The following is a 57,671-nucleotide window of genomic DNA, read 5'->3' as shown; positions in this document are numbered from 1 at the left end:
CGATCGGATAATCCGGCGTCAGCTTGGCCCGCAGCACCGGGTCCGGCACCTGTTCCTCCAGATGCCGTTCCGCGATCCGCGCCACCGCCCGCACGATTCCCGGGAACTCCACCAGCCCCAGCGCCACGAACTCCCCGATGGCCCACCACGAGAACCGTTCCGCGACAGGCATGCCCGGCACCTGGATCAACACCCGCTGATGCACCGGCTTGTAATCGGTGTCGAATTTCGGCAGCACCCAGGCCGCCGTCCGCTGGAACAGCGTCAACCGCTCCACCTCGGGTTGAATGACCGGCACGTACTGAATCGCGCTGGCCCCCGTCCCGATGCACGCCACCCGCTTACCGGCCAGTTTCACCTCGTGATCCCACCGCGCCGAGTGAAACGACTGCCCCGCAAAGCTTTCCACCCCCGGGATGGCGGGCATGGCGGGCCGCGACAACTGCCCGACCGCCGAAATCAGCACGTCGGCGGTCCGGGTGACCCCGTCGGCGGTCCGCACCGTCCACCGCCCGCCGCCCTCGTCGAACTCCGCCTCGGTGACCTCGGCCCCGAACACGATGCGCTCGCCCAGCCCGTGCCGCTGCGCCACCCCGCGCATGTACGCGTGAATGTCCTCCCGCTCCGAATACCGCTGCCGCCATTTCGGTTTCGGCTCCTTGGCGAAGGAGTACAGCGGCGACGGCACATCGCAGGCCGCTCCCGGATAGGTGTTCTCCCGCCACACCCCGCCCAGGTCCGCCGCCCGCTCCAGGATGGTGAACTCGTGGAAGCCGTTGCGCCGCAATTCGATAGCCACGCCGATTCCGCCGAAGCCGGCGCCGATGATGATGATCGACGGCATGTGGCCCTCCTCACATCGAAGACCTTTCCACTGTAGGAGCGCGCCCCGCATTTCGTGGGAGACCTGATTGAGAAATTCGGCCATAATCTGGGTATGAGCACCGTGCAGGAGGCCGGCATCCGGGACTGGGACTTCCCGCGCGGCGTGGCGAGCGTCGTACTCATGACCGGCTACGCCCGTGAGCACGGGGTGCCGGCGGCCACGCTGCTGAAGGGCAGCGGGCTGAGCGAGCAGACCCTGGCGAATCCGGACGCGCAGATCGATGCGCGCACCGAGCTGGCGGTGATCCGGAATCTGGTGCGGGAGCTGGGGGAACGGCCGAATCTGGGGCTGGAGGTGGGGGAGCGGTACCGGATCAGCACCTTCGGGATCTTCGGGTTCGCGTGCGTCAGCAGCCCGACGCTGGGCGAGGCCATCAGCTTCGCGCTGCGCTATCTGGAGCTGAGCTTCACGTTCTGCATCCCGGTGGCGCGCTGGCAGCCCGGGGAGTTCGTGGCGCGCATCCACGACGAGCGAGTACCGGCGGATGTGCGGCGCTTCCTGGTGGAACGGGATGTGACCGCCATGCATCGCGTGCTGTCGGACCTGCTCGGGCATCGGGTGGAGCTGCTGCGCGCCGAATTCGACTTCCCGGCGCCGCCGGACCCGTCGCCCTATGTCGAGATGTACGGCCTCACACCGCGTTTCGAACAGCCCCAGAATCTGTTCACCTTCGACCCGGCCGTGCTGGACAGCCCCTTGCCCCAGGCCAACGAGCACACCTGGACCATGTGCCTGACCCAGTGCCGGGAACTGGTGTCGCGGCGGCGGGCGCGCACCGGCATCGCCGCCGAGGTGCGGGAACGCCTGGTGCCGCGCGGCGGTGCGGACGGTTTCGCCACCCCGGCCGGAATCGACGCCGTGGCAAGGGATCTGGCCATGAGCACCCGCACCCTGCGCCGCCACCTCGACGCCGCCGGCACCAGCTACCGCGCCCTGCTCGACGAGGTGCGGCGCGCGCTGGCGGAGGAAATGCTCACGGCCACACCGCTGTCGGTCAGCGATGTGGCCATCCGGCTGGGTTACGCGGAAGCCTCCACCTTCATCCACGCCTTCAAACGCTGGACGGGAACCACCCCGTCCGCGTTCCGGCGCGAGGCGGTCACTCCATTGGTTCGCTGAGCCAGCCGCCCATGGCGATGGGCCGGAACATGGACAGCAGCCGGCCGTCGGTGATGGAGTGGAAGATCAGCGACGGGTCGGGGGCGAAGTCGATGGGCACATGTCCCGGTGCGGCCGTTTCCCATTCGCAGCCGATGGTGGAGGAGACGCTCGGGGCGACGATGAGCGGCTTGCCGGCGAAGGAGGTCATCAGGCCGGCGTGCACGTGGCCGGTGAGGACGGCCAGGATGCGGTCGTCGCCGGCCACGATCTCGGCGAGGCGTTCCGGATTGGTCAGGCGGATCGGGTCGACCACGGTGGACTGCACCGGGACCGGCGGATGGTGCATGGCGATCAGCACCACGTCGTCGGCGGGCGTGGCGGCCAGCAGATCGGTGAGGAAGGCGTAGGTCTCGTCGTCCAGCAGGCCCTCGGGCTTGCCGGGGATGCTGGAGTCGAGCAGGGCCAGGGTGACGCCGTCGGTGCGGTGCGACTGGTTGATCGGGGCGTAGGAGGACTCCTCGCCGAAGAGCACGGTGCGCATATTGCCGCGGTCGTCGTGATTGCCAGGCAGGATCACCACGGGGATGTCGGCGGCCAGGGCGGCGCGCGCCTGCTGGTACTCCTCGGCATCGCCTTCGTCGGCGATATCGCCGGTGACGATGATGACGTCGGGTCGGTTGGGCAGCTCGGCCAGGAAGGCCATGACTCGTTCGGCGCGTTCATTGTTGCGAGCGCTCATGTTGAAGTGGGTGTCACTCAGCTGTGCCAGCAGAACCATCGACGTTCGCTTTCTGTCAAGGGCCGCACCGTTGCGCCCGGACGCGGCCCGCCCACCGCCGGCCACCCCTCCGAGGCTAGATGACCAGGGCTGATGCGGTCTCGGTGAGACTCGCCACCGAATATAGCGGTTTCACATCACTTCTCGCTGCCGGTGACCTGGGTCATGAGCTCGGCGGCCTTGCTCAGCAGTAGCTCGGGGGCGGCCGTGACCTCGGAGTCGCCGAGCCGCCAGAAGTCCGGGCCGGGTTCGGCTTCCAGTTCGAGGCGAGCGTCCGGGCGCCACGAGGCGTCCAATCCCAGCCGCCAGGAATGCAAGTGGGTGCGCGGGTGGGTGGCGGTGCGGTCGAAGAGCGGATCGCCGGCGATGGCGTGCCCGATCCAGGCCAGGTGCACCCGGATCTGATGCCGTCGCCCGGTGATCGGCCGCAGCGCCAGCACGGTGTGGGAGCCGGTGCGCGCCACGGTCGCGAACTCGGTGATCGAGGGATAGTTCTTGCCCGCCAGCACATCCTCGGCGGCCACCCGCCAGGCGTCGCCGTCGCGGTGGATGCTCTCGCGCGGCGCGGCGATCCGCACCCGGTTCTTGCGGCCCACGCTCAAGGGCAGGTCGATGACGCCGCGGTCCGGCAGCCCCGTGCCGTCGACGATGGCCAGGTACGCCTTGTCCGCGGTGCGCTTGTTGAACTGCCGGGTCAGCTCACCGTGCGCCGGCAGTTCCTTGGCCAGCAGCACCAGCCCCGAGGTCACCTTGTCGATGCGGTGCACGGGGTAGAGCGTCTCGCCTTGCGCGGCGGCCATTTCCACCATGTCGGTGTCGTGGCGCTCGCCGGTGACCGAGATCCCGGCCGGCTTGTTCAGCGCCAGCATGGCCTCGTCCTCCAGCACGAGGCACTGTTTCCGCAGTTCGGGCCAAGACGTATGCACCCGGCCAGGCTAGTGGGCGACCGCCTTCTCCAGTTCGGCCAGCCCGTTCTCCAGATGATCCGGGAAGCGGTCCAGGTCCGGCACGGTGCGCCGGCAGCCCACGATGCCGAAGTCCAGATTGTCGCCGTTGGTGGTGAGGGTGATGTTCATGGCCTGCGATTCGAACGGAATCGACAGCGGATAGTTGGCGTCCAGCCGCGCGCCCTGCATGTACACCGGCTTGCGCGGACCCGGCACATTCGAGATGACCAGATTGAACGGCATGCGCGGCAGCGATTCGAAGCCCGGCACCAGCGACACCCCGAGCGGGGTCATGAGCAGCGCCGACAGCACCATGGCCTCGGTCTTCGGCAACTGCGTGAACACCGACTTGGCCCGGCGCATGGAGGTGCTGATGGCCTCCAGCCGCGCCGCCGGATCGTCCAGGTGGGTGGCCAGGTTGGCCAGGCAGGCCGCCACCATATTGCCCTCGGACACATCGGATTCCGCGGCGCTGCGAATGTTCACCGGCACCATGGCGATGAGCGGCTCGTCCGGCAGCGCGTCGTGTTCGATCAGGTAGGAGCGCAGCGCCGCCGAACTCATGGCCAGCACGATGTCGTTGATGGTGGCCCCGGTGGCCTGGCGCACGGCATTGACCCGCTCCAGCGGCCAGGACCGCACCGCGATCCGCCGCGCCCCGCCGATGGAGACGTTGAACATGGTGCGCGGCGCGGTCATCGGCATGGTGAGCCGTCCGTCCAGCGCGCCCCGCAACGGCGCGGCGACCGCTCCGATGCTGCGGACCATGCGCGGCAGCGACTTTCGCAACTGCTGCAGCGAACTGTCCGGCGGCACGCTGTCGTCGCGCTCCACCACCGGCGCGCCCCACGGCACCCGCACCCGGGTGTCGAGCGGGTCGTCGGTCATGGTGCGCTGCAGCAGCCGCATGGCCGAGACGCCGTCGATGAGCGCGTGGTGCATCTTGATGTAAACCGCGAAGCGCCCGTCGTCGAGGCCTTCGATGAGCCGGGCCTCCCACAGTGGCCGGTGCCGGTCCAGCAGGATGCCGTGCAGTCGCTCGGTCAGATCCAGCAGGTCGGGCAGGCCGCCGGGGGACGGCAGCGCGCTGCGCCGCAGGTGGTAGTGCAGGTCGACGTGTTCGGCGTGGTCCCAGCTCAGCGTGGAGAAGCCGCCCAGGCGCCGGCTGGGCCGCCGCCGGAACCGGGTGCGCACCTCGGTGGCCGAGGCCATGGTGCGGTAGAGGTCGCGGGTGAACTCCGGACCCGCCTCGGCGGGCGGCTCGAACAGCTGCAGGCCGCCGACGTGCATGGGGTGTTCGCGGGATTCGATCGCGAGGAAGATCGCGTCGAGGGGGTTGAGAAGGTCCATCGGGTCGCCTAACCGGTGGGGCAGAGCTGCCCGGGCGAGGTAACGGTGCGGCGACGCTGCCCCCCGCTGCGTTAACGGTGAATCACATTATCACTATGCATGATTCGTCATAACCCGTGCGCGGATCGGTAAACCCGGTGGTGGAGTGCCCGATGATTGCTCGCGCTCCAGGTCGGCGGTCGAGGCGAACGACATGCGGACGGTGGTGCGGCGGCCGTGCTCGAAGGGATGCACCCGGTGCAGGGTGGTGTCGGCGCGCAGCAGGTAGAGGTCGCCGGGGTTGAGCTCCCAGGAGTGGATGGCATTGCGGGTCAGGGTGCGGTAGACCTCGCGGTGCCGCCGGTCCGGCCGGGTGTGCGGGACGGTCTGCACGAATCCGCCCTCCTCCAGCGGCGGGCATTCCACCACCAGCACCAGGGTGAAAGCGTAGTCGTCCCAATGCCATTGCCCGGGGGCGTCGTCGTGATGGCGGCGGGTGACGGCGAAGCGGCGCGGGGGCGGGCAGGGCAGCACCGGCTCGGTGGCGATGACGGTGAGCTTGTGCCGCAAGGGTTCACAGTCGTAGAGCGCGGGGATGCAGTGGCCGTGCGCGGTGACCTCGTTGTGCTCCACCGCGATTGCGCGCCGGTGCGCCGGTTCGGTTCCGGGCGTCGGCGAGGTCCACTGCCGGTGCTGGTCGACCAGGGCGAGCGCCTCGGCGGCCAGGGTGCGTTTGACCCGGTAGGGGAGCAGGAAGCCCAGGCGGGCGATCCCGGTCTCGGCCAAGCGGTCTCGCGCATGGGAGAGGGCGTCGGGGTCGACCCCGTCGAGATGTTTGCGGGCGGTCTCCAGTGTGCTCGATAGCTGCACCTGCTCGATTGTAATCCGTTGCCCGCCAACGGCACTGGAATCGAATTCCCGAATGATCACGATCGGGTGGCGGTCCGTGATCCCCGCCGGTGTCCCGGGGTGTGCCGGGTGCGGGGCGCGGTGACTCGCCGTAGCGACAGGGGTATTGACGGAAGGCCAGGTCAGCAGGCGTAACTTGATGTTTGCTATGGGTGATTACGGACATGAACTGAAGTTCGGGATCTTCGTTCCGCCCGAGGCGGCGCGTCATCACGCCCTGCTGCGTTTGGTGCAACAGGCCGACCAGTCTGGTTTGGATCTGCTCGCGATCCAGGACCATCCGTATCAGCCCGCCTTCTTCGACACCTGGACGCTGCTGTCCTATCTCGCGGCCGGCACCCGCAATCTCACCCTGCTGCCCGCGGTGGCGAACCTGCCGCTGCGCCCGCCCGCCGTGCTCGCCCGCGGCGCGGCCACCCTGTCGGTGCTCAGCGGCGGGCGCTTGGAACTCGGTCTGGGCGCGGGCGCGTTCTGGGACGCCATCGAGGCCATGGGCGGTCCGCGCCGCAACCCCCGCCAGGCCCTCACCGGCCTGCGCGAGGCCGTGGCCATTCTGCGCGGCCTCTGGGGCGAATCCGACCGCACCGATATCTACGGCGAGGTCTATCAGCTCGACGGCGCCAAACCCGGTCCGCTGCCCCCGCAGCGCATCCCCATCTGGTTCGGCGTCTACGGCCCGCGCGCGCTGCGCCTGGCCGGGGAACTCGCCGACGGCTGGCTCGGTGGCGTCACCTACGCCCCGCCCGCCAAACTCCCGGAACTGATGGCAGCCGTCGACGCCGGCGCCCGCGACGCCGGTCGCGTCCCCGCCCTGATCCGCCGCGCCTACGTCATCGACCCCGTCATGCCCCCACCCCAACTCACCGACCTCGCCCTCACCACCGGCATCAGCGAATTCCTGCTCCCCCTGGCCCCCGACGACGAATGGGCCGCAACCCGTTTCGCCACCGAAACCGCCCCCGCCGTGCGCGCCGCCGTGGCCGCCGCCCGCGCCGGGTGACGCCCCGCGAAACTGTCCGCCCCCTTCCTTATCGGGGGTGTGGGGGGAGCCCCCACACCCCTCTTACCCCCCGAACAGCTTGCTGTTGATGATCTGCCGGATCGGGGAGAGCGCTCCGTCGTAGGTCACGCGGTCCGCGCGCACCGTGTGCAGGCTGGCGTCCCCGCGCCGGGGGTCCTCGCAGATGACCCGGAGTTGCTTGCCCTTGGGCCGCCCGCCGCCGAGGGTGAGCGAGACGGTGCCATCGGATTCGACGATGCCCCAGGGCCCCGCCACGTCCTTCCCGGCGATCTGGCATTTGTAGCCCGGCTTCTCGCCGGTGACGTGCGCGGTGACGGCGGTGCGGCCCTGAATGACGGCCTTGGGCTCGCCATTGGCCGCGGCCGCACCGGCGGCGAGCAGGGTGCCGAGGGTGCCGACCACTACCGCGGTGGTGATTCGGGTGCGTAGTGAACGACTCATGGTGCTGATAATGAAGCGGCTTCTATGAGGATTCGATGATGTCTGGGGATGAATCGGGGGTGAACAACGCGCCAAAACTGTTTCCACCCGGTCGGTTTGATAGCTTCTGTACATCATGGACAGCGCCCTGAGTCGCCGTGCCGTGCTCGGACTGGCCGCGGCCGCCGGGCTCACCCTAACCGCCTGTTCCCGCGCGGCCAATGATTCGGATTCGGCCAAGTCGAAAACAGACGATCCGGTATCGATTGCCGCGGATGCGTACGTCTTCGGCTACCCGCTGGTCCTCATGCACGCCACCAAGGACGCCTTCGGCCCGGTGAACCGCCTGCAGCACGCCCGCGATCTGCCCGACGCCGACGATCGCCTGGTGGTCCGGATGAACACCGACACCCTGTATTCCCTTGCCTGGCTGGACCTGTCGGAGCAGCCGCTGGTGCTCACCGTGCCCGCGGTGGAGGCCGGCCGCTACTGGATCATGCAGCTGCTCGACGCCTGGACCAATACCGTGCACGATCCGAGCAGCGTGAATCCGCGCGCCGAGCACGCCGGCCCGCCCTTCGCCTATCTGATCACCGGCCCGGGCTGGACCGGTTCGGTCCCGGCGGGCCTGACCCGGCTCGACATGCCGACCCCGACGGTGTGGCTGCTGGGCCGGATCCAGGTCAACGGCCCGGCGGATCTCGCGGCGGTGCACGCCGTCCAGGACGGCCTGCGCCTGGACACCCTGGCCGCCTGGACCGCCGACCCGGCCGCGCCGACGCCCGGTGAGCCGCTGGCGCTCTCGGGCCTGGGCGCGTCCCCGGCCAAGGCGGTGGCGGCTCTGGACGGCCGCACTTTCTTCGATCGCTTGTGCACGCTCATGGCCCACGACGCCCCGGCCGCCGCCGACGCCCCGGCGCTGAAACGCTTCGCCACCATCGGAATCCGGCCCGGCGGCAGTGCCGGCGAGATGACGGGCGTGGATCTGGACGCCGCCGCGGCGGCCGGCCGCAAGGCCGTCACCCGCTATGTCGACCCCCGGGGCAAGACCGTCAACGGCTGGCGGTTCTCGCTGGACGTCGGCGTTTACGGCACCGACTACGAGACCCGCGCCGGCACCGCCATGTACGCGCTGGGCGCGAATCTGGCTCGCGACGCGGTGTATCCGACCGCGCAGGCCCAGGCCGACGACAACGGCACGCCCCGCCGTTTCCGCATCCGGTTCCCGGCCGGGCAATTCCCGCCGGTCGACGCCTTCTGGTCGCTGACCGCCTACGACGCCGACAGTTTCCTGGTCTCCAATGCGGCGCAGATCTATTCGGTCGGCCACGACACCCCGCTGACGCCCGGTCCGGACGGCAGTGCCGAGGTGGTGGTGCAGGCCGCCGACCCGGGTCCGGCAGTGCCGCGCGCCAATTGGTTGCCGATACCGGTGTCCGGTCCCTTCTCGCTCACCCTGCGGCTGTACGCTCCGAGATCGGAGATGCTCGACGGGCGGTGGAGTCCGCCCGCGCTCGAACCGGTGACCTGACAACTTTCATTTCGGTCGCAATCCCCCCGGACCGGAGTGTTTTCGGCGAAGATCGATTTGCTGTGTGTACGCTGTGCGCCGTTCTACGTGGCCCCATTTATCGGAACAGCTGGACCGGAACCCTCCCGAGGAGGATGTGGTGACTGCCGTAGCTCCAAAGCCCCAAGAGAACCTCGAGGCCACGCGGCCGTACCCGCCACGAACGGGACCCAAGGGGTCGTTCCTCTACAAGGCGATCACGACGACCGACCCCAAGATGCTCGGCATCATGTACCTGACCACCGCCATCACCTTCTTCATGATCGGCGGGATCATGGCGCTGCTGATGCGCGCCGAGCTGGCGCGCCCGGGCATGCAGTTCCTGTCCCCGGAACAGTTCAACCAGCTGTTCACCATGCACGGCACCATCATGCTGCTGTTCTATGCCACGGCCATCGTGTTCGGTTTCGCGAATTACATTCTGCCGCTGCAGATCGGCGCGCCCGACGTGGCGTTCCCGCGCCTGAACTCCTTCAGCTACTGGCTGTACCTGTTCGGCGGGACCATGGCCACGGCCGGGTTCCTCACTCCGGGCGGCGCGGCCGACTTCGGCTGGACGGCGTACACGCCGCTGTCGGACATCGTGCACGCGCCGGGCGTCGGCGCGGACCTGTGGATCCTGGGCTTGGCGGTCTCGGGTCTGGGCACCATCCTGGGCGCGGTGAACATGACCACCACCGTGGTCTGCCTGCGCTGCCCGGGCATGACGCTGTTCCGCATGCCGGTGTTCACCTGGACCATCCTGGTGACCAGCTTCCTGATCCTGGTGGCCTTCCCGATCCTGACCGCCGCGCTCTTCGGCCTGGCCTACGACCGGCATCTGGGCGGGCACATCTACGATCCGGCCAATGGCGGGGCCATCCTGTACCAGCACCTGTTCTGGTATTTCGGCCATCCCGAGGTGTACATCATCGCGCTGCCGTTCTTCGGCATCGTGTCGGAGATCTTCCCGGTCTTCTCGCGTAAGCCGATCTTCGGTTACACCACACTGGTTTACGCGACCTTCGCCATCGCGGCGCTGTCCATCGCGGTGTGGGCGCACCACATGTACGCCACCGGAGCGGTGCTGCTGCCGTACTTCTCGTTCATGACCTTCCTGATCGCGGTGCCGACGGGCGTGAAGTTCTTCAACTGGATCGGCACCATGTGGCGCGGTCAATTGACCTTCGAGACGCCGATGCTGTGGGCCTGCGGCTTCATCGTCACCTTCCTCTTCGGCGGTCTGACGGGCGTCCTGCTGGCCAGCCCGCCGCTCGACTTCCAGGTCTCGGATTCGTATTTCGTGGTCGCGCACTTCCACTACGTGCTCTTCGGGACGATCGCCTTCGCCACCTACGCCGGCATCTACTTCTGGTTCCCGAAGATCACCGGCCGCATGCTCGACGAGCGCCTGGGCAAGTGGCACTTCTGGACCACTTTCGTCGGCTTCCACACCACCTTCCTGGTGCAGCACTGGCTGGGCGCGGAAGGCATGCCGCGCCGCTACGCCGACTACCTGCCCGGCGACGGCTTCACCACGCTCAACACCATTTCCACCATCGGCTCGTTCATCCTGGGCGCGTCGGTGCTGCCGTTCGTGTGGAACGTCTTCAAGTCCTACCGCTACGGCGAAGTGGTGACCGTGGACGATCCGTGGGGCTACGGCAACTCCCTGGAGTGGGCGACCACCTGCCCGCCGCCGCGGCACAACTTCTACGAGCTGCCGCAGATCCGTTCGGAGCGACCGGCTTTCGAGCTGCACTACCCGCACATGGTGGATCGCATGCGGGCGGAGGCGCACGTGGGCTGGGGTTCCAAGCATCACGCGGTGGTGGAGTACGAGAAGGCGTCGAACTAGCGCCTCGGATTCGAGCAGCGGCACCCGTCCTCGGCGGGTGCCGCTTTTTTGTGCTTGACATATGAATAATGCCCGGACTAATTTTAGGTTCGTTACAAGTTAGTTCGAGGAAAGGCTGCTCGTGCGCAAGATTCAGTTCTCCACCGGTGCCGAACCGGTCGTCGTCACCGCCGCGCAGCCGGTGCCTGGACCCGGGCAATTGCTGGTGCGCACCGAGCTGGCCGGGGTGGGACTGGGGCTGGTCCGGCAGCTGGCGGCGGGCGAGGTGGACGCGCCCGGCGGCGAGATCGTCGGCACCGTGACCGGCCTCGGGGCCGACGTGTCGCCCGAGTGGCTGGGAAAGCGGGTGGGCGGCTTGGTATTCGGCGCCATTCACGCCGAATACGCCCTCGCGGTACCGCAATTGATCACCGAGGTGCCCGGCGACGTCGATGCCGCCGACGCGCTGGCGGTGGTGCGCGGCGGGTTGATCGCACTCGGCGTGCTGAAAGCCTCGCGGTTCCGCGCCGGTGAATCGGTGCTGATCACCGGTGCGGCCAGTGGGGCCGGTCACCTCGCGGTGCAGCTGGCCCGCACGCTCGGCGCAGCCCGCGTCGTCGCCGCCGTGAGCGACCTCGCCAAAAGCGAATTCCTGCGCGAATGCGGAGCCGATGCCGTGGTGACCTATGCCGAGCCGTGGCCGGAATCCGTCGATGTGGTGCTGGACGGCGTCGGCGGGGACCTGGTGCAGCGCGGCGTGAATGCCCTTGCGCCACAAGGCCGCCTGGTGGCGTTCAGCGCGGGCGGCGGCGCGATCGACGCTTCGTCACTGCTGGGCGAGCTGAAGACCGTCACCGGCTTCTCCGTCGGCCTGCTCAGCCGCACCCGCCCCGAACTCCTGCAAGCCTGGCGCGCCGAGCTGTGGGAACTGCTGGCGGCCGGGCGGATTCGCCCCCGTCACGTCGTGCTGCCGCTCGAAAACATCGGCGCGGCCGTGGAACTCGTCCGGTCCCGTCGCAATCAGGGCCGGGTGATGGTCCGGACCGCCGCCGCCGTGGTCGCCGGCTGACCGTTCGGCGCCGCGGCCGGGACGGCCCGTCCGGATGCGCGAAAGCGGTACCAAACCCTCCGGTCTCATTCCTGGTCGGAGGGAAAATCCGGCCATCCCCGCACCCCCGGAACCGGCGGTGGTGGCGCGCGTGAATTGCGGCAAATTTTGGGCAAAGGTGAGGTACTGTCCACGCGCGGGGTGTCGATAAGGTGTTTGCGCCCTGCGCAATCCGCCGGTCTCGACTCCGGGAGGGACAATGCTCGCCGAAACCCAGGGCGCTCTGCAAGACGCTTCCTTCGAAATGTCCCGAGCACAAATGGAATTGTGGCTCGCGGATGGTTTCCGGGCTCGCGCGCTACCCGGGCAGGCGCATTATCTGGAGTTACGCGGCGAGCTGGACGCGGACCTGTTCGACGCCGCCTCGCACCGGGCGTTCGAGGAGTTCGGGGTGGGCCGCCTGCGGATCGGCCTGCGCGACGGGCGGCCCTGCCAGTGGATGGCGGGCGATATCGGCGGCGGTCTGGAGCGGGTGGACTGCACCGGCGAGCCGGATCCGCGGGCGGCCGCACTGGAATGGATGGAGCGGCGGCACCGGGTCGCCATCGACCTGGTGGACGCGCCGTTGTGGGCGGCGGCGCTGCTGCGGGTCGGGGCGGAGCATCACATCTGGTACGCGCAGATGCATCACGTCGCCATCGACGGCTACGGCGGGCTGAGCCTGATCGTCCGGATCGGCGAGTGGTACGAGGCGCTGCTGCGCGGCGCCGAACCGGCGGCGTTCCGGGGCCTGTCGCCCGCGGCCATCCAGGCGGCGGACGCCGAGTACCGGGAATCTGAGCGCTTCACCGCGGACCGGGAGTACTGGCGGGAACGGTTTACGGGCTGGACCGCGCCGGGCGCGGTGGCGCATCGCATCCGGCGCGCGGGCGAGTCCGAGCCGATGGCCCTGCGCGCGGCCGGCGCGCTGACCGCCGGGCAGTGGAACGCGCTGGCGGCCTTGGCCGCCGAGTGCGCGGCCAGTCCGGCGCAGGTGCTGGTGGCGGCGATCGGGGCATTTCGGGCAGGCATGGCGGGGGAGCTGGATCCGACCGTGCTGCTGGCGGCTTCGGCGCGCACCACCGCGGCGCTGAAGAAGTCCGGCGGCATGCTGGCGAACGTGCTGCCGATCCGCTTGCGCTGCGCGGGCGGCGTGACGGTGCGCGAACTCGTCGGGGCGGCGGCCCGGGAGACCACGGGCGGGCTGCGGCATCAGCGCTACCGGTTCGAGGACATCCGGCGGGATCTGGGGGTCGGCGCGGATCGGGTGCTCGGGCCCAGCGTGAATTTGATGTTCTTCGATCGGACCAGCCGGTTCGGCTCGGCGGTGGGCGAATATCGCATCCTGTCTTCGGGTTCGGTCGCGGACGTGCATTTCAATCTGTATCGCGCGGGCACCGAGGAAGGACTGTCGGTCGATCTGCTCGGGAACCCGGAGAAGTACGGGCAGGGCGATGTCGATTTGCAGTTGAAACGATTCCTGCAATTCCTCAGCAACTTCATTGCGGCGGGACCGGATACGGCGGTCGGGCGGATCGGGCTGGCCGGGTCGGATACGCGGGCCGGTGCCGGAGCGCGATCGCATGCGGCCGCGGAACGGCCCGGCGCGCTGCTGCCCGAATTGCTCACCGCCGCCGTGCGCCGGGACGCGTCGGCCGTCGCGGTGGTTTCCGGGGATCGGTCGCTGACCTACGGGGAGCTGGACGAGCTGTCGAATCGCCTGGCGCACCGGCTGTCCCGGCGCGGTATCGGCCCGGAGGACGTGGTGGCCGTCGCGTCGCGCCGGAGCGTGGAATGGCTGATCGCAGTGTGGGGCGTGGCCAAATCCGGGGCGGCGTATCTGCCGATCGACCCGGAATATCCGGTGGCGCGTTCGGCGGCCGTGCTCGACGAGGCCGGGGTGCCGTTCGGAATCGTCACCGCCGCAGCGGTTTCCGAGCTACAGGAGCGGCCCGGGCGGGAATGGCTGGTGCTCGACGACCCCGCGGCGGCGCTGGACGGTGAACCCGGTACCGCACTGACCGACGCCGACCGCACCCGTCCGCTGCGCCTGGCGCATCCGGCCTACGTCATCTACACCTCCGGCTCCACCGGAACCCCGAAGGGCGTGCTGATCACGCATACGGGACTGGCGAATCTGCTTGCCGCACAAGCCGAGCGCTTTCCGATACGCCCCGGAGCCCGGGTGCTGTGCGCGACCACGCCCAGCTTCGACGCCTCGCTCTGGGAACTGCTGCTCGCTGCCGCCGGTGGCGCGACCCTGGTCATCGTGCCCGGTGATGCCTACGCGGGCCCGCGCCTGTCCGATCTGATCCGCCGCGAACAGGTCACCCACGCCTTCCTCACCCCGGCCGTGCTGGCGGGCACCGATCCGACCGGATTGCAATGCCTGCAATACCTTTCGACCGGTGGTGAAGCCTGCCCGCCCGCCGTCGCCGAATCCTGGGCGCCCGGGCGCACGCTGGTGAACATCTACGGACCCACCGAGGCCACCATCTTCGCCGAACTCGGCCGCCTGGCCGCCGACACCCCGGTCACCCTCGGCACCGAGGTGCCGGGCGTCCGCTGCCACCTGCTCGACCCGTGGCTGCGCCCGGTGCCCGACGGCGTGACCGGGGAGCTGTACCTGAGCGGTCCGGCGCTGGCGCGCGGGTATCTGGGCCGCCCGGCGCTCACCGCCGCCCGCTTCGTCGCCGACCCGTTCGGGACGCCGGGGCGAAGGCTCTACCGCACCGGCGATCTCGCCGTCCGCGATGCCGCCGGGGAGCTGGAATTCCGGGGGCGCGCCGACTCCCAGGTCAAGATTCGCGGCCTGCGCATCGAACTGGGTGAGATCGAGGCGGTATTGGCCGAGTATCCCGGCATCGCCCAGGTGGTGGTGATCGTCCGTGACGACGGGCCGGGGCAGCGGCTGGTCGCCTACGCCGTGCCCGAACCCAATACGCTGCTGTCGGTGCGGGAGCTGGAAGAAGCTGCCGCGCAGCGGCTTCCGGTATACATGCGCCCGGTGATCCTGCTGCTGGACCGGCTGCCGGTCACCGTCAACGGCAAGGTGGATCGCGCGGCGCTGCCCGCGCCGGTGCTGACGGCCGCCGTGCACCGCGCCCCCGAGACCGCGGCGGAGCGGGCGGTGGCCGCGGCCTTCGCGCAGGTGCTCGGGCGGGAACCGGAACTGCTCGGCCTGGACGACGACTTCTTCGCCCTGGGCGGGGATTCGCTGAGCGCGGCCCTGGTGGTGGCGCGGGTGGCCGCCGAGCTCGAGGTGCGCGCCGAAGTCCGGGATCTGTTCGAGGCCAGCACGGTCGCCGGGCTGGCGGCGCGGGTGGGGGCGTGCGGGCTGCTGGCGGAACGGCTGCGGCCGGAACCACGACGGCGGCCCGAGCGGATGCCGTTGTCCGGTGCGCAACAACGGCTTTGGATGCTCAACCGGATGGAGCCGGAGTCGCCGGCCTACAACATGCTGCTCGGCCTGCGGCTACGCGGTGAGCTCGACCGGACCGCCATGACCGCGGCGCTCACCGATGTGGTGGGACGGCACGAATCGTTGCGCACGGCCTTCCCGGATGTGGACGGTGCGGCGTGCCAGCGGATTTCGCCGACCGATGCGGTGATCACCGGCCTCGCGCCGGAAACGGCGGGTGCGGGCGAAATCGACGGGGTACTGCGGGAATTCGGGTCGATCGGCTTCGATCTCGCGGCCGCGCCGCCCTTGCGGGTGCGGCTGTTCGAAGTGACCGATGCGGAAGGAGCCGTGGCGCATCAGCTACTGGCGGTGCTGGTGCATCACGCCATCGCCGACGGTTTCTCCCTCGCGCCGTTCGCACGGGACCTGGCGACCGCCTACGCCGCGCGGGTGCGCAGCGCGGTGCCGGATTGGCAGCCGCTGCCGGTGCAGTACGCCGACTACACGCTGTGGCAGCACGAACTGCTCGGCGCGGGCGATGACCCGGATTCACTGCTGTCGCAAGAACTTTCGTACTGGACCGAGCGCTTGGCCGGGCTGCCCGTCGAATCGGCGCTGCCGCCGCACCGCCCACGCCCCGCCACGCGCACGCGTGCGGCCGAACGGGTGACGCTGACCGTCCCCGACCAGACCGCCCGCCGCCTGCGCGAAGTCGCCCGGCGGCAGGGCGCGACCCTGTTCATGGTCCTGCACGCCGGTCTCGCCACCGTGCTGGCCCGGCTGTCCGGCGGCCGCGATATCGCCCTCGGCACCCCCGTGGCCGGGCGCGGCGACGCCCGGCTGGACGACCTGATCGGTATGTTCGTCAACACCCTGGTGCTGCGCGTGACACTCGATGCGGCGGAATCGTTCACCGAACTCCTGGCCCGCGTCCGCGATATCGACCTGGCCGCGTTCGCACACGACGAAGCCCCCTTCGACCGCGTCGTCGAACACCTCGACCCGCCCCGCTCACCCGCCCGCCACCCGCTCTTCCAGGTCATGCTGTCTCTACGCAACCTGGCCCGCGCCGAATTCGAACTACCCGGCCTCCGCGTGGAGCCCGTGGAACTACCCCTCCCGGTGGCCAAGTTCGACCTCGAATTCACCTTCGCCGAAACCGAACCCGGCCTCACAGCGACCCTCGACTACGCCACGGATCTCTTCGACCGACCCCAGATCGAAGCACTGACCGAACGCATCCTGCTGGTCCTGGACCGAGTCGCCCGACAGCCCGAAACCCCGGTCGGCGAGGTCGACGTGCTCACGCTCGACGAACACCGCCTGCTCCGCCAATGGAACGAAACCAGCCAAGCCGTCCCGGTCACCCTCCCGCAGTTACTGACCCGAGCCGCCGCCTACGACCCCGACCTGGCAGCCGTAGTCGGGGAGCACACCACCCTGACCTACCGCGACCTCGCCGCCCAAGCGAACAGTCTGGCCCGCAACCTGATTCGCGCGGGTGTCGGCCCCGAAGACGTAGTGGTCGTAGGCCTCCCGCGCTCAGTCGAATGGGTGATCGCCGTATGCGCCGTAGCCCACGCCGGCGCCGCCTTCCTCCCCGTGGACCCCAACACCCCCGCCGACCGCATCACCGACATGCTCGCCGATTCCGGTGCCGCACTCGGCATCACCACCGCCCACTGGCACCCGCACCTACCCGACGTCACCGGCGGCTGGCTCCAAGTCCCCACCCACCCCACGACCGATCCCAGTGCCCGCACTGCCGTCGATCGCGACGCCCGGCCGATCGCCGATGCGGAGCGGACCCGCCCCCTGCGGCTCGCGCACCCCGCCTATGTCATCTACACGTCGGGTTCCACCGGTATCCCCAAGGGTGTCACCATCACCCACGCCGGTCTGGCGAATCTGCTGGTTACCCAGGCTCAACGGTGCGACGCCGAGCCTGGTTCCAGGGTGCTGGCCGTTTCCGCCCCGGGGTTCGACGCCTCCATCTGGGAACTCCTGCTCGCCCTCGGTGGCGGTGCGACCCTGGTCATTGCCCCGCCCACCGCTTATGCGGGGCCGGAACTCCAGGATCTGCTGATCCGCGAACGCGTCACCCATGCCATGCTCACCCCGCGTGTGCTGGCCACCCTGCCCGATCCGGATCAGCTCCCGGATCTGCGGCTGCTTGCCAGCGGCGGTGAATCCTGTCCGCCGGACCTGGCGGGAATCTGGTCGCCTGACCGCTGTTTCGTCAATATCTACGGGCCCACCGAAGCCACCGTCTGCGCTACCACGAGCTTGCCCGCCCAGCCTGCGACCTTGCACGCCATCGTCCCGATCGGCGGTCCGGTGGTCGGGACTCGCTGCTATGTCCTCGACGACCGCCTGCGCCCGGTCCCGCCCGGCGTCCTCGGCGAGGTCTACGTGGCTGGCCCCGGCCTGGCGCGCGGTTACCACCGCCGCCCGGGCCTCACCGGCACTCGCTTCCTCCCCGATCCCTTCGACGCCCCCGGCCGGCGCATGTACCGCACCGGCGACCTCGGCACCTGGCGCGCGGACGGCGAACTGGAATACCACGGCCGCACCGACTTCCAGGTGAAGGTTCGTGGCGTACGCATAGAACTCGCCGAGATCGAAGCGGCCATGACGGCCCTCCCCGAGGTAGCCGACGCGCTCGTCATCCTCCGCGACCATCCGGCGCAGCCGGAGAGTGCGGCTGCTGTGGACGGGAAATCGAGTTCGATCGGGACGGTGACACCTGTTGCGGCCGAGGCTGCGGGAGACGGCGTGGAGCCGGGGCTCGCCGCGTATGTGGTGCCTGTGCCGGGGCGGCGGGTGGATGTGCGGGCCCTGCGGGCCGCTGTTGCGCGGCGGCTGCCGGCGCAGTACCTGCCGGATTCGATCACGGTGCTGGAGCGGTTTCCGCTCACTGCGACCGGCAAGATCGATCGGGGGGCGTTGCCCGCGCCCGAACGCGTGCGGGTGGGTTACCGGGCGCCGGGGAATGCGCTGGAGGCGGCGGTTGCGCGGGTGTTCGGGCAGGTTTTGGGGGTCGAGCAGGTGGGGGCGGATGACGACTTTTTCGCGTTGGGCGGGCATTCGCTGAGTGTGACGCGGGTGGTTGCGCGGCTGCGGGCCGAGTTGGCGGAGGGGGCGGGGTTGCCCGCCGTGGAGGTGCGGCTGCGGGATGTGTTCGAGCAGCCGACCGTGAGTGGGCTGGCGGAGTATCTGGCCGCGGCGGAGTCGCGGGCGGGGCGGCGGCCGGTGCGGGTGACGGGCGGGGAAACGGTGGAGCGGCCGCCGTTGTCCTTCGCGCAGCAAGGGCTTTGGGTGCTGGATCGCTCGGGAACGGCTGCGGCGTATCACATTCTGCTGGCGGTGCGCTTGACCGGAGCGCTGGAGCCGGAAGTGCTGTCGGCGGCCGTCATCGATGTGCTGGAGCGGCACGAAGCGTTGCGCACGTACTTTCCGGAGCACGACGGGGTGCCGTATCAGGCGGTGGCTCCGGCGGACAGCGTGCACTGGGATGTGCGGCTGGTGCAGGAGGGCCGACTGGAGGAATCGCTCACCGAGTTCGAGAGCGCGCCCTTCGATCTGTCGGCCGCGCCGCCGGTTCGGTTGCGGCTCTGCGAGGTCGGCGAGTCGGAGTGGGTGCTCGCGGTGGTGGTGCACCACGTGAACGCGGACGGGGTCTCGCTGGGTGTGCTCACTCGCGACCTGGCCGCGGCGTACACCGCGCGGATCACCGGCACCGCTCCGGCCTGGCCGGAGCTGTCCACGCGATACACCGAATACGCGGTGCGCCAGCACGAACGGCTGGGTTCCATGACGGATCCCGGTTCCGCGCAGAATCGGGAACTGGCGCACTGGATCCGGGTGCTCGCGAACCTGCCCGCCGAGCTGCCGATCCGCTTCGACCGGCCGCGCCCGGCGGTCGCCCGGCATCGCGGCGCGACGGTGGAAGCCGCACTGCCGCAAGACATCACGACCGCACTGCACGACCTGGCCGGGCAGCACCGATCCACGCTCTTCATGGTGCTGCACTCCGCGCTCGCGGTCCTGCTGGCCAGGCTGGCGCGCACCGGTGACGTCGTCATCGGCACGCCGACGGCGGGGCGGGACGAACCGGGGCTCGAGGACCTGGTGGGCATGTTCGTGAACACGGTCGCCCTGCGCACCCCGGTCGCCGCCGAGCGCTCGTTCACCGAACTGCTGGAACGGGTCCGCGAGATCGACGTGGAAGCGTTCGCGCACGCGCAGGTCCCGTTCGAGCGGATCGTCGACGCGCTCGGCGCACCGCGCTCGGCCAATCGGCATCCGGTGTTCCAGGTGGTGCTCGGCTACCGGAATTTCGGCCCGGCCGCACTGGAACTGCCCGGCGTCACCGTCGAGCCGGTCCGCCGCACCGCCGCCACCGTGCGTTTCGACCTCGAATTCGATATCGCCGACACCGATTCCGGTCTGGCGCTGGCCCTGCACTACGACGTCGAACTGTTCCACGCGAGCACCGCGCAGGCGCTGCTGGAACGCCTGGCGCGCGTGCTGACGCAGGTCGCCGCCGACCCGTCGCGCCCGGTCGGGGCGCTGGAGCTGCTCGCGCCCGGGGAACGCCGGACCGTGCTGGAGACCTGGAATCGCACCGGGAACACCCCGCCGCTGCGCCTGCCGGATCTCTTCGCGCGCGCCGCCGAACGGGCGCCCGCCGCGCCCGCCCTGGTGTCCGGCACCCGCACGGTGACCTATGGCGAGCTCGACGAGCGCTCGAACCGGCTGGCGCACTGGCTGATCCGCAGCGGCGTCGGTCCCGAACAGGTGGTGGCGGTGGCCATGCGCCGGGGCATCGACTGGGCGGTCGCCGTCTGGGCGGTGGCCAAGACCGGTGCGGCCTACCTGCCTATCGATCCGGGCCTGCCGGCCGAACGCATCGCCGGTATGCGGGCGGACGCGGACGCCGTCATCGGCCTGACCAACACCGAATCCGGCCTGGCGCAGTCGGATTGGCTGGTCGTTGATGCACTGGACCTGCGCACCGAGCTGGCGCACGCGCCGTGCACGCCCGTCGCCGATGCCGAACGCACCGGGCGACTACGACTATCGAGCACCGCCTATCTCATCTACACCTCCGGTTCCACCGGCACCCCCAAGGCTGTCGCGGTCACCCACGCGGGCCTGGCCAACCTGGTCGCCACGCAGCTGGAAAACTGTGTACCGCAGCGTGATTCACGCATTCTGCTCTCGGCCTCGCCCAGCTTCGACGCCTCCCTATGGGAATTGCTGATGGCGGCCGCCGCCTCGGCCACCGCGGTGGTCGCGGCCCCGGACGTCTACGCCGGCCCCGAACTATCGGATCTGCTACGCCGCGAACGCATTACGCACGCCTTCCTCACCCCAGCTGTGCTGTCCAGCCTCGACCCGGCCGACCGCACCGACCTGCGCGTCCTGGTCACCGGCGGCGAAGTGGTGCCGCCCGCCCTGGCCGAGCGTTGGTCCGCCCCCGACCGCAGGCTCCTCATCGGTTACGGCCCGACCGAAACCACGGTCATCTCCCATCTCAGCCTCCCGTTCCGCCCGGGCCATCCCCTCACCATCGGCACTCCCGCGACCGGCGTCCGCTGCTATGTCCTCGACGATCGCCTGTCCCCGGTCCCGCCCGGCATCCCCGGCGAGCTCTATATCGCGGGCCCCGGCGTGGCCCGCGGCTATCACGGCCGCCCCGCCCTCACCGCCACCCGCTTCCTCCCGGACCCGCATGCGCCCGCCCCCGCCCGCATGTACCGCACCGGCGACCTGGTCCGGCATCGTCCCGGCGGTGCCCTGGAGTTCTTGGGCCGCACCGACTCCCAGGTCAAGATGCGCGGCCTGCGTATCGAACTCGGCGAGATCGAGGCGGCGCTGTCGGTGCTGCCCGGCATCGCCCAGGCGGTCGCGGTGCTGCGGGCGGATGCCGCCGGTGACGCCCGCATCATCGCCTACCTGGTACCGGCCGCCGGAACCCGTTCCGCCGCACCGGATATCGCCCGCATCCGGGCCGCGGTCGCGCGCAAGCTCCCGGATTACATGGTCCCCGCCGCGTTCATGGTCTGTGAACGCCTGCCGCTCACCGGAAACGGCAAGGTCGACCGCGCCGCGCTCCCCGAACCGCAGGTGACCGGCCAGCCGTTCCGCGCGCCGGGCACCGAATCGGAACGCCTGGTGGCGGGCGTGTTCGCCGAAGTGCTCGAAGTCGAGCGGGTCGGCGCGGACGACGACTTCTTCCAGCTCGGCGGCAATTCCCTGAGCGCGACCCGGGTGGCCGCCCGCTTGAGCGCGGCGGCGGGCAGCCGGGTCCCGGTACGCGAAGTCTTCGATGCCCCAACGGTTTCCGAACTAGCCTTCCGCCTGGCCGCGGGCACCCGCTCGGCCGGTGCGCGGCCCCGGCTGACCGCACGCCCACGCCCCGCAGAGATCCCGCTGTCATTCGCGCAACAGCGGCTCTGGCTGCTCAACCGCTTGGACCCGGATTCATCCGCCTACAACATCCCGCTCGTCCTGCGTCTCACCGGCGAGATCGATATCGCCGCGATGGAAGCCGCCCTGCACCAGCTGCTCGTCCGGCACGAGGCGCTCCGTACCTATTACCCGGAGTCGGGCGGGATCGGCCGCCAAGTGGTGCTGCCCGCCGCTGATCCGACCCTGCTCGAAGTCCAAGTGGTGGATGCCGAACGAGCCCCCGCGCGGCTCGCGGAGTTCTGTGGCGCGCCGTTCGACCTGACCGCGGGTGCGCCGGTGCGGGCGGGGCTGTTCGCGCTGGGGACGACTGTGGATGAATCGCGGGAGTGGCTGCTGGCCCTGGTGATTCACCATGCCAATGCGGACGGCTATTCGCTCGCGCCGCTGGCACGCGACTTCGCGGAGGCATACGGCGCGGCCCGGAGCGGCGAAGCCTGGCGGCGGCCCGCGCTGCCGGTGCAGTACGCGGACTATGCGATCTGGCAGCGGGAGGTGCTGGGCTCGGCATCGGATCCCTCGTCCGAGCTGAGCCGGCAGATCGCCTACTGGGTCGGAGCGCTCGCCAATTCCCCGGCGGAACTGGGCCTGCCCCTGGATCGCCCGCGCCCGGCGGTGGCTTCGCATCGGGGCGCGGCGGTTTCGGCGGCGGTTTCCGAGCTGACCGTGCGGCGTCTGCGCGAGGTGGCGCGGGAAGAAGACGCTTCACTGTTCATGGCCCTGCACGCGGGACTGGCGGTACTGCTGGCCGCCTGGAGCGGGAACACCGACGTCACCGTGGGCACGCCGGTGGCGGGCCGGGGCGAGGCGGCACTGGACGAACTGGTGGGGATGTTCGTGAACACCCTCGCCCTGCGGGTGGAAGTGCGGGCGGCGGAACGCTTCTCCGGCCTGCTCACCCGGGTGCGCGATGCCGATCTGGCCGCCTTCACCCACGCCGATTTGCCGTTCGAGCAGGTGGTGGAGGCCATCGATCCGCCGCGCTCGCGCGCCCGGCATCCGCTGTTCCAGGTGCTGCTGGCCTTCCAGAATCTGGACGCGATCGATGTCGACCTGCCGGGGCTGCGGGTGGAACCGGTGCGGCTGCCCTCCGACACCTCGCGCTTCGACCTCGAATTCATCATCACGCCGCGCGATTCCGGACTGTCGGTGACGGTGCAGTACGCCACCGAACTGTTCGACCGCGGCACCATCGCGAGGCTGCTGGATCGCTACGTCCGGGCATTGGACGGCCTCGCCGCCGCACCCGAGGCTCCGATCGCCCGCCTGTCCATGCTGTCGGATTCGGAATACGTCCGCATAGTGCGGGACTGGAACGACACCGGCGGCGCGGACACCGAACTCCGCCTGCCCGACCTGCTGGCCGATGCCGTCCGCCGCGCGCCCACCACCGAGGCCGTGCGCTGCGGCGACTACGCCTTCACCTACGCCGAACTCGACGAACAGGCCGTCCGGGTGGCCCGCTGGCTCAATGCCACCGGCATCGGGCCGGAAGATGTGGTGGCACTGGGCATGTCACGCTCCCTGCCCTGGGTGGTGGCCTGCTGGGGCGTGGCGCGCTCGGGCGCGGCCTGCCTGCCGGTCGACCCGGCGTTCCCGCCCGCCCGCATCGCCGAACTGATCGCCGGCACCGGCGCCCAGGTGATCGTCACCACCGCCGCCGAATACCCGGCCTTCGCCGCCCTGCCCGATATCGAAGTCCTGGTGCTCGGCGACGACGGCACCAGCGTCCTGCCGACCCTCCGCGAATCGGACGCCCGGTCGCTGTGCGATCCGGTGCTGCGGGGCAGCGCAGCGGTGGGGCCGGATCCGCGGCGCGCGGCGACTTCCGGTGCGGGTGTGCTGCAGGTCGCGGAACAGCGTCCGGCGAGTGCGCGGGCGTCCGGCGGTCACGCTGTGGAGCACTTCGGCGGGTCACGAGCAGCCAACGCGGCCTACGTGATTCACACTTCCGGTTCCACCGGTACGCCCAAGGCGGTGGTGGTCACGCATGCCGGGCTGGCGAATATGGTGGCAGCGCAGGTCCGGCACATCGGCGCGACGTCCGAATCGCGCATATTGTGCGTGGCCGCACCGACTTTCGACGTATCGATGTGGGAATTGGCGCTGGCGGCAAGCTCGGCGGCAGCCCTTGTAGTCGCACCGCCCGAGGCGTACGCGGGCCCGGCATTGACGGATCTGCTGCGCCGCGAACGGATTACGCACGCCTTCGTGACGCCCGCCGTATTGGCCGGAACCGAAGCCGTGGAACTGCCCGAGCTGCGGGTGGTGATCACCGGCGGCGAGTCCTGCCCGCCGGCGGTGGCGGCCAGCTGGGGGCGGGACCGGAAGCTGGTGAACGCCTACGGGCCGACCGAGGCGACCATCATCACGCATATGAGCGGACCCCTCGACGGCGGGCAGCCGGTCACCATCGGCGGACCGGCCGTGGGCGTGCGCGGATACGTGCTGGACGCGTGCCTGCGACCGGTTCCCATCGGTGTGGTGGGCGAATTGTATTTGGGCGGTCTGGGTTTGGCGCGCGGCTACCTCGGCCGCCCCGCGACGACAGCGGGCCGGTTCGTCGCGGATCCGTTCGGCGCCCGTGGTGAAAGGCTATATCGCACCGGCGATCTGGTGTCGTGGACGCACACCGGGGAACTGAGCTACCGGGGACGCACGGACTTCCAGGTCAAGGTGCGCGGCGTGCGCGTCGAACTGGGGGAGATCGAGGCCGCCGTGGCCGCCGCGCCCGGCGTCGCCCATGCCGTCGCCGTGCGTTCCGCGACCGCGAGCGGAGTCGCGCTGGTCGCGTACGTGGTGCCGGAACCCGGCCGGGCCATCGATCCGGATGCGGTGACGGTGGCCGCGGCGCAACGACTTCCGGACTATCTGATCCCCGCCATCGTGGTGCTGGAGCGCCTCCCGATGCTGGTGAACGGCAAGGTCGATCGCGCCGCGCTGCCCGCCCCGCAACCGGTACGGCGGCGCTACCGCCCGCCCGTGACCCCTGCCGAACATCGGGTCGCGGCGGTGTTCGCCGAGATCCTCCAGGTCGGCCGGGTGGGACGCGATGACGACTTCTTCGCCCTCGGCGGCAATTCCCTGAGCGCGGCCCGGGTGATGTCGCGACTCGGCGGCGTGGCCCTGCGCGAGTTGTTCGAGACGCCGACGGTGGCGGGGCTGGCGGAGCGCATCGAGAACGCCGCGCCCGCGATGCCCGGCGAATCCTTCGACGTGATCCTGCCGCTGCGCACCGGCGTCGCGGACACCCTGTTCTGCATCCACCCCGGCGGCGGGATGGCCTGGCCGTACGCGGGCCTGCTCACCCACCTGCCCCCCGAGGTCGCGCTGTACGGCATCCAGGATCCGTGGGTGGTCCGTGCCGAAAAGCCCTGCGCCACCGTGGGCGAATACGCGGCCCGCTACGTGGCGGAGATCCGCCGGCTGCAACCGGCCGGACCGTACCGGCTGCTGGGCTGGTCGCTCGGCGGCCGCATCGCCCACGAGATCGCCCTGCGCCTCCAGGCCGCCGGCGACGAGATCGCGCTGCTCGCCCTCATGGACTCCGCCGCCGCCGACGGCGCCGAGGCCACCGAGCCGGACGACGAAACCGATTCCGCGGCTTGGCAGGAACTGCGCGCCCTCATCGACCCCGCCGATTTCCCGCCCGACCTGGTCGAACGCGCCACCGCCGCGCTCACCCGCCCGGTGCCCGGCGTCCCGGGCGGCGTCTTCGAAGGCGATCTGCTGCACTTCACCGCCATCCGCGAGACCGCGCCGGCACGCTGCCCGGCCGACAGCTGGACCGGCCACATCACCGGCAAGGTCATCGACATCCCGATCGACGCCACGCATATCGGGATGGCCCAACCGGATCCGATCGCCCGGATCGGCGCGGAGCTGACCAGCCGGTGGCAGCGGTGAGCACCGCCCACCTACCCAAGGCGATCCGGGTCGTGGGCGCGCGCGTCCACAATCTGCGCAATATCGATGTGGACGTGCCGCTCTGGTCCTGGGTCGCCATTACCGGCCTGTCCGGTTCCGGCAAGTCCTCGCTGGCCATGAACGTCCTGTACGCCGAGGGCTATCAGCGTTTCCTCGACGGCCTGTCCACCTATACCCGCCGCCGGATCGCCCAGACCGAACGCCCGGACGTGGATCGCATCGACTATCTGCCCGCCACCCTGGCCTTGAAACAGCGCCCGCCGATCCCGGGCCGCCGCAGCACCGTCGGCACCATGACCGAGGTCTACAACGTGCTCCGGCTGATGGTCTCCCGGCTCGGATCACACGTGTGCCCCAACGGTTTCCGGCTGCCGCCCATGCTGGACGTGGCCATGAAGGGCTATGTGGACCTGCCCGAATGCGGCGGCCGCTTCGAACTGCCGGGCGCGGAATCCTTCGCCTTCGACAGTTTCGGGGCGTGCCCGCGCTGCGGCGGGCTGGGCACGGTGGAGGAGATCGACGACGCGGCATTGATCCCGGATCCGGACCTGAGCATCGCCGAGGGCGCGGTGGCGTCCTGGAAGCTGCCGCTGCGCGATTTCCAGCCGCAGATCGCCGCCCAGCTGGGGGTGCGCATCGATGTGCCGTACCGGGAGCTGACCGCGTCGGAACGCGAGATCGTGCTCGACGGACCGCCCGAGAAACGGTTCGTCGTCGTCACCACCAAATCCGGGCGCGCCGCCGAACTCAACGCCACCTACGAGAATGCCCGTGCGGCCGTGCGGCATTCGCTCGAGAACAGCGCCAGCCAGACCTCCCGGGACCGGCTGAGCAGGTTCTTCACCCTGCACACCTGCCCGGAATGCCACGGCACCCGGCTGCGGCCCGAAGCGCTGACCAGCCTGCTCGACGGCCGCGACATCGCGGTCATCAGCGCGCTCACCCTGGCCGAATTGCGTTCCTGGGCACCGGGTCTGCCGGATCGCCTGCCCGCCGAACTGCACGATCTGGCCGCACGTTTGAGCGCCGAATTCGTGCGGGCGCTGGAACCGCTGCTGGTGCTCGGGCTCGGTTATCTCACCCTGGACCGGGCGGGCGAGTCGCTGTCCACCGGTGAGCGGCAGCGCATTCAGCTCACCGCCACCTTGCAGGCGCGCTCCACCGGCATGCTCTACGTGCTCGACGAGCCGTCCATCGGCCTGCATCCGGCCAATGTGGAAGGACTGCGCGGGGTGATTCGCGCCCTGGTCGACAATGGCAATTCGGTGGTCATGGTGGATCACGACGTGGAATTGCTGCGCTGGGCCGACCAGCTCATCGAAATGGGTCCGGGCGCGGGCCGGGCCGGCGGCACGGTGGTGGCGCAGGGCGATGTGGCGGATCTGGAGAACGACCCCAATTCGGTGACGGGGCCGTATCTTTCCGGCCGCGCCGACCCGCGCGCCCGCACCGCGCTGCCGGTGCGCGAGTCGGATCCGGGGATCGAGGTGACCGTCGGCGAGTGGTACACGCTGCACGAGGTGACCGCGCGTATCCCGGTGGCGCGGCTGACCCTGATCACCGGAGTCTCGGGTTCGGGGAAGACCAGTCTCGTGCTGGACAGCCTGGTTCCGGCCCTGACCGCGCAGCTGGCGGGGGAGCGTTTGCCGCAGCACGTCCGCGCGCTGGCCACCGGCGGTATTCAGCGGGTGGTCACCGTGGATTCCACCCCCATCGGCAATAACAGCCGCTCCACCCCGGCCACCTATTCGGGCGCGTTCGACGGCATCCGCGCCCTGTTCGCCGCCACTCCCGAAGCGCGGCAACGGCATTGGAGCGCCGGGCGGTTCTCCTACAACGTCAAGGGCGGACAGTGCCCCACCTGCGCGGGCCTCGGCGAGGTCGCCCTGGACGTGCAGTTCCTGCCGGATATGGTGCTGACCTGCCCGACCTGCGACGGCAAGCGCTACAACCCGGAGACCCTGGAGATCCGCGTGGACGGGCTGACCATCGCCGAGGTGCTGGACCTGACGGTCGCCGACGCCGCCGAACGCTTCGCGGGCACGCCCCGGATCGGCGCGCCGCTGCAAGCCCTGCGCGAGGTCGGGCTCGGCTATCTGTGCCTGGGCGAGCCGACCCCGTCGCTGTCCGGCGGCGAGGCGCAGCGCATGCGGCTGGCCGGGGGCTTGCGTTCCAGCCAGCGGCACACGCTCTACGTCTTCGACGAGCCCACCACCGGCCTGCATCCCGAGGATGTGCGCACACTGCTCGGGGTGTTCGACCGGCTGTTGCGCGCGGGCGCGACCATCGTCGCCATCGACCACGATCTGGACATGATCGCCAATGCCGACCATGTCATCGATATGGGCCCGGGCGGCGGCCCGGAGGGCGGGCGCGTCGTGGCGACCGGCACGCCCCGCGACATCGCCGCCGCACCGGACAGCCTCACCGGCCGCTACCTCCGGCCGCTCACAGTCCCGGCACGCTGACGAACACCTGGGCGACGCTGTCCTGCCGGAAGAAGGTGTCCTGCGGCGGATTCCGGTATGCGTTCAGATTGGAATCGGGCAGCCAGGTGTAGTCGGCGAGCCGCAGCGACAGCGGTCCGGCGGGCACCACCAGTTCCATTTCGACGCCATCCTTACCCGGGGCGAAGAACCGGAAGCTTTGGGCCGGAGGCGTTTCGATCCGGCGATCGGCTACCCGCAGGCGCTGCGGAACCGTGCTCCAGAACAGGTCGATGCGGGTCGCGCCACGGGTGGAACGCAGCCGCAGTTTCACCGTGCGCAGCCCGGAATCGGTTTTGTCCGAAATGATTTCGGCGACCGGCGCGGAAAGCGCCTGCGCCGGTGCGGGTCCGCTTGCCACGGCCTTCTTCCACAGCTCGGCATAGGGTCCCTCGGGCTGGGCGTCGCTCACGAACTCGCGCGTGTACGGGTCGGGCGCGAGCGTGGAGAGCCAGCGCGCCTCCTTCCGGTCCGCGTCCAGCACGTACACCAATTGTGAAGTGCGCGGATGGTTGTCGTCGGTGCGATCCACCGCCAGGCCTGCCCCGGTCAACGCCAGCACGACGACCAGTGCGGTCACCGGAATCGTCCAGCCCCGGCGCTGCGGCCAGGCGTGCGTGAGGGTGAGCAGCAGCAGCCCGCCCAGCAGCACGATCAGCGGCGCGGCCAGGAACGGGGCGGCCGTCAGCCCGGCCTGGGTGGTGGTCCACGCATTCCCGCCGACGAATACCGCCGCGGGCAGCAGGAAAGCCGTGAGCACCGCCAGTCGCCAGCGCTCCGGCGTCAGGAAGGTCACCGCGACGCCGACGGCCGCCGCGGCGGCGGGCACCACCACGATTTCGGAGGCCGCCGGGGCGAGCGCCGCCGCCAGTATGCCGATGCTCACCGCCGCGCACAGCATGCCGACGCCGGCGGCGGTGGCCCCGAATATCCTGCGCGCCAGCGCATACCAGCCGAGCAGGGCGGCGGCGGCCAGGATCAGCACCGCCGCCTGGAAGCAGCCCGGCCGATACGGGTCCACCGGCATGGCGGCGTAGGCGGGCCGGATCTGCTGCACCAGCAGCCACCAGCCCCAGGTCAGCCCGACCGCGACCGGTACCGCCAGCACCGCCGTCACGGCCGCGCCGATCACCCGCCACACCCCGGTCTCGCCGGAGCGCTTCACCTGCCACACCACCCACGCCGCCGCGAGCACGCCGAGTACCGCGCAGGCGATCATCACCCACAGCGGCACCACCACCAGCAGCCCGAACGGCAGTGCGAAATACGCGGCATCGGAATCGTCGGCGGCATCGGCGGCCAGGTCGCGTTCCCCGAACTCCTTGACCTGCGCCAGGGTGTTGTCGCCCAGCTGCTGCAGGGTCGCCAGATTCACGTGCTCCGGATCGTCGAGGCGATTGTGGTAGTAGGCGCTCTTACCGGCGAAAGCCCAGTCCAGCACTCGTAATCCGTGCGGTTCGAAGGCGGCGAAGTCGGTATTGCTGGAGGTCTGGGTGCCGGCCAGCGCGGTGGTCAGCGAATCGGTGTTCGGATGCGGCGTCGTATTCGACACGGCCCGCACCAGCGCCCCATCGGGTTTCGCGAGGCGCCACAGCAGCGGCGGCCCGCCCGCACCCCGCGCCTCGTGATTGATGATCACGCCATTGCGGTCGTAACCGCCGGCGGCGGCGAAGGCTTCGGCGCCGAACAGGCCGGGCTCCTCGCCGTCGGTCAGCAGCACCACCAGGTCGTTGCGCAATGCGGTCTCGCCGGAACGCAGCGCCCGCACCGCCTCCAGAATGGCGGCCACCCCGGCGCCGTCGTCATTGGCGCCCGGCGCGGACGGCACCGAATCGTAGTGTGCGACAAGGTAGACGGTGCCGGTCGGCGCGGTGCCGCGCACGGTGCCGACGATGTTCTCGATCCGGCCGCCGCCGTGCACACCCTCGCCGAACGCCCGGGGCCACAGTCCGACCCCGGCGCGAATCTCGGTGCTCAGCCCTAGTTTCCGGAGCTCGCCCGCGAGATGGTCACGCACCCGGTCGTGTTCGGCGGTGCCGACCGGATGCGCCTTGCGCGCGATCGCCTCGATCACCGTGTGCGCCCGTGCCGCGCTGAACTCCTCGGCGGGCGCCGCGGCATCGCGATAACCGTGCGGTTCCATGTTCCAGGCCGTCGCCACCGCGACGACGAGCAGAAGAGCGAAAGCCAGCAAACCGGAAATCCCGCGACCCACCCGCATCCCTCGATACTAGGCAGGCCGCACCGGATTCCGGCGTGCCTCAGGCCTGCCGGGTCGGCAGCACGATGACCTGACGCAGGTTGACGTGCGCGGGACGGCTGGTGGTGTAGGCGATCAAGTCGGCTATATCACTCGCGCTCAAGGCATCCAGGGCCTCGAACATGCCGTCCAGTTGCCCGCTCAGTTCCGGATTGTCGATGTGCGAACCGAGTTCGGTATCGGTCAGTCCCGGTTCGAGATTGGTGACCCGCACCCGGCGCGGGCCGAGTTCGGTGCGCAGCGTCGCCGACAGCTGGGTGATGGCGGCCTGGGTCGCGCCGTACACCGAATAGGACGGGAACGGCAGGTGCGCGCCGATCGAGGAGATGTTCACCAGGTCGGCGGTGCGGCCCGCGTCGGCGGCTGCCAGCAGATCCGGGACGAAGGCGCGGATCACCCGCAACCGGCCCGCGACATTGGTGTCCAGCATGCGCAGCCACTCGTCCTCGCGCCCGTCCACGATGGGATTGGGCAGCATGACACCGGCCGAGTTCACCACCAGATCGGCCGCGCCGAAAACGTCGTGCACCCGCTCGGCGGCGGCGCTCACGCTCGCGCTGTCGGTGACGTCCACCGGAACCGCCAGCGCCACACCGCCATCGGCCTCGATCTTGGCGGCCAGGGTGCCGAGCCGGTCGGCGCGGCGGGCCAGCAGCGCCACCCGCGCCCCATTGGCGGCCAGCAGCCGCGCGGTCGCCTCGCCCATACCGCTGGCGGCTCCCGCGATGACGGCGGTGCGGCCGGTCAGGTTCTCGTAGCTCATCGGATTCTCCTTCGCTCTGCGCTTGTGCTGGTACTCATCCTGTGGCGGCGGCAAGCGGGCAGCGAGGGTTCCGGGTTTCCTGGGTCCGGCAGTACCAGGATGGATCTCTACCCTGGAAACCATGCAGTCCGATCTAGGTGATTTTCTGCGTTCCCGGCGCGCTCTCATCCAGCCGGGAGAGGCTGGGCTGCGGGAGTACGGGCGGCGGCGGGTGCCGGGGTTGCGGCGGGAGGAAGTGGCGCAGCTGGCCGGGGTCAGTGTCGATTACTACATCCGGCTGGAGCAGGGGCGGGGGCCGCACGTATCGGATTCTGTGCTGGATGCCGTCGCACGGGCGCTGCGGCTCACCGATCCGGAGCGTGCGCATCTGTATGCGCTGGCTCGGCCGGGTGCCGTGGCTCCGGCGCGCACCGCCGGGGTTTACGCCGATGCGTTGCGGCCGGGCGCGCGGCTGGTGCTGGATGCGCTGAGCGCGCCCGCGTTCGTGCTCGGGCGGCGGATGGATGTGCTGGCCTGGAATGAGCTGGGCGACTTGGTGTCCGGATTCTCGAGTGTGCCCGCCGAAGAGCGCAATCAGGCTCGGTATCTGTTCTTGAATCCGCGGGCGAGCGAGTTCTATCCGGAGTGGGAGACGGTGGCCGAGGAGACCGCCGCGTTCCTGCGCCGCGATGCCGGACTGCATCCGGGCGATCCCAAGCTGGCGGAGATGATCGACGAATTGTCCCGGCGGAGCGAGGATTTCCGGCGCATCTGGCAGGGGCATCCGGTCAAGGAGAAGACCTACGGGGTCAAGCGGATCAACCATCCGAGCGCGGGGGCGCTGGAGCTCGGTTACGAGACCCTGGCGCTGCCGGGCGATCCGGATCAGCTGCTGGTCGTGTACACCGCGCCGCCCGGTTCCGCGTCCGCGCTGGCTCTCGCGGAACTGGCTCGGCAACTGCCGGCGGGCATGAGATAACGACCGGTCTCAACGCAATTCCAGGCTGGTATAAACCGGCCATTTTCCCAGCTCAGGGTGTATACCGGCGGTATGACGCAGGTGGGAGACGACGCGACGATCGAGACGCCCGGCACCATGCCGGTCGCGGCCGGGCGGTCGGTGGAGTTCTGGGGATATCTCCTGTGGGGCGCGGCCGGAATCGCCATCGCCGCACCGGAACTGGCCTCGGTGTTCGGGCTGGCGAGCTGGCCCACCATTTCCGATACCATCGGGCATCTGCAGACCGAGCACGCCTGGGTGCGGCTGCTGGTGGTGTTCGTGATCGTGGTCATCGGCTATTACGCGGTGCCGCAGTTGCTCTTCCATCCCGAACCCCAACCGCAGGTGGTGGCGGGGCATCCGGTCACCGCGGGCGGGCGCGTCACCCGGTCCGACAGCCCGATCACGCTGCTGGGCGCGGGGTATCTGCTGACCGCGGCGGCCACCTACGTCTTCGGCATCGGCTTCGCGGCGGCCGACCGCGGGCTGGATCCGGACTCCTACCTCGGCCCGTACGTGCTGTACGGGCTCATCGCGCTGATGTGGGTGGTGGTGCCCAGCATCCTGGCCATGTTCTTCGGCAAGGACGTACCGTTCCCGACCCTGTTCCGCACCATCTACTTCCTGGAACGCCGCGCGCATTTCATCGCGGCGATCCTGCTGGGCCTCTTGGTGATCCTGCTGATCCATCTCGCCTTCTACCCGTGGCCCCGGGTGGTCACCTGATCAGTGCGGGCCGGACGCGAGTTCCACGGCGGCCACCGGGCTGGTGCTGATCTCGGGGGCGTCGGGACGGACCGCGGCTTCCACACCGGGACGGCCGTTCTCGACCACATAGCTGGCCCGGGTGCGAATGGGCGCGCCCGGCCGGTGCACGTACGGCATGACGCGGAAGTCGCTGCGGCACAGGTCGTGATCGAGTTCCACCCGGACGTAGCCGCGCTGTTCGTTGAAGAACTTCATATCCGGATTGGCGGCCAGCAGGGTGCGGCCGGTCTCGGACATGTCCGCGCCGTCGCCGCCGCTGCTGATCGAGGTGCCGGTGAATTCGGCCGCCACCACCGGTGATTCGAGATCGGCGCAATCGCGGCGCAGGTCGGCGGCGTAGTTCTGGTGGCGGTCGCCGGTGATGACCACCAGGTTCCCGGCCCCGCGCGCGGCGGCCGCGCCGAGCAGCGCGCTGCGGTCGGCGACATAGCCGTCCCAGGCATCGGTGCCCAGCAGTTCGCCGGGGCCGGTGTCGTAGTCCGAACGCGCCATCGCGACTTGATTGCCCAGGATCTGCCAGCGCGCGGGCGAGGTGGTCAGCCCGCCCAGCAGCCAATCCCGTTGCCCGGCCCCGAGAATGGTGCGATCCGGATCGAATCGCGCAGCACAGCCGTACACCTGGTTGCCGTCCCCGCAGGCCTGCGGCGTCCGGTACTGACGGGTGTCGAGCATGGTGATCTCGGCCAGATTCCCGAAGCCGTAGCGCCGGTGCAACAGCATGTCCGGCCCGTGCGGCATTTGCGCGATCCGCACCGGCTGATGCTCGTACCAGGCCTGGAACGCGGCGGCCCGGCGCTTGCGGAACAGCGGGCGCAGATTGTTGATATCGAAACTGGGCCCGTTGAAGTCACCGGCCCAGTTGTCGTGCACCTCGTGATCGTCCATGGTGACCAGCCACGGGAACGCGGCGTGCGCGGCCCGCAGCGGCCGTTCGTGTTTGGCCTGCGCGTACCGCAGCCGGTACCCGCGCAGATCCACCGCCTCGCCGGTGAGATCCGGCGTGGTCTCGCCCTGCCGGCCGCGCACCCACGGGCTCTCGTAGATGTAATCGCCCAGGTGCACCACCAGATCCAGGTCCTCATCGGCCATATGGTCGTAGGCGGTGAAGTACCCGTACGTCCAGGACTGGCAGGAGGCGAAGGCGAAACGCATGCGCGCGGCGGGGCTGCCGGCGCGCGGCGCGGTCCGTGTCCGTCCGACCGGGGAGATGGCCTGACCGGCCTTGAAACGGTAGTAGTACCAGGTATCCGGCTCCAGCCCGCCGACCTCCGGATGCACACTGTGTCCGAGCGCGTGGGTGGCCACCGCGCTGCCGCGGGTCACCACCTGCCGGAACCGATCGTCCCGCGCCACCTCGTAATCCACCGTCACCGGGGCCATGGGCATCCCGCCCAGCCCTTCCGGATCGAGCGGATCCGGGGCCAGCCGGGTCCACAACACCACCCCGTCCGGGGTCGGATCTCCCGACGCCACGCCGAGGGTGAACGGATCGCCGCTCACCCAGTGCGGGGCCCGGAACCTCGCGCTGCCCACCGCCGCGGTGCCCGCGAGCACCACCGCCGATCCGGCAACGCCACGCCGCAACAACTCTCGCCGTGACAAGGCCATACGCAACGGTAGGAATGCTGATCGTGTGCGGGAGTGAACGCCGGGCGCGTCCCGGACGAACACCCCATAACACTTCGGATGCGCAGATGTCCGAATTCCCTTGTGTTTGCCCGCCGTTCACCTGCGGGCGGTCCGGCCCGCCGGGCGTTCACCGCGCCGCGTCATTCTCGTACTCTGGAGTCACCACCGAACTACCGCCCCGGAGTCGTGACATGGTCGAGGTGGAGCTGGATCTGTATTCGGCGCGGCCGAATCCCGCCTGGCGGCTCGATCCCGTTGCCGCCCAGGATGTACTGGCCTGCATCGCGGCCGCCCCGCCGCTGGTCGACGGCCGATTGCAGCGCAATCTCGGATATCGCGGGCTGGTGGTGTACCTGCCGGACGGCCGGGTGGCGCGGATTCAGCGCGGCACCATCGAGGTGTCGCGGGGCAATCACCTCAGCTGCCGCGCCGATCTGGGCCGCGCGCTGGAACGGCGGCTGCTGGCCACCGGGCGCCCGGAGATCGGGGCGCGCGAATACGCCATCGCGGCCGCCGCGCTGCGGGGGTGAGCCGGTTACAGCGCCCGCTCGAGCGCGGTCATGGCCGCATCGGCGGCCGGCGCCAGGCGGCCCGGGTCCGGGAGCGCGGCCGCGCAGGCGGTGAAACCGAAGTGCAGGCGGCCGGCGTAGGACAGCACGGTGATGTTCAGGGCCTGGCCCGCCATCGGAATCGAGGCCGGATACCACTCCTCGAGCTGGGCGCCGTGATGGAACAGATCCGCTTGCGGCCCCGGCACATTCGAGATCACCACATTGAACATGGGCGGGACGCGATGGCCCAGCCCGGTGACGGCCGCCGTGGTGACCGGGGCCATGAACAGGGTCGTATAGGGCAGGATGGCCGAGCGCGGCAACCGGCTCATATGCCGTTTGGCGGCGGCCGTCGAGGCCACGATGGCCCGGTAGCGCGCCGCCGGATCCGCGATCTCGGTGGCGAGCGTGGCCAGCCCGAAGCTCAGCGCATTGCCGCCGGTGCCGTCACTGTCGCTGGGCTGGAAGGAGATCGGCATGGCGGCGACCAGCGGTGCGCCGGGCAGCTTGCCGAGCTCGCCCAGATATTCGCGCAGCGCGCCCGCGCAGACCGCCAGGACCACATCGTTGACGGTACCGCCGGCCCGCGCCGCCAGGGCCTGCGCGCGCGGCAGCGCCACGCTGCAGGTGACCACGCCGCGTTCGCTGGTGATCGCGCCGTTCAGGATCGAGTCCGGCGCTGAAAACGGCTTCACCAGCGCCTTTTCCGCGAAACCGGGCAGGTACACGCGGTTGATCGCGGCCAGCAGCGCGAGCGGGGACGTCACCTGGGCGCGCACCGCGTCGAGCATCCCGCCGCCGCGCGCCGCCGGTTTCCCGCCCGAAGCGCGCCGCCGCGCCTGCGCCCACATGGGTGCGAGGAAACTGCGCTGCGGCCGATCCGCCATGGTCCGCCCGGCCAGCTTGACCAGCGACACCCCGTCCGCCAGCGAGTGATGCACCTTCATGAAGGCCGCCACCCGCCCGTCCCCGGCCCCGTCGATCACATGGATCTCCCACATCGGTTTGGCCCGATCCATACGCTCACCGTGCAGCCGGGACACCAACTCCCGCAGCGCATCCCGGCCGCCCGCTGTCCGGTGGTAGCGCACATGCTGCTCGGCGTCGATGCGTTCCACCACATCCCAGTGCGGCACCACCCGGCCGAGCAGTCCGGTATTGGGTTTCTTGTGGAAGGGCGCGGCGGGCGTCGCATAGCCGCGGTACGCCTCGGTCAGCCGCTCGCCGAACCCGCTGTCCGGGGCGCGGTACACCACCAGCCCGCCGACATGGGTCAGCGTGCTGTCGGATTCGGTGGCCAGGAACGACCAATCCAGGGGGTTCATGTGCAGGGTCGGCACGACGGCGTCCTTCGGCCAGCTCGCGGCATGCGAGGCGGGTGGTGCGGCGACCACACTGTCGTCCGGCTATTTGATACATAGAGCTCCATGTGTATCAAACTATGCTGCTGCCGTCCAGCGGGCGGTGGCCCACTCGAATCGCCCCCGATCGCGAACGAGGGCCGGACACCGCGTGGTGTCCGGCCCTCGGGTGGTGCTCGGCGTTACTCCGGAATCGCCTGGGTCAGTGCGACATTGACCCAGCTCGGGGCCGCCGGGTCGAGGCGGAGCCGCTGGGGCTTCAGGCCGGAGTCGTAGAGGAAGGGCATGGGCGGCAATCCCTTCGGGAAGTTGCTCGCGTACACATCGATGCGCAGCCGGTGGCCCGGTTGCAGTACCGCTTCGATGGGGGTCAGCGCGATATCGAGGGTGACCGGGACGCCCGGTTCGGTCCGCTCCCGCCGATCGAGATCGAGGTAGTAGGCGGGGGCGGTGTAGTCGCCGTTCGCCGAGGTCTTGCTGTTGGCCTCGTCGATCTGCCGCATCGAGGACACCAGCTGGCCGGTGGAGATCTCGCGCGAACTGCCGTCCGGTGCGACATCGTTGACCGTCGCGACCCAGTAGCCGTCGGCGGCGTCGTGGACCACGTTCAGGTGCGCGTTGATGGGACCGGTCAGAGTTGTCGCCTCGGCCACCGGATTGCTGGTGAAGGACAGGCCGTCGTTCTCCCACACTCGCGAATCATTGCCGCAGGCTTCGATGATGGAGGTCACGCCGGCGGTGATCCGGGCCATGTCGCGGCCGCACAGGCTGAGCAGGCCGGGCGCGACGGTCAGATCGTTCACCGCCGCCTGGCGCGGCGACGCGGACAGACCGCCGTCGTACCTGGAATTAGCGGTGCCGGAAGGAATGTCGTCGAGGTACATGCGCCGGTAGGTCGCCTCGGTGCGCGGGAACTCCGGTACGTCGGTCCAGCCGCCGCCCTGCTGTTCGACGACCATCGGGCTGTATTTCTCGATGCCGTTGTCGATACCGCGCAACCAGTGGTCGAACCAGGCCCGCTGCAGCACGTCCAGGCGCGGCGGCATGCCCGCGTGCCCGAAGCCCGCCACCCCGGTGCCGAGGTGATAGCCGTCGCCCATGATCAGCTTCTTCTGTTCGCGCGGCAGCGGGATGCCGTCGAAAGTGGCGGTGGGCGTGCTGCCGAAGATGTCGAACCACGCGCCCACCATGAAGGTCGGCACCTGGATGCGGCTCACATCGGTCTTCAGGCCGCGCCGGAAATACGAACTCGGGTCGACCAGCTGGCGGGTGTTCGCGGTCAGCTGGTCGGGGCTCAATGCGGTGTAGCCGTTGATCACCATGTCCACCAGGGTCAGCGGGTTGGCGATGCGGTCCTTCAGCCACTGCAATTGCTGTGCGGGATCGAACTTTCCGACCAGCAGCGAGGTGATGTCGGGAATCATCTTGAGCGCGTTGACGCCCAGCAGCCACGGCACCAGGAAGCCGACGCCGACCGCGCCGCCGCTGCCGGCGATGTCGTTGAAGATGTCCGCGCTGCCCTCGTAGGCGAACACCGCCTTCAAGCCCGGGGGCTTACGATCCGTGGCCTCCAGCGCGGCGATCGCGGTGAAGGAGATGCCCATGGTGCCGACATTGCCGTCGCTCCAGGGTTGCCGGGTGATCCAATCGATCACCTCGGCGATGTCCTGCTTCTCCCGGTCGCCGAAGACCTGCCAGGCGCCCTCGGACGTGCCGGTGCCGCGCAGATCGACCTGCACCAGGGTGTATCCGGCGTCGGCGAGCGCCCAGTCCTGTACCGCCGCTTCGATGGCGCCGGAGTCGGCCTGCCGGGTGAGATCGAACAGGCCGTCCAGGCCGACGCCGGGCAGGTTCAGCGAGCCGATCCAATTCTCCAGCGGCTGTTTGATGCCCAGCCCGTCGGCGGCGTACAGCACCGCCTGACCCGCCAGCATCGCCACCTTGCCGTAACCCTGCATCTGCAGGATGACCGGTCGCTGACCGCCGGCCATCCGGCCGTCCTGCGCCGGGTGGATGATGTCGGCCTTCAGCACCGCGCCGTCGCTCATGGTGATCGGCACGGCCAGATCGGGGGCGATGCCGTGGTAGGGCTGCGGCCCGTCCACCGCGGCCGTCCAGGCGGAAGCCAGTGCGCCGCCGTCGATTCCGGTGAACTCCCCGCCCGGCTCACCGGCCGCCGACGGCGTCAGGAACGGCACGCACGCCAGTACGGCCGCCGCCGCCACCAGACCCTTCACGGCGAACTGTCGCGTCCGCCACTGCGATGTCATCGCTGTGTCCCACCTCTCATCATCGGTACCGCCAGATTGTTGCTACCGGTGAGTAAGTAAGACTCGTTCCTGGGCGACATCGTTTTACCCCTGGGCGACAAGCAGGGCGTCCGCAGTGCCGGAATTCGAGCTTGCTGCACGACTTTTCCCAGCTCGAACTTGTGAAATTGTCGATTGCTTGTCTCAGACGATCATGGCTGGCTACGATCCGAACTCGGCTGGAAATGACACGAACTTGGCGGGGAGGGGCGCGCGGATGGTGATAATGGCGCGCGCCGCCGGGCTGCGGGGCTACTGCGAACTGGTCGCGGAACTGGGCGGCGACGGCGCGGCGCTGCTCCGCCGTTTCGATATCGCCACCGCGAGCATCGACAGCGACGACGCCCTGATCTCGGCGGACGCCACGGGATGGGCGCTCGAACTGGCCGCGGCCGAATTGGCCTGTCCCGATTTCGGTCTCCGCCTGGCCGCCCGCCAGCCCGCCACGGTCTTCGGACCGCTGTCGGTCGCGGTGGCCAATGCCGCCACCGTCGGCGACGCCATCGCGTGCGCGCAGCGATTCCTGTTCATTCACCACACCGGGCTGTCCATCGGATTGATCCCGGACCCGGACGGGCAAGCCGGCATGATCGCGCTGAACTACCGGGATATCGCCGAGGCCACCGGTTTCTGCCAGGGCGTCGACCACGGCGCGGGCACGGTGCACCGGCATCTGAGCCGCAGTACGGGCGGCGATTACGGATTGCGCACCGTCCATCTGCCCCATCCGCCCCGGGCGCCGGTGGACCGGTACGTCGAATTCTTCGGCGCGGATGTGCGATTCGACATGCCGACCACGCTGTTCCGGTTCCCGGTCGAGCAACTCGCCAAGCCCATGGCCGGCCGCAATCCGATCCTGCACCAGCTCGCCATGGACTATCTGGACCGGAACTTCCCCGAAGTCGACCGCACCATGACCGCCCGGGTCCGCCTCGCCATCGACCGCGCGTTCGCCGAATCCAAACCCGATCTGGACGGCGTCGCCCGCACCCTGAGCATGCACGAGCGTTCCCTGCAGCGCGCATTGGCCACGGAGGGAACGACTTTCACCGCGGTCCTCGACGAGGCCCGCCGCGACGTCACCTATCGGCTGCTGTGCGAAACCGATCTGCCCATGAGCCGTATCACCGCCCTGATCGGCCTGCGCGAGCAGTCCGCGCTGACCCGGGTGGTGCGCCGCTGGTACGGCGCCACCCCGCAACAGATCCGAACGACCGCCCGATCCAGGCGCTGACCTGCGCGGATATCGCGTCAGGGGGCATGTCAGGCCGGTGTCAGGTCGATATCAGGCGGGTTGCCCAAAGTAGTCCACATGAACAGCACAGCAATCGCGGCCTCCGGGTTGCGGAAGGCTTACAAGGACAAGACGGTCCTGGACGGCATCGACCTGAACATCGGCACGGGCACGATCTTCTCGCTGCTCGGCCCGAACGGGGCGGGCAAGACCACCACGGTCAATGTGCTCACCACCCTGTTGCAGGCGGACGGCGGCACGGCTCAGGTTGCGGGACATGATCTTTCGACCCAGCCCGAACTGGTGCGCAAGGCGATCGGGGTCACCGGGCAGTTCGCCGCGGTGGACGATCTGCTGACCGGCACCGAGAACCTGGAGCTGATGGCGGACATCCATCGGCTGCGCGGCGCCGAGCGCAAGGCGGTGGTCGGCGGACTGCTCGAACGCTTCGAGCTCACCGAGGCGGCCGGCAAGCGCGCCGCGACCTACTCCGGCGGTATGCGCCGCAAGCTGGATCTGGCCATGACACTGGTCAGCAAGCCGCAGATCATCTTTCTGGACGAGCCGACCACCGGATTGGATCCGCGCAGCCGGCGCACCATGTGGGAGATCGTGCGGGAACTGGTCGGCGACGGCGCGACCATCTTCCTCACCACCCAGTACCTCGAGGAAGCCGACCAGCTGGCCGACCACATCGCGGTGCTGGACCAGGGCCGGATCGTCGCCGAGGGCACCGCGTCGGAACTCAAGCGCCGCATCCCCGGCAGCTACATCGGCCTGCGCTTCGCCCACCCGTCCGAAGTCGAAGCGGCGGCGCGCATCCTGCCCGATGCCACCGTCGACGCCGAGGCGCTGACCCTGCGCGTGCCCGGCGACGGCGACTCGAAATTCCTGCGCGGCCTGCTGAACCGGCTCGCCGAGTACTCGGTGGAAGCCGCCGAAGTCACCGTCCACACCCCTGATCTCGATGATGTTTTCCTCGCCCTGACCGGGCACGCCACCACGGAGGCCGAAGCGTAATGAGCACCATCACCGCCACCCTGGCAGATTCCTCGATCATGTTGCGCCGCAACTTCAAACACACCGCGCGCAACCCCGTCACCATCTTCAACGCCGCGCTCATGCCGGTCGTCATGCTGCTCATCTTCGTGTACGTGTTCGGCAGCGCCTTCGACGTCGGCGGCCACTACATCGACTACGCCACCCCGGGCATGATCCTGCTGGCCATCAGCTACGGGCTGTCCGGGACCGCGGTCTCGGTGAGCTCGGACATGGCCAAGGGCATCATCAATCGGTTCAAGGTCATGGACGTCTCGCGCGGCGCGGTGCTCACCGGCCACGTGGTCGCCACCATGCTGACCAATGCCATCGCCATCGTGGCGGTGCTGGCGGTCGCCTTCGCGCTGGGCTTCCGCCCGGACGCCTCCGCGGCCGACTGGCTGGGCGCCATCGGCGTCATGGCGGCGACGGCGTTCGCGGCCTCCTGGCTCACGGTCGCCCTCGGTATGGCCGCGAAAACCCCTGAGGCCGCGGGCATGTCGGTGGTGCCGCTGATCATGCTGCCCTTCCTGAGCAGCGCGGTGGTGCCCGCCGACAAAATGGGCCAGGGCGTCCGGCAGTTCGCCCAGTACCAGCCCTTCACGCCGATCATCGAATCGCTGCGCGGGTTCCTGGAAGGCAACCCGTCGGCCGGTTACACCGCCGCCGCGCTGGCCTGGGCCGCCGGGTTCGCCATCGTCGGATACCTGTGGTCGCGTTCCACTTTCAACAAGCGAGCGTGACCGCGACCAGCTCGGTCCAATCGCCCGCCGTCCCCTCCGTCATCGCCTCGGTGAAGTCCGCTTCGCCGAGGCGATTTCGCGTTTCCCGCTCGATCCGGGTGGTATCCGGCAGCGAGCGATCCGGCAGGCCGCGCACCGCGTCACCGGCCGCCAGCAGCCGCACCGCCTGCGCGTCCTGGCCGTCGCGCAGCGCCAGATCCGCCGCGCCGACCAGGATTCGGGCGATCAGCGGCGCGTAGCCGGCGGCCAGCGCCGAGCGGTAGGCCTGCGCGTGGTGTTCGCGGGCGACGCCGAGATCGGTGGCCGTATAGCCGAGCAGGTTGTGGAAGGTCGCACTGATATTGGGCAGCGCGGCGTCCGCGCCCAGCATGGTCCGGGCGATCTCGATCTGGCGATGCACCTCCGCGGTATCGCCGTTCCAGCGCGCCAGTTCCGCCCGCTGTAAAGCCAAGTCGGCCAGGGCATTCGGCCATCGCGCGCGGTCGGCGGCTCGCTGCGCCCCGGCCATGGCGGCCGTGCTCAGCGCGGAATCGCCCAGCAGCCAATATAATTGGGCCTGCCGTGCGCCCACCCGGACCGCGTCCTCCAGGGTGCCGACGGCGGTGACCACGGTGAGCGCTTCGTCCAGAAGTCCGCAGGCGGCGGTGAAATCGCCGCGCATGGCCACCCGGTCGGCCAGTTCGGTGAGCGCGAACGACAGCCCCCAGCGTTCGCCGATGGCCCGGAATTCGGCGGCCGCCGCCTCCAGGTACTCGTCCGCCTCCCGGCCGGGACGCCCCAGCATGACCCGCATCTTGCCCTGTTGCAGCCGGGCCAGCGCCCGCACCCACGGATCGGCGTCGGTGAGCAGCGGTTCGAACGCGGTCAGGAAATTGTCCGGTCCTTGCAGCAGGCTTTCCAGCGCGCCGATGAATCGCATGGCCGGATGCCGGCTCGGGCCCGGTTTGTGCAGTGCGGACGCCTTGTGAATCCATTCCTGCAGCTGGTTCTCGTCGTTCGGGCCGGACGACATGAAATGCACGACCAGCCCGTACACCAGGGCGCGGGTCTCGTCGTCCACCTCGCCGGGCAGCGCCGCGGCGGCGGTGATCAGCTCCAGGCCCTCCACCTTGTGCCCGCCCAGCCACCAGTACCAGCCCGCCGCGGCGGCGAGCGTCATGGCGCCGGGCGCGTCACCGGCGGCGATCGCGCCGCGTAGGGCCGCCGTGAGATTGCCGTGTTCGGCCGCCAGCGTCGCGAGCCACTTCAACTGGTCGGCGCGGCGCAGTTCCGGTTCCGCGGTGGCGGCCAGTTCGGTGAAGTACGAAAGATGTTCGCGCCGAATCGAATCCGCTTCACCGGCGGCCTCCAGGCGTTCCCGGGCGTACTGCTCGATGGTGGCGAGCATGCGGTAGCGCGGTTCGCTGTCGGCCGTGGCGCGCAGCAGCGATTTCTCGGTGAGCGCGGTCAGCAACTCCAGGATCTCCCACTGTTCGACGGTGTCGTCGGCGCAGATCCGTTCCGCTGCTTCCAGACTCGCGCCGCCGGAGAACACCGCGAGCCGGCGCAGCACGGTGCGTTCGGCGTCGGTGAGCAGCTCCCAGCTCCAGTCGACCACCGCGCGCAGGGTGCGATGCTGCGGGATGGCGGTCCGGCTGCCGCCGGTGAGCAGGCGGAAGCGATCGTCGAGGCGGTCGGCCAGCTGGTCCAGGGACATGGTGCGCAACCTGGCCGCGGCCAGTTCGATGGCCAGCGGGATGCCGTCCAGGGCCCGGCAGACCCGCGCCATGGTGGCCAGCGATCCGGTATCGGAACCGAGATCCTTGCGCACCGCGCTCGCCCGATCGCGCAAAAGCTGTACGGCGGGCGAGGATTCGATATCGCCGGGATTCGAATCGTCGAGGGGCAGGGCCAGCGGTTCGACCCGCCACAGCGCCTCGCCGGTGATGCCGAGCGGTTCCCGGCTGGTCGCGATGATGCGCAGCCGCTGACATTCACCCAGCACCCGGTGCGCGAAGGCCGCCGCGGCTTCGATCACGTGCTCGCAGTTGTCGAGGATGAGCAGGGTTTCGCGTTCGCGAACGGCCGCGATGAACCGGTCCAGCGGTTCGGCCTGCGGGCCGGTGCCCAGCAGGGCGTCGCGGAGCCCGAACGCGGCCAGCGCCGCCTGCGCAATATCCCCGCCGGCGCCGACCCCGGCCAGTTCCACCAGCCAGGCGCCGTCCGGCAGATCCTCGAGCAGGGTGCGCGCGGTCTCCAGCGCCAGCCGGGTCTTGCCCGATCCGCCGGGGCCGGTGAGGGTGGTGAGCCGGTGTGCCGCAACGAGTTCGCGCACCGCCGCGACCTCGCCCTGTTTGCCGACGAAGCTGGTGAGTTCGGCGCGCAGATTGGTCTTGCGCTCCTCGGCGGCCTGCGCGCCCACCTCGCCGCGCAGCAGCGAGACGTGCAGCGCCGACAGTGCGGGGGAGGGGTCCACGCCGAGTTCGTCGGCCAGCGCTTCGCGGGTCTGCAGGTAGACGCTCAGCGCTTCGGAGCCGCGGCCCGCTTCGGCGAGCGCCCGCATGAGCGCGGCGGCCAGGCGTTCCCGCACCGGGTACCGGCTGACCAGTTCGGTCAGTTCGGCGACCAGGTCCGCGCCCCGCCCGAGCCGGGTCTCGGCCTCGTACAGATCCTCCAGTGCGGCCAGGTGCAAGCCCTCGAAGCGGGCGGTCACCGCATCGGCGTCCGCACTGTCGGGCAGCCCGATGTCCTGCATGAGCGTCCCGCGCCACAGTTCGACGGCTTCACGCAGCAGCGGGGCGGCCTGCATATCGGTGCCGCCGCGGGCCTGATCGACGAGCCGTTCGAAGCGCACGGCATCGACCGCGTCCGGGGTCACGGCCAGCCGGTAGCCGCCCGCCTGCACGTCGATCGAGCCGTCCGGCAGCAGTTTCCGCAACCGCGAGACCAGGGCTTGCAGGGCGTTGGCGGCGTCGGCCGGTGGCTGCTCACCCCACACCCAATCGACCAGTTTGTGTTTCGGCACCGCGCGGCCGGGTTCCAGCGCCAGGGCGATCAGCAGCCCGCGCAGCCGAGCACCGGGTACCTCGATCGATCCCCCGTCCTTTGTCCGGATCTGCAGCGGCCCAAGTATCCCGATACGCACCCGGTCATTCTGCCGGGCGGGGCAAATCGTGTCAGAGGGCGTGTCAGTCCGGCGTCAGCCCCGTATCAGCGGTCGCCGCCAAAGTAGTCCTCAGCAACCGATCCACCTGCTGAAGGAGCCCGAAATGTTCAACTTCGCCACCCCCGAATCCATCGCCGTCACCGTCGACGTGCTGTCCGCGACCGTCACCGTGGTCGCCTCGGATCGCACCGACACCGTGGTCGACGTCCGGCCCGCCGACGAATCCAAGAAGGGCGATGTGCGGGCCGCCGCCCAGACCAAGGTCGATTTCGACGGCGCCGCGCTGACCGTGCGCACGCCGAAGGACTGGCGCACCCACACCCCGTTCGGCGGCAACCCGTCCATCGAGGTCATCATCGAGGTGCCGCGCGGGTCGGCGCTCAAGGGCGAGGCGGGGGTCGGCCGGCTGTCGGGATTCGGCGAACTGGGCCAGTGCGATCTGAAGATCGCCGCCGGTGACATCTTCGTGGAGCGCCCGCAAGGTTCGGTCACCGCCAAGGTGTCCAAGGGCGATATCCGCATCGGCGAGGCCACCCGCGGCGTCATGCGCCTGGACACCTCCATGGGCGAACTGGAGGTCGGCATCCACCCGGGCAGCGCGGTGCGGGTGGAATCCAATGTGGCGCTGGGCCGGGTCAGCAATCAGCTGGCGCCGGTGGCCGGTCCGGGCGAGACCGTCGAGGTCTTCGCCCGCAACTCCTACGGCAATATCGTCATCCGGAATGCGGCGTAGTCCACGGGCGCAGCTTCTCCGGATTGCGCACGGCCCAGATCCGGGTGATGCGCCCGTCCGCGATATCGAAGGCGTACACCGACACGATGGCGTCGCCGAGCAGTGCGACCAGCCCGGGCTGGCCGTTGACGGTGCGTTCGAGCAGGGTGACGGCCGGGCCGAGGGTGGCGATCCGCACCCAGGCGCGGGCGATCTCCGCGCCGCCGATGATCGGTTCGCGGAAGGCCGGGGCCAGGCCGCCGCTGTCGGCGACGGCGGTCGCGTGCGGATCGAGCAGGCCGATCAGGGCTTCGATATTCCTTGTCTCCCAAGCGGATTTGAAGTCCCTCACCACCTCGGCGCGGCGGTCTCCGGACGGTTCCCGGGCGGTGCCGATGCGGCGGCGGGCCGAGGAGGCGAGCTGACGGCAGGCGCCGGGGGAACGCCCGACGATATCGGCGATCTCGGCGAAGGAATAGCGGAAGACGTCGTGCAGGACGAAGGCCACGCGTTCGGCGGGGGTGAGGGAATCGAGCACCACCAGGAAGGCCATGCTGATCGATTCGTCCAGGGTGACGCGATCGGCGGGATCGGCGGGCACGGTGCCGCCGAGCCATTCGTCGCGATCCGGCACCGGCTCCGGAATCCATTCGCCCACATAGCGTTCCCGCCGGGCTCGGGCCGAGCCGAGCAGGTCCAGGCAGATGCGCCCGGCCACCGTGGTCAGCCACGCGCCGGGCGTCGTCACCTCCCGCCGCTGCCGCTCGGTCAGGCCGTACCAGCGGGTGTAGGTCTCCTGCACCACATCCTCGGCCTCGGCGAGCGAACCCAGCAGCCGATACGCGAGATTGAGCAATTGCCGGCGCTCACCCATCACCGCTTCCAGATCCGGATCCGTCATAGCGTTGGCCCTTTCGTTCGATGCCGCCTCACCTGATACGACGAATCAGCGACCCGATTCGTGAGGCGGCCTGACATTCCGCCCGGCTGTGTCGTCGGAAGGTCGTACCCCGATCGAACAGGAGACGGCCATGACCCGAATCGGCATCATTCTCGGCAGCACCCGACCCAATCGCAACGGCCCGCAGGTCGCGCACTGGGTGCTGGAGACGGCGGCGCGGCGCGGCGACGCCGAATACGAACTGCTCGACCTGCGCGAACACCCGCTGCCGCATCTGGACGAAGCGGTGCCGCCCATGTTCGGGCCGTCGGTCAACGCGCACACCCGGGCCTGGGCCGAGCAGCTCGCCGCCTGTGACGGCTTCCTCGTGGTCACCCCCGAATACAACAGCGGGGCGCCCGGCGTTCTGAAGAACGCCCTCGACCACGCCTTCGCCGAATGGGCCGACAAGGCGGTCGGATTCGTCTCCTACGGCGTGCACGGCGGCGTCTGCGCGGTGCAGCAGTTGCGATCGATCTGCAGCGTGCTGGGTATGGCGGTGGTGAGCCGCCAGGTCACCGTCTCGCTGCACACCGATTTCGAGAACCACACCGTGTTCACCCCCGGCGACCGCCACGTCACCGCCCTGCACACGACCGTGGACCAGGTGCTGGCGTGGAGCGCCGCCCTGGCCCCGCTCCGGGCCGCCGTCCCGGTCGCTTGAACACACCGAATCACCTGGAGGACATGATGACTGCGAACGAAGCCGCCGTGGGGCGGCACCTCGACCGGCTGATCGAGGGGATCGAGGCCAAGGACCTGGAGGCGCTGCGGCGGCTCTACGCGACGGATGTGGTGTCGTTCGATGTGGAGCCGCCCTTGCAGCACGCGGGCATCGAAGCGAAGCTGGCGAACTGGGCCAAGGTGTTCACCTTCTTCCGGGACGTCGAGTACGAGATCCGGGACCGGGTCGTCACCGCGGGCGCGGATGTGGCGTTCGCGCACGGGTTCGGGCGGCTCAGCGGCACTTTCGAGAACGGGGTCAGCACCGACGGTATGTGGGTGCGGTACACCGTCTGCCTGCGCAGGATCGACGGCGAATGGCTGATCACCCACGATCAGGCGTCCGTGCCGTTCGATGTGGTGAGCGGTAAGGCCACCCCGGATCTGACGCCGTGACCAGTACCGCAGGGTGAGATGGGGATCGCCCGATGGCGTGATGTGCGGTGGGTGGCGCGGCGCGGAGACTCGCCGGCATGGGTAACAAGATGTTCGGGGCCTTGCTGGCGGTGGTCGTGAGCGCCGGGGTGCTGTGCGCCGCTGGTGCGGAACCGGTCTCTTCGCTGAAATGGCGGCCTTGCCAAGAGAATTCGGCTTTCGAATGCGCGACGCTGCCGGTGCCGATCGACTGGGCGAACCCGGGCGGGGCGGGCATCGATATCGCCGTGGTGATCGACCGCGCCGACGACCCGTCCCGCCGGATCGGCACCCTGATCTCCCTGCCTGGTGGCCCCGGCAGCTCCGGCATCGATGAAATACTCGGCGGCGCAATGTTTTCCGGCGACCTGCGCTCCCGTTTCGACATCGTCAGCATGGACCCGCGCGGCGTCGGCCGCAGTCACCCCGTGCAATGCGATGCCGGATTGGCCGCCGACCGACCCGCCCTGGATCCCGACAGCGGCGCACTGCTGTCGGACATCCGTTCCTATGCGACTGATCTGGCGGCCAGCTGCCATACGCACACCGGCCCGCTCCTGGATAACCTCGATGCGAAGAGCGTGGCCCGAGACGTGGACGCTCTCCGAAATGCCTTGGGCGAGAGGAAAATAAGTCTCTACAGCCACTCCTACGGCACTATGTCCGCCCAGGCCTACGCAGAACTGTTCCCGCAGAACCTGCGCGCCTCCCTGCTCGACAGCGTCGACGACCACAGTCTCGGCGGCGCGGCCTTCATGGCCTCGGAAGCCCGTGCGGGCCAAGACGCTTTCGCCGAATTCGCCTCCTGGTGCGCCCGCGACGCCGGCTGTGCCCTGCACGGCACCGACGTCCGCGCCACCTACCGCACCCTCTGGGACGCGGCCACCCGCGGCGAACTCCGCACCCCCGGCAACCCGGCCCGCCCCCTCCGCCCCCTCGAACTGAGCCAGCAGACCACCCAACGCCTAGACCACCCCGACTGGGCCGAACTGGCCACCGACCTCCAAACCCTCACCGCCACACCGAAAGGCACCCCCGCACCGGTCGAGACCCCACACGCCACCGGCACACCCACCCCATTCCCCGCCGTGATCTTCTGCTCCGACTGGCAATTCGACATCCCCGACCAAACCCGCTGGCAATCCCTCTGGAACGACCAGCACACCAACGCCCCCACCCTCGGCGCCCACTTCGCCTGGACCGCAGGCACCTTCTGCTCCGCCTGGCCCACCCCGCCCGCCAACCCACCCCACCACCCCACCGTCCAGCACGCCCCACCCACCCTCATCCTCAACTCCCGCCACGACCCCGCCACCCCCCACGAATGGGCCACCCGGGTAGCAGCCCAAACCCCCGCCACCCTCCTCACCTACGAAGGCTGGGGCCACGGCACCTACAACCGCAACCCCTGCACCACCACCGCCGCCGACCACTACCTGACCGACCTCACCCTCCCCGCCACCACGAGCTGCCCCGCCTGACCTGCTGCTCGATGCGACCGCGCGGTACCCGACCGCGCTGAAAGCACAGCCCAATTCACGCGGCTAGGTTCGATAGGTATCGCGAAACGCCTCGCGCACCGTGGCCGCGTCCGGTGCGCCGCGGCCTTCGATCCCGTTGACCACTTCGGTGACGCGCCAATAGTTGGACGGGACCAGACGTCCGGATTCCACCGCGGCCACGACTCCGGCGGCGGGTATCCGCCGGGACATCCAACGACCCGAGGAGAATTCCTGTTTGCCGCAATGGTTCCCGTGTGGGCGTATGCAGAATGCATGGTGCCGGGAGGTGATTTTGCACGGGAGATCGGTGGCGGACGCACTGGTCCGGGGGCCGGAGCGATGTGAGGGTTGGGGCGTCATTCCTCCCTACGCCGAAGGACCCAGCATGCCGGTCGTGCGTATTACCAACTACCGCATCGCGCCCGGCACGCTGGCGGAGTTGCTGACGCAGCGGATCGCGCTCATCGATCGGATACGGAGTGCGAACCCGGGGTTGACCGAGACGCGGCTGATTCGGCTGGAGGACGGCAGCTATACCGATATCTGGCGGTGGGAGTCGGCCGAGCACATGCTGGCGGCTTTCGGGGATGCGCGGGGGCTGCCGTTGGTGGGGGTCACCATGTCGTTGACCAGCGATGCCACTGCGATGACGGGGGAAATCGTGGATGAGCGGTGAGGGCGTGTCACACCTCGCGGGGCTGCGTCGTCACCTTGACGAAGCCGGATGAACCGGCAGCGCACAGCAACGAATAGAGAAGAGAAGACCATGGAACCGCGTTTCGACCTCTACGCCAACGACGTCGCCGGCAAGTTCAACAAGCGCCTGGTGACCGCCGCCCGCGTGGTCGACGAGTCGACCCTGCCCAAGGCCACCCAGGAACTGGTGAAGATCCGCTCCTCGCAGATCAATGGCTGCGGTATGTGCCTGGACATGCACACCAAGGATGCCGCGCACGCCGGCGAATCCGCGGTCCGGCTGGCCATGGTCGCCGCCTGGCGCGAGTCCACGGTGTTCACCGAGGCCGAACGCGCCGCGCTGGCGCTGACCGACGAGGGCACCCGCCTGGCCGACAACGGCCGGGGCATCTCCGAGGACACCTGGGCCGCGGTCCGCAAGAACTACGACGACGACCAGATCGGCGCGCTCATCTCCCTGATCGCCACCATCAACGCCTGGAACCGCCTTAACGTGATCGCGGGCCTGGCGGGCGGAGAATACGTGCCCGGCCAGTGGTGACCGGGCCCGGCGGGCGGCGCGCCGCGGAACGGCCGCCGTCCATCGGTTCATGCATGGCGCGCGCCGAGGCTCAGTCGCGGACGGTGATGGACAGGCGCGGCTTCTCGGCCCTGCCGGGGGCGACGCGATCCCAGACCGCGTCGATCATGGGGGCCAGCAGCAGTTCCCCGAACATGCTCACCAGCACGTCCACGATCTGGGTGGATTCGCGGCGGCTGGTCGAGGCCAGGCCCGCTTCGCGCAGGATGCCGACCTCGCGCCGGGTCAGTTCGATGAGCGATTCCAGCAGGCGCATCTGGTCTTCGGACGGTTCCAGCACGGCGCGGCGGACGTAGTTCACGACGGCGGGGTTGGCGCGCAACATCTCCCGGACCGCTTCGTTGCGGGCGGCGGCGTTCTCGCCGGGGGTGCCGGTGAGGGGGACCGAGGACACGGCGGCCGAGAAGTAATCGACGATCAGCTGATCCACGGCCTCGATGAGTCCGGCTTTGGTCTTGAAGTGGTGCTGCACCAGGCCGAGGGTGACGCCGGCTTCGGCCGCGACCGCGCGCAGCGAGACCCGCGATTCGCCGTACTGGGCGAACAGGTCCATGGCCGCATTGCGAATGCGCGCCTTGGCGGTCAGGTCGTCGTTGGTGGCCCGTGGATTCAGCACATCGCCCCTTGTCGGTCGGTTTCAGGCGATTCTACGGCCCGTAGTAACCAGCTGGTCTTAAGTGCATGAAATGCTACTGTTGACCCATCGACTATACAACCGTATCGTTCGTTCGCATGGAGGTATCAACGACGCCGCCCCTCGCCGGGATCGAGGTCGTCTCGCTCGCCGTGAACCTGCCCGGCCCGCTGGCCGCGGCCCGGCTCGCCGAACTCGGCGCGACCGTCACCAAGGTGGAACCGCCCGGCGGCGATCCCCTCGCGGCGGCCGCGCCCGACTGGTATCAGGCGCTCGTCGCGGCGCAGACCGTGGTGACGCTGGACGTCAAACAGCAGGGAGACCGCGCCAAGCTGGACGAGCTGCTCGCCACCGCGGATCTGCTGCTCACCTCGATGCGGCCCAGCGCGCTGGCCAAACTCGGCCTGGCGCAGCCGCAGGAACGCTTCCCCGAGCTCTCGCTCATCGAAATCGTCGGGCACACAGCAGATCCCGAGGTGCCGGGGCACGACCTGAACTATCAGGCCGTGCACGCCACGCTGACGCCGCCGCACATGCCGACGGTGCCGATCGCCGACATGCTCGGCGCGGAGCGGGCGGTATCGACCGCGCTGGCCGCACTGGTTGCGCGCGCCACCACCGGGGCAGGGCGGCCCTACCGCGTCGCGCTGGAGGACGCCGCCGCCCGCGCGGGCGATGCGGTGAAGTACCGACTCATGGGACCGAATGCCATTCTCGGCGGGGCGTTTCCGGGCTACGGCATCTACGAATGCGCGGACGGGCACATCGCGCTCGGAGCCGTCGAACCGCACTTCTTCATGGGCGCACTGAAGGTGTTCGACGCCGACGGCACGCACGAGGCGTTCCGGAAAGCCTTCGCGGAAAAGACCATCGCCGAACTCGAGGCCATCGCGGCCGCACACGACCTGCCCCTCAACGGGATTCGCGTCCCGGTCAGTACCGGAAAGTAGAGAACCATGTCGCAGCTCTTCCCCGACTACCGCCCCACCTGGGAGACCGAACAGCACCGCGAACTGCGCAAGCACGCCGCCGAGTTCTTCGCCAAGGAGATCCCGGACAATCGTGAGCGCTGGTCCAAACAGCACATGGTGGACCGGGAATTCTGGAACAAGGCCGGCGAGGCGGGCCTGCTCGGGCTGGACCTGCCCGAGGAATACGGCGGCATGGGCGGCGATTTCGGGCTGCAGGTCGTGGTGCAGGAAGAATTGATCTACGCGCACGACAATGCCTTCGGCTTCTCCGTGCACTCGCCGATCGTGTCGCACTACGTGTACAAGTACGGCAATGCCGAGCAGCGCGCGAAATGGGTGCCGGGCATCATCAGCGGTGAGCTGGTGCTGGCCATCGCCATGACCGAACCGGGCACCGGATCGGATCTGCAGTCGGTGCGCACCACCGCCGTGCGCGAGGGCGACCATTACGTCATCAACGGCTCGAAGACCTTCATCTCCAATGGCACCCACTGCGATCTGCTGGTGATCGTCGCCAAGACCGATCCGTCCAAGGGCGCGGCCGGCGTCTCGCTCATCGTGGCCGAGACCAAGGATCTGCCCGGCTTCGAGCGCGGCCGGGTGCTGGAGAAGATGGGGCAGCACGGGCAGGACACCCGGGAGCTGTTCTTCTCCGATATGCGGGTGCCGGTGGCGAACCTGCTCGGCGAGCAGGAAGGGCTGGGCTTCTACCAGCTCATGGAGCAGCTGGCGCGGGAGCGGCTGATCATCGCGTCGCTGTGCTCGGCGCTGGCCGAGGCCGCGGTGCTGGAGGCGCTGCGCTACTCCAAGGAGCGCGAGGCGTTCGGGCGGCCGATCGGCAAATTCCAGCACAACGCCTTCACCCTGGCCGAGGTCAAGACCGAGGCGCTGGCCATCAAAACCCTGGTCGACTATGCGATTCAGCAGTACATCGACGGCAAGAACGATCCGTCGACCGCGTCCATGGCGAAGCTGTTCGCCGCCGAGACCGCGGACAAGGTTGTGGACAAGTGCCTGCAGCTGTTCGGCGGCTACGGGTACATGATGGAGTACCCGATCGCCCAGATGTACACGGGCTCGCGCGTGAACCGCATCTACGGCGGGACCAGCGAAATCATGAAGGAAATCATTTCCCGCTCGCTCTGAGCGATTCCCACCTTCCGGGGGTCCGGGCGCGTTCGGGCCCCCATTTCTGGAAAGAATCTGTAATGAGCACTGACGCTTACATTTTCGAGGCGATTCGCACGCCGCGCGGCAAAGGCAAGAGCACCGGATCGCTGCACGGGGTGAAGCCGATTTCGCTGGTGGTCGGGCTGATCGACGAACTGCGGGTGCGGTTCCCGGATCTGGACGAGGACCGCATCGCCGATGTGGTGCTGGGCTGCGTGACCCCGGTGGGGGACCAGGGCATGGATATCGCCCGCACCGCGGTGAACGTGGCGGGGCTGCCCGACACGGTCGGCGGCGTGCAGATCAACCGGTTCTGCGGCTCGGGACTGTCCGCCGTCGGCATGGCGGCGTCCAGTGTGCGCGGCGGATTCGAAGACCTGGTCATCGCGGGCGGCGTGGAATCGATGTCGCGCGTCGAAATGGGCAGCGACCGTGGGGCGATGGCGTACGACGCCGCCACCGCGTACGACAACTACTTCATCCCCCAGGGTGTCGCGTGCGACCTGCTCGCCACGATCGAGGGGTACACCCGGGAGGATGTGGACGCGTACGCGGTGCGCTCGCAGGAGCGCGCGGCGGCGGCCTGGGACGCCGGGTATTTCACGAAATCCGTTGTGCCGGTGCGGGATATCAACGGCATCACGATTCTCGACCACGACGAGCACATCCGGCGCAATCCGTCGATCGCCGATCTCGGCAAGCTGAACCCGGCGTTCGCCATGGTCGGCGAATTCGGTGGGTTCGACGCGGTGGCCACCCAGAAGTACACCTTCGTGGAGAAGGTGAATCACGTGCACACGGGCGGTAATTCGTCCGGCATCGTGGACGGCGCGGCGCTGGTTCTCATCGGTAGCAGGGAGGCCGGTGCGGCCAGCGGGCTCGTGCCCCGAGCGCGCATTCTGTCGTACGCGACCAGCGGCTCCGACCCGGTGCTCATGTTCGAGGGCCCGATCCCGGCCGTGGACAAGGCACTGGCCCTGGCGGGCTTGACCGTCGAGCAGATCGACGTGTTCGAGATGAACGAGGCCTTCGCCGCCGTGGCGCTGAAAATGCAGGCGCACTTCGGGATTCCGGACGAGAAGTACAACGTCAACGGCGGCGCCATCGCCATGGGGCATCCGCTGGGCGCGACCGGGTCGATCCTGGTCGGCACCGTGCTCGACGAGCTGGAGCGCACCGGCGGCCGCTACGGGCTCATCACACTCTGCGTCGCGGGCGGCATGGGCGTCGCCGCCATCATCGAGAGGGTCTGAACGTTATGACCGGCACTATCATTCGCTGGGACCAGGATGCCGACGGCATCGTCGTGCTGACCATCGACGATCCGGCGGGCGGGGCCAACACGCTCACCGACGCCTACGTCGCGGAGATGGGCGCGACCGTCGACCGGCTCGAAGCCGAGATCGACGGCATCACCGGCGTGGTCGTCACCTCCGGCAAGAGCACCTTCTTCGCCGGCGCCGACCTGAACCTGATCATCCAGGCCGGGCCGGAGCACGCGCAGGAGTTGTTCGACGGCTCCACCCGCATCAAGGCCGACCTGCGCCGGCTGGAGAAGCTCGGCAAACCGGTCGTCGCCGCCATCAACGGCGCGGCGCTCGGCGGCGGCCTGGAACTGGCGCTGGCCACCCATCACCGCATCGCCGCCGACGTGCCGGGTTCGGTCATCGGCCTGCCCGAGGTCATGCTGGGCGTGCTGCCCGGTGCGGGCGGCGTGGTGCGCACTGTGCGGTTGCTCGGCATCCAGAACGCGCTCATGCAGGTGCTGCTCACCGGCGATCGGATGGCTCCCGCGAAGGCGCTGAAGGTCGGCCTGGTGGACGAATTGGCCGGCAGCGTCGCGGAATTGGTGCCTGCCGCCAAGGCGTTCATCAAGGCCAACCCGGACAAGAACGTGCAGCCGTGGGATGTGAAGGGCTACAAGATCCCGGGCGGTTCCCCGTCCACCCCCGCCTTCGCGGCGAACCTGCCCGCCTTCCCGGCCAACCTGCACAAGCAGCTCAGGGGCCAGCACGATATGCCCGCGCCGCGCGCCATCATGGCCGCCGCGCTGGAGGGCGCGCAGGTCGACTTCGAGACCGCGCAGACCATCGAGACCCGGTATTTCGTGCACCTGGTGACCGGACCGGTCGCCAAGAACATGATCCAGGCGTTCTTCTTCGATCTGCAGCAGGTGCAAGGCGGCGGCTCACGGCCGCAAGGGATTCCGGTGCGCAAGCCGAAGAAGGTCGGCGTGCTGGGCGCGGGCATGATGGGCGCGGGCATCGCCTACGTCACCGCCAAGGCGGGTATCGACGTGGTGCTGAAGGATATTTCGCTGGAGGCGGCGCAGCGCGGCAAGACGTATTCGGAGAACCTCGAGGCCAAAGCGCTGAGCAAGGGCCGCACCACCGAGGCGAAGTCCAAGGCGCTGCTCGACCGCATTCACCCCACCGCGGACGCGAAAGACCTTGCGGGCGTGGACTTCGTCATCGAGGCCGTGTTCGAGAACACCGAACTCAAGAACAAGGTGTTCGCCGAGATCGAGGACATCGTCGAGCCCGACGCGGTGCTGGGCTCCAACACCTCCTCGCTGCCCATCACCGGCCTCGCGAAGGGGGTGACGCGGCCTGCCGACTTCATCGGCATCCACTTCTTCTCGCCCGTCGAGGCCATGCAGCCCATCGAGATCATTCGCGGGGAACAGACCTCCGACGAAACCCTCGCGCGCGTCATCGATTACACCCTCGCCATCAAGAAATACCCGATCGTCGTCAATGACGGCCGCGGCTTCTTCACCACCCGCGTGTTCAGCATGTACCTGCTCGAGGCCATGACCATGCTCACCGAGGGCATCGACCCGGCCACCATCGAGCAGGCGGGCTTCCAGGCCGGCTACCCGGCCGCGCCCTTGCAGGTCGCCGACGAACTGTCCTTCGGCACCATCCGCAAGATCATGGACGAGACCATCGAAGCCGCCCGGGCCGAGGGCCTCCCACTGACCGAATCCGTCACCGCCGCAAGCGGCGTCATCGGCACCCTCATCGACAAGTTCGACCGCAACGGCAAGCTCGCCGGCGCCGGCTTCTACGACTACGCCGACGGCAAGCGCACCACGCTCTGGCCCGGCCTGCGCGCTGAATTCTCGACCAGCACAACCCTTTCCGTGCCGTTCGAGGACCTCCGCGACCGCTACACCTTCATCCAGGCCCTGGAAACCCAGAAGTGCTTCGACGAAGGCGTAATCGCCTCCGACCCGGACGCCAATATCGGCTCCATCTTCGGCATCGGCTTCCCGGCCTGGTCGGGCGGCGTACGCCAGTTCGTCACGGGCTACCCGGGCGGCCGAGCCGCATTCCTCGCCCGCGCCGACGAACTCGCCGAAAAATACGGCCCCCGCTTCCAGGTCCCGGACACCCTGCGCGGCGACTAGCACCCGAACATCGAGCCGATCCACCCCGCTCCGCCGGGCTCGCCCTGCGCCACTCCGCGACAATCGCTGTCACCCCCGCCGCGCATACTGGTACCCGCACGATATGGGCTCGGCCCGGGTTTGCGATGTGGGCAGCGCCCGTTACTCCATCAGCTGTCGACGCCGAAGGAAAACTCATGCTGACCACCAGTTATCTTCCGGGTGCCCCGAATTGGATCGATCTGGGCACACCCGATGTGGACGCCGCGGCCGCCTTCTACGGTGAAGTCTTCGATTGGATCTTCCAATCCGCCGGGCCCGACGGCGGCGGGTACGGGTTCTTCCAGCAGGACGGTAAGACGGTCGCCGGCATCGGCCCGCTCACCGAGGTGGGCGCCGCGTCCGCGTGGACCATCTACTTCTCCACGCCCGATGCCGACGCCACCGCCAAAGCGGTCGAACAGGCCGGCGGCGCCGTCCGGGTGGCCCCCGACGATGTGTTCTCCTTCGGCCGGATGGGCCAGTTCACCGACCCCACCGGCGCGGACTTCGCGGTCTGGCAGCCCGGGGACACCGTGGGCATGGATGTGGTCGCCATCCCGAACACCCTGTCCTGGACCGAGCTCTACACCACCGACGTGGCTGCCGCCCGCGAGTTCTATCGTGCCGTATTCGACTGGGAGACAACCGAAATGCCGCTCGGCGCGGTCGACTACACCGTGGTTCGCCCCGCCGGCGCGGACCAGAACGCCGGACACGGCGGCCTGATGCAACTGCTCCAGGACAACCTGGACGCCGGCTCCACCCCGGAATGGCACCCCTACTTCGAGGTGAACGACTGCGACGCCACCACCGCGAAAGCTGCGGCAGCCGGTGCGACCACCATCATCCCGCCCATGGACCTCCCGGGCGTCGGCCGCATGGCCATGTTCCTGGACCCGGCGGGCGCACCCTTCGCGGTGATCAAGGGCGCCACGACCTGACGGCCGATCGCGTTTACGTGG

General features: G+C 69.3%; 39 protein-coding genes (1 of these 39 running past the window's edge). 24 read left to right on the top strand and 15 right to left on the bottom strand.

What is annotated here, in order from left to right; genetic code table 11:
- On the bottom strand, positions 1–844 hold the 5' portion of the coding sequence (locus NY1_RS14400; RefSeq protein WP_067712377.1) for a flavin-containing monooxygenase. It extends 608 nt beyond the left edge of the window; 844 of the gene's 1,452 nt are visible here — the first part of the coding sequence; the start codon lies at positions 842–844; its stop codon lies off the left edge, out of view.
- A 93-nt stretch (positions 845–937) separates the two neighbouring features.
- Here NY1_RS14400 and NY1_RS14395 point away from each other — a divergent pair, with 93 nt between their 5' ends.
- Positions 938–2,005, top strand: a complete 1,068-nt coding sequence (locus NY1_RS14395; RefSeq protein WP_067712518.1) for an AraC family transcriptional regulator — start codon at positions 938–940, stop codon at positions 2,003–2,005.
- On the opposite strand, the gene NY1_RS14390 is transcribed toward NY1_RS14395, so the two are convergent.
- The 4 genes from NY1_RS14390 to NY1_RS14375 all read right to left on the bottom strand — a co-directional run bounded on the left by NY1_RS14390 (position 1,986) and on the right by NY1_RS14375 (position 5,911).
- Positions 1,986–2,765 carry a metallophosphoesterase gene (locus NY1_RS14390; RefSeq protein WP_067712374.1) on the bottom strand — a complete coding sequence of 260 codons (780 nt, stop codon included), beginning with the start codon at positions 2,763–2,765 and terminating at the stop codon, positions 1,986–1,988. The genes NY1_RS14395 and NY1_RS14390 overlap by 20 nt on opposite strands.
- Positions 2,766–2,902: 137 nt before the next feature.
- On the bottom strand, positions 2,903–3,691 hold the full coding sequence (locus NY1_RS14385; protein WP_233434331.1) for an RluA family pseudouridine synthase: 789 nt from the start codon (positions 3,689–3,691) through the stop codon (positions 2,903–2,905).
- A 9-nt stretch (positions 3,692–3,700) separates the two neighbouring features.
- Entirely contained in the window at positions 3,701–5,062 is a 1,362-nt protein-coding gene (locus NY1_RS14380; protein WP_067712372.1) for a WS/DGAT/MGAT family O-acyltransferase, read from the bottom strand.
- A gap of 93 nt (positions 5,063–5,155) precedes the next feature.
- Positions 5,156–5,911 carry a HalD/BesD family halogenase gene (locus tag NY1_RS14375; RefSeq protein WP_157762232.1) on the bottom strand — a complete coding sequence of 252 codons (756 nt, stop codon included), beginning with the start codon at positions 5,909–5,911 and terminating at the stop codon, positions 5,156–5,158.
- Between the two features lie 187 nt (positions 5,912–6,098).
- Between NY1_RS14375 and NY1_RS14370 the strand changes: the two genes are divergently transcribed.
- Positions 6,099–6,950 carry an LLM class flavin-dependent oxidoreductase gene (locus NY1_RS14370; RefSeq protein WP_067712368.1) on the top strand — a complete coding sequence of 284 codons (852 nt, stop codon included), beginning with the start codon at positions 6,099–6,101 and terminating at the stop codon, positions 6,948–6,950.
- 63 nt (positions 6,951–7,013) lie between these two features.
- On the opposite strand, the gene NY1_RS14365 is transcribed toward NY1_RS14370, so the two are convergent.
- Entirely contained in the window at positions 7,014–7,412 is a 399-nt protein-coding gene (locus NY1_RS14365) for a hypothetical protein (RefSeq protein ID WP_067712366.1), read from the bottom strand.
- Positions 7,413–7,527: 115 nt separating this feature from the next.
- Between NY1_RS14365 and NY1_RS14360 the strand changes: the two genes are divergently transcribed.
- From NY1_RS14360 to NY1_RS14340, 5 genes are all read left to right on the top strand, one after another.
- Complete coding sequence (locus NY1_RS14360) at positions 7,528–8,922, top strand: DUF1254 domain-containing protein (RefSeq protein WP_067712364.1); 1,395 nt, start codon at positions 7,528–7,530, stop codon at positions 8,920–8,922.
- A gap of 139 nt (positions 8,923–9,061) precedes the next feature.
- Positions 9,062–10,798 (top strand): aa3-type cytochrome oxidase subunit I, encoded by a 1,737-nt coding sequence (gene ctaD / locus NY1_RS14355; RefSeq protein WP_084534970.1) that lies wholly within the window; start codon positions 9,062–9,064, stop codon positions 10,796–10,798.
- Positions 10,799–10,919: 121 nt separating this feature from the next.
- A complete protein-coding gene (locus NY1_RS14350; protein ID WP_067712360.1) occupies positions 10,920–11,846 on the top strand; it encodes a quinone oxidoreductase family protein in 927 nt (308 codons plus the stop codon).
- Positions 11,847–12,084: 238 nt separating this feature from the next.
- Positions 12,085–25,647, top strand: coding sequence for a non-ribosomal peptide synthetase (locus NY1_RS14345; protein ID WP_084534964.1), 13,563 nt, complete (start codon positions 12,085–12,087; stop codon positions 25,645–25,647).
- Entirely contained in the window at positions 25,644–28,136 is a 2,493-nt protein-coding gene (locus tag NY1_RS14340) for an excinuclease ABC subunit UvrA (RefSeq protein WP_067712514.1), read from the top strand. Before NY1_RS14345 ends, NY1_RS14340 begins: the two co-directional genes overlap by 4 nt.
- Here NY1_RS14340 and NY1_RS14335 read toward each other — a convergent pair.
- Positions 28,117–30,375: a M20/M25/M40 family metallo-hydrolase gene (locus NY1_RS14335; RefSeq protein ID WP_067712356.1), complete on the bottom strand. Its 2,259-nt coding sequence runs from the start codon at positions 30,373–30,375 to the stop codon at positions 28,117–28,119. The genes NY1_RS14340 and NY1_RS14335 overlap by 20 nt on opposite strands.
- Before the next feature lie 40 nt (positions 30,376–30,415).
- The gene (locus NY1_RS14330; RefSeq protein ID WP_067712354.1) at positions 30,416–31,177 is read right to left on the bottom strand and encodes an SDR family oxidoreductase; all 762 of its coding nucleotides are present in this window, start codon (positions 31,175–31,177) and stop codon (positions 30,416–30,418) included.
- Positions 31,178–31,298: 121 nt separating this feature from the next.
- On the opposite strand from NY1_RS14330, the gene NY1_RS14325 reads away from it, so the two are divergent.
- Together NY1_RS14325 and NY1_RS14320 are read left to right on the top strand one after the other, a co-directional pair.
- Positions 31,299–32,135 carry a helix-turn-helix transcriptional regulator gene (locus NY1_RS14325; protein ID WP_067712351.1) on the top strand — a complete coding sequence of 279 codons (837 nt, stop codon included), beginning with the start codon at positions 31,299–31,301 and terminating at the stop codon, positions 32,133–32,135.
- A 72-nt stretch (positions 32,136–32,207) separates the two neighbouring features.
- Positions 32,208–32,882, top strand: coding sequence for a hypothetical protein (locus NY1_RS14320; RefSeq protein WP_157762231.1), 675 nt, complete (start codon positions 32,208–32,210; stop codon positions 32,880–32,882).
- Here NY1_RS14320 and NY1_RS14315 read toward each other — a convergent pair whose 3' ends face one another.
- Positions 32,883–34,532 carry an alkaline phosphatase D family protein gene (locus NY1_RS14315; RefSeq protein WP_067712347.1) on the bottom strand — a complete coding sequence of 550 codons (1,650 nt, stop codon included), beginning with the start codon at positions 34,530–34,532 and terminating at the stop codon, positions 32,883–32,885.
- A 212-nt stretch (positions 34,533–34,744) separates the two neighbouring features.
- Here NY1_RS14315 and NY1_RS14310 point away from each other — a divergent pair, with 212 nt between their 5' ends.
- Positions 34,745–35,083, top strand: coding sequence for a hypothetical protein (locus NY1_RS14310; RefSeq protein WP_067712344.1), 339 nt, complete (start codon positions 34,745–34,747; stop codon positions 35,081–35,083).
- Between the two features lie 5 nt (positions 35,084–35,088).
- Here the strand turns inward: NY1_RS14310 and NY1_RS14305 are convergent, their stop codons facing one another.
- Positions 35,089–36,498 (bottom strand): wax ester/triacylglycerol synthase family O-acyltransferase, encoded by a 1,410-nt coding sequence (locus NY1_RS14305; RefSeq protein ID WP_084534963.1) that lies wholly within the window; start codon positions 36,496–36,498, stop codon positions 35,089–35,091.
- A gap of 149 nt (positions 36,499–36,647) precedes the next feature.
- Positions 36,648–38,735, bottom strand: coding sequence for a CocE/NonD family hydrolase (locus NY1_RS14300; RefSeq protein WP_157762230.1), 2,088 nt, complete (start codon positions 38,733–38,735; stop codon positions 36,648–36,650).
- Between the two features lie 256 nt (positions 38,736–38,991).
- On the opposite strand from NY1_RS14300, the gene NY1_RS14295 reads away from it, so the two are divergent.
- The 3 genes from NY1_RS14295 (at position 38,992) to NY1_RS14285 (ending at position 41,789) form a co-directional block, all read left to right on the top strand.
- The gene (locus tag NY1_RS14295; RefSeq protein WP_067712340.1) at positions 38,992–40,008 is read left to right on the top strand and encodes an AraC family transcriptional regulator; all 1,017 of its coding nucleotides are present in this window, start codon (positions 38,992–38,994) and stop codon (positions 40,006–40,008) included.
- 78 nt (positions 40,009–40,086) lie between these two features.
- A complete protein-coding gene (locus tag NY1_RS14290; RefSeq protein ID WP_067712338.1) occupies positions 40,087–41,028 on the top strand; it encodes an ATP-binding cassette domain-containing protein in 942 nt (313 codons plus the stop codon).
- Entirely contained in the window at positions 41,028–41,789 is a 762-nt protein-coding gene (locus tag NY1_RS14285) for an ABC transporter permease (RefSeq protein WP_067712336.1), read from the top strand. The genes NY1_RS14290 and NY1_RS14285 overlap by 1 nt, the downstream gene beginning before the upstream one ends.
- Here the strand turns inward: NY1_RS14285 and NY1_RS14280 are convergent.
- Positions 41,773–44,913, bottom strand: coding sequence for an AfsR/SARP family transcriptional regulator (locus tag NY1_RS14280; RefSeq protein ID WP_067712334.1), 3,141 nt, complete (start codon positions 44,911–44,913; stop codon positions 41,773–41,775). The two genes, NY1_RS14285 and NY1_RS14280, sit on opposite strands and share 17 nt — an antisense overlap.
- 124 nt (positions 44,914–45,037) lie before the next feature.
- Between NY1_RS14280 and NY1_RS14275 the strand changes: the two genes are divergently transcribed.
- Positions 45,038–45,667: a DUF4097 family beta strand repeat-containing protein gene (locus tag NY1_RS14275; RefSeq protein ID WP_067712328.1), complete on the top strand. Its 630-nt coding sequence runs from the start codon at positions 45,038–45,040 to the stop codon at positions 45,665–45,667.
- Here the strand turns inward: NY1_RS14275 and sigJ are convergent.
- Positions 45,648–46,547: an RNA polymerase sigma factor SigJ gene (sigJ, locus tag NY1_RS14270; RefSeq protein ID WP_067712326.1), complete on the bottom strand. Its 900-nt coding sequence runs from the start codon at positions 46,545–46,547 to the stop codon at positions 45,648–45,650. The two genes, NY1_RS14275 and sigJ, sit on opposite strands and share 20 nt — an antisense overlap.
- 130 nt (positions 46,548–46,677) lie before the next feature.
- On the opposite strand from sigJ, the gene NY1_RS43725 reads away from it, so the two are divergent.
- The 3 genes from NY1_RS43725 (at position 46,678) to NY1_RS14255 (ending at position 49,204) form a co-directional block, all read left to right on the top strand.
- Positions 46,678–47,250, top strand: a complete 573-nt coding sequence (locus NY1_RS43725) for an NADPH-dependent FMN reductase (protein ID WP_067712508.1) — start codon at positions 46,678–46,680, stop codon at positions 47,248–47,250.
- A 26-nt stretch (positions 47,251–47,276) separates the two neighbouring features.
- On the top strand, positions 47,277–47,705 hold the full coding sequence (locus tag NY1_RS43720; protein WP_233434330.1) for a YybH family protein: 429 nt from the start codon (positions 47,277–47,279) through the stop codon (positions 47,703–47,705).
- A 77-nt stretch (positions 47,706–47,782) separates the two neighbouring features.
- The gene (locus NY1_RS14255) at positions 47,783–49,204 is read left to right on the top strand and encodes an alpha/beta hydrolase (RefSeq protein WP_084534962.1); all 1,422 of its coding nucleotides are present in this window, start codon (positions 47,783–47,785) and stop codon (positions 49,202–49,204) included.
- Positions 49,205–49,267: 63 nt separating this feature from the next.
- Here the strand turns inward: NY1_RS14255 and NY1_RS42900 are convergent, their stop codons facing one another.
- Positions 49,268–49,435 (bottom strand): hypothetical protein, encoded by a 168-nt coding sequence (locus NY1_RS42900; RefSeq protein WP_233434329.1) that lies wholly within the window; start codon positions 49,433–49,435, stop codon positions 49,268–49,270.
- A gap of 175 nt (positions 49,436–49,610) precedes the next feature.
- Here NY1_RS42900 and NY1_RS14250 point away from each other — a divergent pair, with 175 nt between their 5' ends.
- Both NY1_RS14250 and NY1_RS14245 read left to right on the top strand, forming a co-directional pair.
- Positions 49,611–49,901: a hypothetical protein gene (locus tag NY1_RS14250; protein ID WP_067712323.1), complete on the top strand. Its 291-nt coding sequence runs from the start codon at positions 49,611–49,613 to the stop codon at positions 49,899–49,901.
- 90 nt (positions 49,902–49,991) lie between these two features.
- Positions 49,992–50,462 carry a carboxymuconolactone decarboxylase family protein gene (locus NY1_RS14245; RefSeq protein WP_067712320.1) on the top strand — a complete coding sequence of 157 codons (471 nt, stop codon included), beginning with the start codon at positions 49,992–49,994 and terminating at the stop codon, positions 50,460–50,462.
- A gap of 70 nt (positions 50,463–50,532) precedes the next feature.
- Here NY1_RS14245 and NY1_RS14240 read toward each other — a convergent pair whose 3' ends face one another.
- On the bottom strand, positions 50,533–51,117 hold the full coding sequence (locus NY1_RS14240; protein ID WP_067712317.1) for a TetR/AcrR family transcriptional regulator: 585 nt from the start codon (positions 51,115–51,117) through the stop codon (positions 50,533–50,535).
- 116 nt (positions 51,118–51,233) lie between these two features.
- Between NY1_RS14240 and NY1_RS14235 the strand changes: the two genes are divergently transcribed.
- The 5 genes from NY1_RS14235 (at position 51,234) to NY1_RS14215 (ending at position 57,650) form a co-directional block, all read left to right on the top strand.
- Positions 51,234–52,085 (top strand): CoA transferase, encoded by an 852-nt coding sequence (locus tag NY1_RS14235; RefSeq protein WP_067712314.1) that lies wholly within the window; start codon positions 51,234–51,236, stop codon positions 52,083–52,085.
- 6 nt (positions 52,086–52,091) lie between these two features.
- Positions 52,092–53,252 (top strand): acyl-CoA dehydrogenase family protein, encoded by a 1,161-nt coding sequence (locus tag NY1_RS14230; RefSeq protein ID WP_067712311.1) that lies wholly within the window; start codon positions 52,092–52,094, stop codon positions 53,250–53,252.
- Between the two features lie 62 nt (positions 53,253–53,314).
- Positions 53,315–54,529: an acetyl-CoA C-acetyltransferase gene (locus NY1_RS14225; RefSeq protein ID WP_067712308.1), complete on the top strand. Its 1,215-nt coding sequence runs from the start codon at positions 53,315–53,317 to the stop codon at positions 54,527–54,529.
- 5 nt (positions 54,530–54,534) lie between these two features.
- A complete protein-coding gene (locus NY1_RS14220) occupies positions 54,535–56,688 on the top strand; it encodes a 3-hydroxyacyl-CoA dehydrogenase NAD-binding domain-containing protein (protein ID WP_067712305.1) in 2,154 nt (717 codons plus the stop codon).
- Positions 56,689–56,864: 176 nt separating this feature from the next.
- A complete protein-coding gene (locus tag NY1_RS14215; RefSeq protein ID WP_067712303.1) occupies positions 56,865–57,650 on the top strand; it encodes a VOC family protein in 786 nt (261 codons plus the stop codon).
- Positions 57,651–57,671 lie beyond the last annotated feature (21 nt).

It is taken from the genome of Nocardia yamanashiensis NBRC 100130, from assembly GCF_001613325.1.
Lineage (GTDB): Bacteria > Actinomycetota > Actinomycetes > Mycobacteriales > Mycobacteriaceae > Nocardia > Nocardia yamanashiensis.
The sequence above is the reverse complement of the archived record's forward strand: the minus strand, read 5'-3'. Positions and strand labels throughout refer to the sequence as shown.

What these genes read in the sequence shown, in the direction of transcription:
- NY1_RS14395 (WP_067712518.1), top strand. Translation starts at nt 938, where the DNA reads ATGAGCACCGTGCAGGAGGCCGGCATCCGGGACTGGGACTTCCCGCGC.
- NY1_RS14390 (WP_067712374.1), bottom strand. Translation starts at nt 2,765, where the DNA reads ATGGTTCTGCTGGCACAGCTGAGTGACACCCACTTCAACATGAGCGCT.
- NY1_RS14380 (WP_067712372.1), bottom strand. Translation starts at nt 5,062, where the DNA reads ATGGACCTTCTCAACCCCCTCGACGCGATCTTCCTCGCGATCGAATCC.
- NY1_RS14370 (WP_067712368.1), top strand. Translation starts at nt 6,099, where the DNA reads ATGGGTGATTACGGACATGAACTGAAGTTCGGGATCTTCGTTCCGCCC.
- NY1_RS14365 (WP_067712366.1), bottom strand. Translation starts at nt 7,412, where the DNA reads ATGAGTCGTTCACTACGCACCCGAATCACCACCGCGGTAGTGGTCGGC.
- NY1_RS14360 (WP_067712364.1), top strand. Translation starts at nt 7,528, where the DNA reads ATGGACAGCGCCCTGAGTCGCCGTGCCGTGCTCGGACTGGCCGCGGCC.
- NY1_RS14345 (WP_084534964.1), top strand. Translation starts at nt 12,085, where the DNA reads ATGCTCGCCGAAACCCAGGGCGCTCTGCAAGACGCTTCCTTCGAAATG.
- NY1_RS14335 (WP_067712356.1), bottom strand. Translation starts at nt 30,375, where the DNA reads ATGCGGGTGGGTCGCGGGATTTCCGGTTTGCTGGCTTTCGCTCTTCTG.
- NY1_RS14330 (WP_067712354.1), bottom strand. Translation starts at nt 31,177, where the DNA reads ATGAGCTACGAGAACCTGACCGGCCGCACCGCCGTCATCGCGGGAGCC.
- NY1_RS14325 (WP_067712351.1), top strand. Translation starts at nt 31,299, where the DNA reads ATGCAGTCCGATCTAGGTGATTTTCTGCGTTCCCGGCGCGCTCTCATC.
- NY1_RS14320 (WP_157762231.1), top strand. Translation starts at nt 32,208, where the DNA reads ATGACGCAGGTGGGAGACGACGCGACGATCGAGACGCCCGGCACCATG.
- NY1_RS14315 (WP_067712347.1), bottom strand. Translation starts at nt 34,532, where the DNA reads ATGGCCTTGTCACGGCGAGAGTTGTTGCGGCGTGGCGTTGCCGGATCG.
- NY1_RS14310 (WP_067712344.1), top strand. Translation starts at nt 34,745, where the DNA reads ATGGTCGAGGTGGAGCTGGATCTGTATTCGGCGCGGCCGAATCCCGCC.
- NY1_RS14300 (WP_157762230.1), bottom strand. Translation starts at nt 38,735, where the DNA reads ATGACATCGCAGTGGCGGACGCGACAGTTCGCCGTGAAGGGTCTGGTG.
- NY1_RS14295 (WP_067712340.1), top strand. Translation starts at nt 38,992, where the DNA reads ATGGTGATAATGGCGCGCGCCGCCGGGCTGCGGGGCTACTGCGAACTG.
- NY1_RS14290 (WP_067712338.1), top strand. Translation starts at nt 40,087, where the DNA reads ATGAACAGCACAGCAATCGCGGCCTCCGGGTTGCGGAAGGCTTACAAG.
- NY1_RS14285 (WP_067712336.1), top strand. Translation starts at nt 41,028, where the DNA reads ATGAGCACCATCACCGCCACCCTGGCAGATTCCTCGATCATGTTGCGC.
- NY1_RS14275 (WP_067712328.1), top strand. Translation starts at nt 45,038, where the DNA reads ATGTTCAACTTCGCCACCCCCGAATCCATCGCCGTCACCGTCGACGTG.
- sigJ (WP_067712326.1), bottom strand. Translation starts at nt 46,547, where the DNA reads ATGACGGATCCGGATCTGGAAGCGGTGATGGGTGAGCGCCGGCAATTG.
- NY1_RS43725 (WP_067712508.1), top strand. Translation starts at nt 46,678, where the DNA reads ATGACCCGAATCGGCATCATTCTCGGCAGCACCCGACCCAATCGCAAC.
- NY1_RS43720 (WP_233434330.1), top strand. Translation starts at nt 47,277, where the DNA reads ATGACTGCGAACGAAGCCGCCGTGGGGCGGCACCTCGACCGGCTGATC.
- NY1_RS14255 (WP_084534962.1), top strand. Translation starts at nt 47,783, where the DNA reads ATGGGTAACAAGATGTTCGGGGCCTTGCTGGCGGTGGTCGTGAGCGCC.
- NY1_RS42900 (WP_233434329.1), bottom strand. Translation starts at nt 49,435, where the DNA reads ATGTCCCGGCGGATACCCGCCGCCGGAGTCGTGGCCGCGGTGGAATCC.
- NY1_RS14250 (WP_067712323.1), top strand. Translation starts at nt 49,611, where the DNA reads ATGCCGGTCGTGCGTATTACCAACTACCGCATCGCGCCCGGCACGCTG.
- NY1_RS14245 (WP_067712320.1), top strand. Translation starts at nt 49,992, where the DNA reads ATGGAACCGCGTTTCGACCTCTACGCCAACGACGTCGCCGGCAAGTTC.
- NY1_RS14235 (WP_067712314.1), top strand. Translation starts at nt 51,234, where the DNA reads ATGGAGGTATCAACGACGCCGCCCCTCGCCGGGATCGAGGTCGTCTCG.
- NY1_RS14230 (WP_067712311.1), top strand. Translation starts at nt 52,092, where the DNA reads ATGTCGCAGCTCTTCCCCGACTACCGCCCCACCTGGGAGACCGAACAG.
- NY1_RS14225 (WP_067712308.1), top strand. Translation starts at nt 53,315, where the DNA reads ATGAGCACTGACGCTTACATTTTCGAGGCGATTCGCACGCCGCGCGGC.
- NY1_RS14220 (WP_067712305.1), top strand. Translation starts at nt 54,535, where the DNA reads ATGACCGGCACTATCATTCGCTGGGACCAGGATGCCGACGGCATCGTC.
- NY1_RS14215 (WP_067712303.1), top strand. Translation starts at nt 56,865, where the DNA reads ATGCTGACCACCAGTTATCTTCCGGGTGCCCCGAATTGGATCGATCTG.